The organism is Oceanisphaera marina (assembly GCF_014643915.1).
GTDB classification, from domain to species: Bacteria; Pseudomonadota; Gammaproteobacteria; order Enterobacterales; family Aeromonadaceae; genus Oceanimonas; species Oceanimonas marina.
Map to the genome: position 1 here is coordinate 57,672 of NZ_BMKE01000005.1, position 57,671 is coordinate 115,342.

Consider the following 57,671-nt stretch of genomic DNA (forward strand, 5'->3'; position numbering starts at 1 on the left):
TGATCCAGGCGGCGGTATATAACCAGAATCGTCAGCAGCCCAGATTACGCCTGTTCGAACAGGGTCTGACCTTTATTCCCGATGACACGGCAGAAAATGGCGTGCGCCAGACTCAGGTGCTGGCCGGCCTGTTATTGGGTACCGTTAACAGTGAGCATTGGAATATGGCCGCCACCGGCGCCGATTTTTTCGATGTTAAAGGCGATGTGGAAAGCCTGCTGGCCATTGGCGGCAAAGCGCTTGATTTCTCGTTTGCCCGGGCTGACATCAGTGCCTTGCATCCGGGGCAGTCGGCCGTGTTGCTGAACCAGGGGCGCCAAGTTGGTACCCTGGGTGCCGTACACCCCAGCCTGTTGCGCAAACTGGGCCTCAAGTCTCAGGCCTATGTGTTTGAAGTCGAACTGGCTGCCATTAGTGAACGTCTGGTTCCTGAGGTCGCCGAGATTTCTCGTTTCCCTGCCAACCGTCGCGATTTGGCCCTGGTGGTAGACCAAGATGTGGCTGCTGGCGATATCCTTGATTTAACAAGGAAAGTTGGCGGGAATCAATTGGTTGGATTAAACTTGTTTGATGTATACCAAGGTCAGGGCATCAGTGACGGCAAGAAGAGCCTCGCGCTCAGCCTGGTGTTGCAAGATACCCACAGAACTTTGGAAGAGAAGGAAATTGCCGATACGGTTGCGCGTATTGTGACGGCGCTTTCTGACGAGTTTAGTGCATCCTTGAGGGATTGATATGGCCTTAACCAAAGCCGACTTAGCAGAGCATCTGTTTACCGAACTTGGCTTGTCCAAGCGCGATGCCAAAGAGATGGTGGAAGCGTTTTTTGAAGAAATACGCTCCGCGCTTGAACAAGGCGAACAGGTAAAGATTTCCGGTTTCGGCAACTTCGAGTTACGAAATAAAGGGGAGCGCCCGGGGCGCAACCCTAAAACCGGAGAAGATATCCCCATTTCGGCGCGCCGAGTGGTCACCTTCAGGCCAGGGCAAAAGCTTAAAGCCAGAGTTGAACATCTCTCACAACTCGATGAATCAGACTCCTCAGCAGAGTAAAATACAGCCAGGCCCAGAGCCTGGCTTTTTATTTTGTAGAAAGTGAAGGGTAAAGAGTCAAGGGGACAAGCTTACACACCGAACATTCCAGGTACATAGTGCTTCCTGTTGTCCTCTTCACTCTTCACTCTTTACCTATTACTCTTCACATGCTTGAAAGAGTAAGACTAAGGCCGTATTGGCCTTGAACCTGCATAGCTGTTAGCCTAAACCACTTAATGTTAATGATTAGTGTCAACAGAGGTATGCGGCCAGTGCATAAAGGTAACATTGTTATTCTTACCGGAGCGGGTATTTCAGCCGAATCGGGTATTAGAACCTTTAGAGCCAGCGATGGTTTGTGGGAAGAACATCACATAGAAGATGTCGCCACGCCCGAAGGGTATAAACGTGACCCCGAGTTGGTGCATCGGTTTTATAATGCCCGACGGGAGCTACTACACACGGTGGAGCCTAATGCGGCACATCTGGCATTGGCAAAGCTTGAAGCGCAGTGGCCAGATCAGGTGACCATAGTTACACAAAACATCGATGATCTGCATGAGAGGGCTGGCAGTAAAAATGTGCTGCACATGCACGGCGAATTATTAAAAGCACGCTGTCCGCACAGCAAACAAACAATAGATTGGCCGACGGCCATTCAAAGCACGGATATGTGTCAGTGTTGTCAGTTTCCGGAGCCGTTACGGCCCCATGTGGTGTGGTTTGGAGAGATGCCTCTGGGGCTGGACCGCATCTATCAGGCACTGAGTGAAGCCAGCCTGTTCATATCCATAGGTACGTCGGGTAACGTATATCCGGCCGCCGGCCTGGTGCACGAGGCCGCCATGCACAATGCCCATACTATAGAAATCAATTTAGAGCCCAGCCAGGGCAAGACTCACTTTGCCGAGCACCGCTATGGCCGCGCAACCATAGAGGTAGTGAAATACGTCGAGGAATTATTAGAGGCACGATAAAGGGGACGGGCGGTTAATAAAAGCCCGCTAAATGCGGGCCTTGTTGCCGTTGTAGTGAGTGTCAGGTTACTGCGAGCGCAGTTTTACCCAGTAGCCTTCATAAATGGCGAGCACCTCGTCGCCCAGATCTTCCTGAAAATGCCCCTGATTGATCACCTCGGCTGAGGGGAACAACACCGGATTAACCGCCACCTCGGCAGGCAGCAATGCCTTGGCCCCCTTGTTGGGAACGGCGATACCCAATTCCTGAATGATCTGCGCGGCCACTTCGGGGCGCATTAAAAAGTCCAGGAACTGATGCGCAGCATCCACCGATTTGGCATTGCTCGGGATCACCGCACTGTCCACCCAGAAAATGGCGCCTTCACTCGGATAGACATAGTCCAGCGCTATGCCGTCTTGCTGGGTTTTATAGGCCTGATCGCTCCACAGCAAGCCCAGCGAGGTTTCACCCGTGACATACGGCATGCGCGGGTTATCCGAATTATACAGCAGTACGTTGCTCTGCAACGGGATCAGCTTTTCGTAGGCGGCCTTGATTTCTGCCGGATCACGGCTGTTGGCCGAAAATCCCAGGGTTAACAGCGCCATTTGAAAACTTTCACGAATATCATCCGTCAGCATCAGCTGGTTTTCCCAGCGGCTGTCCCACAAATCCTGCCAGGATGTGACCTCGGCGTCCGCCAGATCGTCACGATTAATGGCAATGGCGGTGCTGCCAAACGAGTAGGGCATGCTGTATTGGTTATCAGGATCGAAGTCCTTGTTCAAAATGCTGTCGTCCAGTTCGGAAAAATGCGGCAGCTTGCTCTTGTCCAGCGGCTGTAACATGCCTTCACGAGCCATCTTGCTCACCATGTAGCTGGACGGAAAAATAATATCGTAGCTTTCCTTCGCGTTGCTGGTTTGCAGCAGCTTCAGCTTGGCATACAGTGCTTCGTTTGAGTCAAAGCTGGCGTAGTCCACCTTAATGCCGCTTTCTTTGGTAAAGGCCTGCAATACGGTATCGGGCAAATACTCGGCCCAGGCATACACCGACAGGCGATCTTGTGCCTGCGCCAGCACCGGAAAGGTGGCAGCCATAATCCAGGCCAAAGGACGAACGACTGATTTCATAATTGTTTCTTCCTTAACAGTAACTGCGCTATCACCACCAGGATCAGCGACATTGCCAACATTAACGTAGCCAGGGCATTCACCTCTGGCGACACACCCACCTTGACCATAGAGTATATTTTTAACGGCAACACTTCATAACTCGGCCCGGTAACAAACGAGCTGACAATCACATCGTCCAGCGACAGGGTAAAACTGAGTAACCAACCCGCGGCAATGGCGGGAGCGGCCAAGGGTAAAATGATACGGCGAAAGGTCACCGCTTCACTCGCGCCCAAGTCTTTTGCCGCCTCCAGCATGCGCACATCGAACCCTTTTAATCGGGAGTACACGGTAATCACCACGAAGGGCAAACAAAAGGTAATGTGGGCAAACAGCAGCGACCAAAAGCCCAGCGAAATACCCAGCACCACAAACAGCGCCAGCAGGGAAATGGCCATGACAATATCGGGCGACATCATCACCACAAACAGCATGCCGCCCACAAACTGCTTACCGCGAAACGAGTACCGATACAGCGCTACGGCGGCCAAGGTGCCAATCAGTGCCGCACCGGTGGCCGATATCAGTGCTATGGTCAGCGAATGACGGGCCGCTTCCATCAGGCTGGCGTTATTGACCAGCCGATCAAACCACTCCAGGGTAAAGCCTTCCCAGCGAATACCAAATTTGGAACGATTAAAGGCGTTGGCTATCAAAACGCCAATCGGAATGTACAGATAGGCGAATACCAACAGTAAAAAACTGCCCTTTAGCCACTTAATCATCGAGTGACACCTTCTTGTTCATCATTTTCGCCGCGCGGTAATACAGATACATCATGCCGGCCATCAGTACCGTCAAGGTCACACTGGTGGCGGCACCAAAAGGCCAGTCGCGAATATTCAAAAACTGGGTCTTGATGATATTACCGATCAACAGGTTTTTGGCGCCGCCCAGCAAGTCCGAGATATAAAACATGCCGAGCGCCGGCAAAAATACCAGCAAGCAGCCGGCTACAATGCCGGGTAGCGTCAGCGGCAAAATAATGCGGAAAAACCGCGACATCGCGCCCGCGCCCAAATCCTGTGCGGCTTCCAATAGGCGAACATCGAGTTTTTCAATGGCCGAGTACAAAGGCAGCACCATAAAGGGCAGCAGTATGTACACCAGGCCGATGATCACCGCCACTTCACTAAACATGATGCGCAGCGGCTGTTCAATCAGCCCCATGCTCAATAACGCCGTGTTCAACAAACCCTTGGTACCCAACACTATTTTCAGGGCATAGGTGCGGATTAACGAATTGGTCCAAAACGGGATGATCACCAAAAACAACAATAACGGCCGAACACGCACCGGCATTTTCGCGATAATATAGGCAAACGGATAACCCACCAGCAAACACAGCAGGGTGGCGGTGCCCGCCATCAGCAACGAATGCCCCAGTACCTTTATGTAGAGGGGATCGAGCAAACGGCTGTAACTGTCCAGGCTGAATACCAGGCTGATCAGGCTGGCGTGATCCCGGGTCATAAAGCTGGTGGCAATGATCATCAGGTTGGGCAAGAACACAAACAACAACAACCAGCCCACAATCAGGGCAACCGCCAGATTTCTGAAGCCGTTACCCGGCAGGCTTTTTATGCTCGCCGCCAGTGGCCGAGTCGCCAGGGTGTTAGTGTTGTTCATAGGGCAATACCACTTCCCAGCTATCTACCCAGGTGAGGTTTACTTGCTCGCCCAGCCGATAATCAAAGTCGGGATCGTCTTCATCAAAGAACTCGGACACCAAGACATGCTGGCCAGACTGCAGCTCGACCCGAGACTCCAGGGTGGCGCCTTTATATAGCCGTTCAACGATACGCCCGGCGATGCCGCCCCCCGTATTGGCAGCACAGATCTTCATGCGCAGATCTTCCGGGCGCAGCAACACGCACACCTTGTCACCGGCGCTAAACGGCTGCTGGCTGTGTACCACGCAGTCGCGGCCTTCTACCCGCGCATGCCAACTACCCGGGGTCGCCGGGTTGAGAAGCTCCCCGTCCATGATGTTGATCTCGCCAATAAAGCGCGCCACAAACAGGTTGGCCGGTGATTCATAAATTTCTCGAGGAGTCCCGTCTTGCACCACCTTGCCGCCGTGCATCACCACGATTCTGTCCGACATCGACAAGGCTTCTTCCTGATCGTGCGTCACAAATACGAAGGTAATCCCCAAACGGCGCTGCAGCTGCTTAAGCTCGCTTTGCATTTGCTTGCGCAGTTTGTAATCGAGTGCACTCAAGGATTCATCCAGCAGCAATACCTTGGGGCGATTGACCACAGCTCGGGCAATGGCCACCCGTTGTTGCTGACCCCCTGATAACTGATGCGGATAGCGGTTGGCCATGGTATCCAGCTGCACCATCTTCAGGGCTTCCAGCACCCGGGGAGTGATTTCGCTTTTTGGCAGCTTTTGCATGCGCAAGCCAAAGGCCACGTTGTCGAATAACGTCATGTGCGGAAAAAGGGCGTAACTTTGAAATACCGTGTTCACATGTCTGTGTTCGGCTGCCACGGTGGTAATGTCGCTACCTGCCAGGGTCAAACGGCCGCTGTCTGCCTGCTCAAGGCCGGCAATCAAGCGCAGTACCGTGGTTTTACCACAGCCGGAAGGGCCGAGAATAGTGAGGAATTCGCCGTCATAAATGGATAAGTCCAGATTATCTATGATAGCTTTACCGTCGAATGTTTTACTGATACCCGTCAGAGAGACTAGGGGAATAGGTTGTTCCGCCATGTAGCCTTATACACCTCGATGAAAACGCACCGCGTTTTGAAAACCAAAAGAGCGCGCATTCTAGTGAGCGCCAAGGTTAAAGCAAAGCAAATATTTATGACCGCGATGAACACATTTACTGTTTTACAAAAAATATCGTCGGTTTAATTCCTTGTGTTAATAATGGCTTGGCTTTGCTGTCTCTCTCGGCTTCCTCCGTTATAATGGCACCATCTTTAGCAAGAGACTGAATGAATGAATGAACCACGATTTGCTCGGCTGCAACAGTCGTTACAGCAGGGCTTTACGCTTGCACCCAAAGCTGTGTTTCAAGAAGCCTGGCAGCGTATTCATGGTGCCAAAATGCCGATTTTACTGGCCGCCATCGGTGTGGTTGGTTGCTGGTTGGTACTCAATCAACTATTGGTAAGCGTGGCCGGAGAGGAAGAACAGGTTTCCTGGGGTGTGAGCCTGTTGGGGCTGGGTATCTCCATGATCATGGCGCCCATGAGTGCAGCACTCGATATGATGGGGGTATTCAGAGCCGTTGATCGCCCGATTCGGTCTAATCAGATTTTTGATTATTTTCGTTTTATATTACCGTTGGCCGTCGCCAGCCTGCTGATGGGCATTATCAGCAGCCTGTTTATGCCACTGGGACAAATGCTGGGCCTGCCGCCGGTATTATCCATACTGCCCACCCTGGTCTTGAGTGTGGCACTGATGTTTACCTTTCCTTTAATCCTGGATAAGGGGATGACTCCGATACAGGCCATTACCACCTCGCTGCGGCTGTTCGCCAAACAGTGGATGCTGTTGTTGTCGATTCACCTTCTGATGTTGCTGCTGTTTATGGGCGCGATATTTACGCTGGGTGTGGGGCTTATCTGGGTTATTCCCCTGTACGTTGTGGTGAAAGGAATTCTGTATCGTGAGGCTTGCGGGGTAGAAGGCAGCAATGTCGCCGCTTCTGGCCCGTCGTCTTCTTTAAACTCGTCCAAGGATCATTTTGAAGCATGAAAATGTCACTCATGATTACCATGCTGCTGGCGTTGTCTGCCAGTCAGGTACAGGCTGCACCTTTGGAGCTGGGTTACAGCGGTTTTTACAAATACATGGCCAAGGTCAGAAAAGCCCAGGTAGAACATGCCGAGCTGGGTTTTTATTTAAGCCGCACGGACGGTCAGGGACTGTGTTCCATCGACTCGGGAGTGGTGCGGGTTGATGACACCATACGAGGCGAAGTAACGGTTTTGTCTCATGGTCAGTTTGTGTTACCGGAAGACAAAGAGCTGGATCTGGATAAAGCCGTAGTGGCACTGGAAATGGCGGAGAATCACGAGTGTGATATTTCAATTCAGATCCAGAGCAACCTGGAGGGCGGCCAGGTCAGCATGGACGAGCTGCGTCAGGTGGAAAACGACATGTATCGTTTGCTGCAGAAAATGGCCGGCTGGCCAGGCCGCTATTTTGCTCCCGAGCTGCAGGGCATTAAACTGAATCCGGCTATCACAGGGCAGAACATCGATGGCAAGACTCAGCTGATGTTAAGCCAGGCGCAACTTGCAGAACAGGGTAGCCTGAGTTTACCTGCCGTGCGTATCACCCCCTGGTTTTAAGCTAAACACAGCGGCGAGCCTCAAGTTCAATATAAAAAACACCCAGCAAGCTGGGTGTTTTTTATCGCTGATCGCTTAAAACGGTCTACCGGAGCCAGTACGGCATAGAGCAACACGTTTTTTAACGTACAGCTTACGGCGTAGCCTGACGGCTTATTTCAGCTGGATGATTTCTAAGCGTTCGCCCCGCTCGGGGGCTTCTTCGTCTTCATCAATGAAGCGTGGCGCCACCTCGGGTTTATCGAAGCCGATGTCGCCACCGTCAATAATACCGGAATCACTATTGATGCTCTTGAAATCAAACTGCTGATGATCCAGCAGGTGAGAGGGAACCAGGTTTTGCAACGAACGGAACATGCTTTCGATACGTCCGGGAAAACGCAGATCCCAGTCTTGCAGCATATTCTTGATGGCCTTGCGTTGCAGGTTCTCCTGCGAGCCACACAGATTGCAGGGAATAATCGGATATTCTCTGGCCTCGGCAAAGCTCACCAGATCTTTTTCTTTACAGTAAGCCAGCGGGCGGATCACCACATGTTTGCCGTTGTCGCTCACCAGTTTGGGGGGCATAGATTTCATGGTGCCGCCATAAAACATGTTCAGCAGCAGAGTTTCAATAATGTCGTCTCTGTGATGGCCCAGGGCAATTTTGGTCGCCCCCAGCTCGGTGGCGGTACGGTATAGAATGCCGCGACGCAGGCGAGAGCACAGCGAGCAGGTCGTTTTACCTTCGGGGATCTTGTCCATCACGATGGAGTAAGTGTCTTCTTCGACAATTTTATACTCAACGCCCAGTGCGTCCAGATAATTGGGTAACACATGCTCGGGGAAGCCGGGCTGCTTTTGATCGAGATTGACGGCAATAATATCAAACGAAATAGGGGCATGGGCCTTGAGGTGTTGCAGCATTTCCAGCATGGCGTAGCTGTCTTTGCCGCCCGACAAACACACCATAATACGGTCGCCATCTTCAATCATGTTGAAATCGCCAACCGCTTGGCCAACATGTTTACGTAGCCGCTTTTGCAGTTTGTTGAAGCTGTGAACCTGTTGGTCGGCAAGCGCAGACTGGCTTGCATCGGATGTGCTTGAAACGGACGCAGTTGAGGACGCAGTTGAGACAGTCATAATAACCCCAGCAAAAAAACTGGGGTTATTATAGTGGCTGGCGTCTTGAGGGCAAGGCGCCAGTGGCGGGTTAAGGCAAGTATTAGGCGTCGGGGCGCAGCACCAGCACGTCACAACTCAATTTGTCGACCACCTGCTCTGCGGTATTGCCGAGTAATGCTGCCGAAAAGCCGGTGCGGCCTACCGAGCCCAATATCACCAGGCTGGCGTTGGTGACATCGGCGCAGCGTGGGATCACCTCTTCGGCCAGGCCTTCTTCCAGATGTAGGCTGCTGCTTTCAAGATCGAAACGCACCGCATATTCATACAAGGCTCTTTCATGATGGCGTTTTACGGCGGCGTTATACACATTGGGGTCAAAATCCGGTAACTCCAGCGCCATGTTGACCGGAGTAATAGGGTAGGCATTAATCAGGTGCAGCTTGGCCGACAGCAGGCGAGCCACTTCGGCACTTTCGGTAATGATTTTATTATTGAGCGCATCCTGCTCTTCATCATCACTGCCACAGTTGATGGCCGCCAGCACATTACCGCCCATTGGCCACTCTTGTTCTTTTACCAATAGTACAGGGCAGGGGCACTTGCGCAATAAATGCCAGTCGGTAGGGGTAAAGATAAACGACTGGATCAGGGTGTGCTTGTGGGTACTTTTTACTACCAGATCGTGCTGACCGTCTTGCACCTGCTGAATAATGGCCTCGAAGGGGCGGCTGTGCCAAACCACCTTGATATTGAAGTTTACCTTGCTGTTTTCATAGGGTGTCAGCAGGGTTTTCAGCCATTCTTCACGCCCTTGCAGTACGCCTTCGCGCATTTCGTCGCGCTCGGTACTCGACAGCATGGATGTCATTTCATAGGAAAAGTCATAAATCGCCATGAAGAGGGTGATCTCGGCCTCTTCCTGCAAAGCGGCTACCGATACGGCACGGTGCAGAGCCGGCTGTACTTCTGCCAGCGGGTCTAGTACCACCAGGATATGCTGATATTTAATCATAAGGCGTCCCTTTTTATGAACATAAATCTCGCGCTACGATAGGGTGGACGTGGGAGCACCGGCAAGTGTGGCCAGCTCGTCCAGGTCCAGAATGCGAATATATTTACCGTCGACTTCAATCAGGCTGTTCTTTTGAAAACGCCCCAGCAGGCGGCTCACGGTTTCTACCGTTAATCCCAGATAGTTCCCGATGTCGCCGCGGGTCATAGTCAACCGGAACTCCTTGGCTGAAAAACCACGTTGTGAGAAGCGGCTCGACAAGCCGTGCAAGAAAGAGGCGAGCCGTTCTTCGGCGGTCTTTTTAGACAACAGCAGGATCATTTGCTGATCGCGATTAATCTCACTGCTCATCAGACGCATGATTTGCTGTCGTAAACGGGGCAGTTTACCGGCTAGTTCATCAAGCACTTCGTAAGGGATTTCGCACACCATGGCGGTTTCCAGTGCCTGGGCGAAAGAAGGGTGGTTACCGGTGTTAATGGCATCAAAACCGATGAGGTCGCCCGCCAGATGAAAGGCCGTTATTTGCTCATCACCTTGTTCGGTAATGGTATAGGATTTAATGGTGCCGGCACGAATGGCATACAGCGACTTCAGCTCTTCGCCGGCCTTGAACAGCTCCTGGCCTTTTTGAATCGGTTTTTTACGTTCGATAATATTATCCAGCTCGTCCAATTCATCGGAATTAAGCCCAAGCGGAATACACAACTGACTGATACTGCAATCCTGGCAGTGAATGGCACAACTGCTTGTGTTGGCAGTTTTAATTATTTTTTTCTGATTTCCCATAGCTCAATACTTTTGTGGTATCAATGCATAATCATAGCACCAAAAATAAGGGCTTAATAGCTTAGTACAATATGGGAAAAACCTGATAGATAGTGAATAAACCATAAATAATCAACAAGATACCGGATGCCTGGCGAAATTTGGGGTGGTTTAGCCAATGCCGTAGCTGGCCCGCCAGCCCTCCCAGTGCCAATAAGGTGGGCAGGGTACCCAAACCAAACAGCGCCATCACCCGAGCCCCTTCCCATGCACCGCCAGACACGGCACTCCAGGTCAGTGCCGAATAGACCAGGCCACAAGGCAGCCAGCCCCAAATCATGCCAAACGGAAATGCTGCCAATGGGTGTTTGAACGGAATGAAACGACTGGCCAGCGGTTTAAGATAACGCCAAAGTCCCGATCCCAGCTTTTCCAGCTTTAATAAAAAAAACCACCAACGCGCCAGATACAAGCCCAACAGGATCATCATGATGCCAGTGAGAATACGCATGATTAGCAGCGTCTGCTTGCCCATGCTGACCTCGGCCAGGCTGGCAAACACGCCGCCTACCAAGGCTCCGGCCAGGCTGTAGCTTACAATGCGACCGGCGTTATAACTGAGTAGATACACCCATTGCCAACGCCGTTGATTTTCCGGAATGGCCATCGAAAACGCCGCCGCCACGCCGCCGCACATGGCAATACAGTGCCCAGCTCCCAACAAACCAATGAGCAAGGCCGCCCAGGCATCAAGCTGAGTGGTCATCAGGGCGCTTGTCTTGTTGGGGAGCTGCGTCGTCTTTCACGTCTTCTTGCACGCCTTCTTGCTGAGTAAGTGACCTGCATTGTGCCTGTTGATGAGAGGCATCGTCATCATCAAACAGAATATTACTGCCGTGGCGGTCGAGATCTTCAAACTGATCGCTTTTAACCGACCAGAAAAACAGTGCGATAGCGATACCGACAAACACCATGGCCACGGGGATCATAAAGTACCAAACTTCTACATTATCGTTCATAAACGTGCGAGCCTCAGTGAATTGGTCATCACAATCAGAGAACTAACCGACATGCCAGCCATGGCAACCCAGGGCGACACATGACCGGTGGCCGCCAGCGGCAAAATAATCAGGTTGTAGCCTAGCGCCCAGCTGAAGTTTTGCTTGATCACCATGCGACAACGGCTGGCCACATGACGCGCCGTTAATATATGGCGTAAGTCGTCGGCCAGCATAATGGCGTCGGCACTGTTCTTGGCAATATCGGTACCGCCGGCCATGGCAAAGGACACATGGGCCCCGGCCAGAACTGGCGCATCATTAATGCCATCGCCCACCATCAGGCAAATATCACCGGCCTGATCGCAATCACGTAAATAGGCCAGCTTGTCATCGGGGCTGGCGTGCTTGATCAGTTTATCCACACCAAGGCGCTCGGCCACTCGCTCAGCCTGCCCTGAACTGTCACCGGTTAAAATGGTGGTGGCAATCCCCTGAGCGCGGCAGGCCTCAACTAACGCCGCCGCTTCGCTACGCAGCGGATCAGACAAGCTGAAGCGTGCCACCAGTCCTTCATCGTTGGCCAGATAAACACACAAGTCGTCATTGACCTGCTCTGGTGCAAGCCAGGCACCACTGCCCAGCCGCCAGTGGTGACCGTCTATCAGGCCGGTTACACCTCGGCCGACCTGATTTTCGCGATTCGTCACCGTCATATTCGACTGGCGATAACCGGCAAAGGCACGAGCAATGGGATGCTCAGACTGGGCTTCCAGTGCGGCGGCAATGGCCAGCACCTGCGACTCGTCTCGTTCACCATACAGTGTGGTCGCGGTGAGGGCGATTTCGCCGCGGGTAAGGGTACCGGTTTTATCAAACACGATGCGGTTGATCTTCGGCAGTGTGTCCAGCACATGGGCGCGGCGCACCAAGACTCCGGAACGACTCAGCCGCGAGGTGGCCACCGTGAGCGCGGTCGGGGTGGCCAGCGACAGTGCACAGGGGCAGGTGGCGACCAATACCGACAGCATGACCCAGAAGGCCTTGTCGGCATCAAACTGCAGCCAGATGACATAGGTTGCCAGCGTCACCAGTAACAGCGCCGCAACAAAATAACGGGATAACTGATCCGCTAAAATCGCTACCTTGGGTTTTTCCAGCAGGGCATCATCCTGGGCGCGTAAAATTTCCGATACCCGCGCCTCGGCCAGAGGGCGCAACACCCTTAGCCGCAATGGCGATTCCACGTTGGTGGTGCCGGCAAATACCGTATCACCAACGTGGCGGATCACCGGCAGGTGCTCACCGGTGAGCATGGATTCATCGATACTGGTGCTGCCACTGATAATCTCGGCATCCGCGGGAATTTGGCTACCCGGCGCCACCAGTAACAGTTGCCCGGGTTGCAGGGTTTTGGCGGCCACTTCCTGCTCACCCTGGTCGGTTTCTATGCGAGCCAGCATGGGCACCAACAAGGTCAGGTTGGCGGTGGTTTCCGACGCTCGCCGCTTGGCGCGCATTTCCAGAAAGCGCCCGGTCAGCAGCAGGAAGGCAAACATGGATACACATTCGTAATAAACATCACCGGTTTGCGTTACCGTGGCATATACCGAGGCCACAAAGGCGAACACCATGGCCAACGAGACCGGCAGGTCCATGTTGAGGGCACGATTTTTCAGGCCTCGCCAGGCGTTACGATAAAAGGGCAGGGCTGAATAGCCCATTACCGGAATACAAAGCCACAGGCTTATCCAGCGAAAATATTCTATCAAGCCGGCATCGGTTGAAGGAAACAAATCATCATACAAGGCGATGGCCACCATCATCACCTGCATGCTGGCAATACCGGCCACCCCCATGCGCAACAAATAGGCTTTGACTTCCTTGTTATAGTCCTGTTCTTGCTGGTGGGGTTGAAAGGGTCGAGCTTGATAGCCGATATCGGAAAAAGCGGCCAGTAACTTGCTGAGCTGCGTTTGTGAATCGTCCCAACGAAGACGGGCACGTTCTGTGGTGGTGTTCACCTGAATCAGCGCCACTCCGGGCACCCGAGACAGATGGCGCTCAATCAGCCAGGCACAAGCCGCACAGCTCAGACCCGAAATGGATAGCTGTACTTCTTTGAGATTATCTTTATCGTTAACGAAGTCTTGCTGTATTTCGGCCAAGTCGTAGTGCTGAAGTTGCCTGAGCTCATCGGGCACCGCGTCCGCCTTGGGGGCGGGCGCGGTTCTGTGTTGATAATAACTGAGCAAGCCGCAGTCGATGATGGTTTCGGCCACCGCCAGGCAGCCTGGGCAACAAAACGGCTGTGCTGCGCCGTCCAGCTCTAATTGATAACTGCTGCCGGCGGGTACGGACTCACCACAGTGAAAACAGCCGTCCATCATCAGCTCCCTGCGCGAATCATCAGCGGGTCTTTAATGGGCAAACTAATACGCTCTTGTATACGCCAGCTACCGTCTATCGCTTCAATTTTCAGATTCCAGTTTCCCTTGATCAGCGGCACCTCAAGCCGTTCACGATATACGCCCGCGGCATCGCTGGTCATGACCAGCAGGTGATCTTCCTTGGCCAGGGTGGGGTGGGTAAAGCTGACGCGGATGGCTTCGCCGGCTTTCTGTCCGCCTTCCAGCTCGAGGGATACCTGGTCATCCTGATAACTCAGCTTGGCCAGTATTTTCAAATCTGCGGCGCGCTTTAGCTTACTTAAATCCTTGTTGTAGGCACGGCCTTTTTTGTAGTAGTCATCCACCACCATGCTGTCGGCACCACTGCTCGCCAGATAAAAGGTATAAAGACTGGCGGCGACCGCACACAGGGGTAATACAATAAGAAACCAGGGCCAGAACTGACGATACCAATGACGTTGCATAACACATTCCCACTACAAAAAAAGCAGAGTCTAATGTAACAAAAAAAGCCCCGCCGAGCGGGGCTTTTTTCACCAAAGCCCGAGGGGCTTACTTACCGTTGCTAAGGCTATACACATAAGCGGAGATCAATTGGATCTTGTCTTCGCCTAAAATGTCTTTCCAAGCTGGCATAACACCATTACGACCATGGCGAATAGTGTCTTCAACTGCGGCACGCGAACCACCATACAACCAGGTGTTATCGGTCAGGTTAGGGGCGCCCATCAGCTCGTTACCCTTACCGTCCATACCATGACAGGCGGCACAGACCGCAAAGCGAGCCTGGCCTTTCTGTGCTTCAACTGCATCAACCTTACGGCCGGACAGGCTCAACACATAAGACGCCACTTCACGTACACCGTCTTCACCCAGGGCATCGCCCCAGGCTGGCATGGCAGCCCGACGACCGTGCAACAAGGTCGCTTTAATCTGCTCAGGCTTGCCACCCCATAACCAATCACCGTCGGTCAGGTTAGGGAAGCCACGCGCACCACGCGCATCGGAACCATGACACTGGGCACAGTTTTGCAAAAACAAACGCTGGCCCACCTTGGTGGCGTCTTCATCGTGAGCAATGTCGGCAATGGCGCGGTAGGTAGTGCCATCGTCTTCATAGGTCAACTCACGAAACTTGGCACCAAACACTTCATCTGCCTTGATCATTTCACGATCGTATTGCACCAGCAGTTCATCGGTGCGGGCCGTATCCGCTGCTTCGTTATACTCCGCCAGCGAACGCACATCCTGGTTGGAACTCGTCCAGCCCAACAGGCCTTTGAAGTTACCCAAACCCGGATACAGCGCCAGATAAACCAGGGAGAACACGATCATGAACACGAACAAATAGCTCCACCACTTGGGCAGTGGGTTGTTCAGCTCGGAAATACCATCGTAGGTGTGACCGGTAGGCGCACCTTCTTCCATTCCCATTTTGTCGCGACTACACCAAATCAGCAGCGCTAGACAGCCAAAAATGGTACCTAGACTGATGACGGTGACAAATACACTTAGAAAAGTATTCATTCTTTATTAGCTCCTGCGCGATCCTGCTCAGTCCCCAGTGAGGCGCCACTCGCCTTATCTTCATCATCAAAAATGGAGTTGGCTATAGCATCAAACTTGCTCTTGCGTCGCGTGCTGTAAGCCCAGGCGACCAGGCCGATAAACATCACAAACAACAACAGCGTCTGATAGCTAATCAGAGTAGGTTTAAGTGCTTCCAGGGTACTGAAATCCATAATCGACTCCGGTTATTTAAGGGCGTGACCCAGCGACTGCAGATAAGCGATGATAGCGTCCATTTCGGTTTTACCCTGAACGGCCTTCTCAGCACCTTCGATATCGGCATCGGTATAAGGAACACCGAAGCTGTCACGGAACAGTCTTAACTTGCCCGCAGTGTCTTTACCGTCCAGCACATTGGTTTCCAACCAGGGGAAAGCAGGCATGTTCGACTCAGGCACTACGTTGCGTGGGTTAAGCAAATGCACACGGTGCCACTCGTCAGAGTAACGACCGCCAACGCGTGCCAGATCCGGACCGGTACGCTTGGAGCCCCACAGGAAAGGGTGTTCCCATACATGTTCGCCAGCCAGTGAATATTGACCATAGCGCTCGGTTTCTGCACGGAAAGGGCGAACCATCTGGCTGTGACACACATGACATCCGTCACGAATATAAATATCACGACCTTCCATTTCCAGCGCAGTATAGGGGCGCAGGCCTTCTACAGGCTCATTGGTTTGCTGTTGAAAGAACAGTGGAACTATCTCTACCAAACCACCAAAGCTAATGGCAATCACGGTAAAAATAACGAGCCAAGTTGTATTCGTTTCGACCAACTCGTGACGATTATTTGGGTTTTTCATTCACACGTCTCCTTATGCCGGTTGGGGAATGGCTTGCAGGGAGCCTTTCGGCGCAGAAATGGTACGGTAGGCGTTGTAAGCCATCAGTAACATACCGGCCAGGAAGAAGCAGCCACCCAGGAAACGTACGAAGTAGAACGGGTACGAGGCTTGCAGACTTTCAACGAAGCTGTAAGTCAGGGTGCCATCGTCGTTCACCGCGCGCCACATCAGACCCTGCATCACACCACTGATCCACATGGACACGATGTAAAGCACAGTACCAATGGTTGCCAACCAGAAATGCGTGTTAATCAGCTTGATGCTGTACATGCGCTCTTGGGCAAACAGATTGGGAATCAGGTGATAAACCGCACCGATGGAAATCATGGCAACCCAGCCCAGGGCACCCGAGTGCACGTGACCTACAGTCCAGTCGGTATAGTGAGACAAGGCGTTAACGGTTTTGATGGCCATCATTGGGCCTTCGAAGGTGGACATGCCGTAGAACGACAAAGACACGATCAAGAAGCGCAAAATAGGGTCATAACGCAGTTTATGCCAGGCACCCGACAGCGTCATAATACCGTTGATCATGCCACCCCAGGAAGGAACGAACAGGATCAGAGACATGACCATACCCAGTGACTGAGCCCAGTCGGGCAGGGCAGTGTAGTGCAGGTGATGAGAACCGGCCCAGATATACAGGGTGATCAGCGCCCAGAAGTGCACGATAGACAAACGGTAGGAATAAACCGGACGACCTGCCTGCTTGGGAACGAAGTAATACATCATACCCAAAAAGCCAGCTGTCAGCAGGAAGCCTACGGCGTTATGACCGTACCACCACTGAATCATCGCATCGGCTGCACCGGCGTACATGGAGTAAGACTTCAAACCGGTGAGCGGTATTGCCATGCTGTTAACGATATGCAGTACGGCAATGGTCAGAATAAAACCACCGTAGAACCAGTTCGCCACGTAAATGTGCGAGGTCGCACGCTTGTATAAGGTTCCAAAGAACACGACAGCGTAAGATACCCAGACGATGGCGATGGCAATATCGATTGGCCATTCCAGTTCGGCATATTCCTTGGAGGAGGTATAACCCTGAGGCAAGGTAATAATTGCCGCCAGAATAATAGCCTGCCAGCCCCAGAATACGAACGATGCCAGCGGACCACCAAATAGGCGAACCTGACAGGTACGTTGCACCACATAAAACGACGTGGCCATCAGGGCGCTACACCCAAACGCAAAAATAACCGCGTTAGTGTGTAGTGGACGTAATCGGCTATAAGTTAGCCAGGGTGTTTCAAAGTTGAGGGCAGGCCAGATCAGCTGTGCTGCAATCAGCACACCTAACGACATACCTACGATACCCCAGATCACGGTCATCACCGTGAACTGGCGAACTACAGTATAATTGTAGTTTGGTTGATTATTAGTTTGACTCATCGTTATAGTTCCGCTTCCACTGCTGTTATCAGGTTTGTGCCCACTGCAAGGTAAACACGTCGGAAGAATTTAAGACAACCGCTTCATTTGTGGCATCCGCACGCCCGGTTACTTAATTAACCTGTTATTAACAACGGGGAATCAAGAAGTCGAGAGCGCTGGCTGCAGGTGGGATGATAAATGAGTAGCTACAAAAATAACAGTATAAACAGTAATATGATTACCACTTAACCCGCCTCAGAAGGCATAGGAAACTACCTTGATCAAGATCAAACAGGGCAGTGGATTGTGTGCAATACAGGAACAAAATAAGCATGAGAGATAGATTGACCGGCCCGAAATTGGGACAAATCTTGTTAGTACTCGCGGTATTAGTGGCTGCGTTCTGGTTTAAAACCTATAAAAACGATGATACCGGGCCTGAATTAGGTGTTGCTAATGTTGATATTTGCGACATAGGTCACAAAGAATGTCGAGTGCAGCAGAGGGATTTGTGGGCGACAGCACAATTAACGGCAGACACATTACAACCCGAGTCACCATTTCAGCTCGCGTTAACGCTGTCTGACCCTCAGGCTAACGTAACCAGCAGTCGTTTAGAAGGGCAGAGCATGTACATGGGCACCTTGCCGGCGTTGATCCAGCAAGATGCACCTGGCCACTGGCAAGGGCAAGCCCTGGTCGGCGCCTGTACCGAGCGCAGCATGATCTGGGCCTGGGTAGTGGATATAGAGCAGCAGGGCGAAACGCAACAGTTCAAGTTTCTGTTTGAAGTGGCACGCTAGCCGCGCAGCGGTCAGCCGTAAGCGACCAGCTAAAAACTGACACCGTCTTTTTGATTTTCAGCCATCTTCCTGATGCACATTAGGGTCTCGGTTGGGCTTTAACGGATAGCGTAAAACACAGGCTCTGTAGTTTGTATAATCTGATCGCTGACAGCTGTGTTTGATGCCGATAACTGTATTTATCGGCATTAGCTTTAACCGCCGTCACTAGGTAAACAAGTTCACAACGAGATATACTGTATAAACATACAGACTGCACAACTTGACGCGACTTATGACTGCTAACGTACTACCACTATTCGATGCCCCTCAATACCTGGAAGAGGGAAACAGCGTTGTTAATCAGCACATTGCCGATATCACCCTGAGTAAGGTGCCTGATGCCGCCTTTATCTATGAACATGCGGTAGACTGGTTGCTGGAAAGCCGTTTCAGTGAAAACAACTACAAAACCTATCGCAGCGAACTCACCACCTTTCTACATTGGTGCTTCGACGTCGAGCAGATGTCACCCGTTGATCTTAATCGACGAGGGATCAATCGTTACGTTGATTATTGCCTGGCACCGCCCAAGGCCCTGATTGCGTATCATAACGTAGCCCAGTTCACGCTGAACAAAGACTGGGGAGAACGTCAGCCGAATCCCCAATGGCGCCCGTTTTTAGGAAAAAAACAAGACGGTACAGTTCAGCCATATCAGTTAAGTGACAAGGCCCTGAAAACCAAGATAGCGATCTTGTCTTCCTTTTATAGCTACCTGATTAACGAAGAAGTGACCGAGCGCAATCCCGCCGTAATGTGGATGCGCCACAGTCGTTTTGGCTCCAGCCCCATGGTGATAGCCAGCATGAATGATGTGGATGAAGTGCGGGTATTCAGTGATTTGCAATGGTCTTATGTGATGAGCACCGCCCATCAACTGGCAGAACAAAACCCGGAGCGGCATCAACGCACCTTGTTTTTAATCTCGCTGATGTATGGCTGCTATCTGCGTATTTCGGAAGTGGCTGCCAGACCCGGTTTTTCACCTGTAATGAGCCAATTTCGTCGTGATAGTCACACCGGCATCTGGAGCTTTCATATTCCCATCAGCAAAGGCGGTAAAAAGCGTACCGTTGCCGTATCTCGTGAACTACTCGAAGCACTGAAGCAATATCGGCAGGCCTTGAAACTGTCACCCTTGCCGGCGCCCAACGAAGCAACGCCCTTGTTTATACGACACAAGGCCGCCGGACGAGGGCGCGACCAGGGTTTACTCAATGCCAACCTGGGGGTTCGCCAACTCCGTGATTTGCTTGACGAACTGATTACTGCCGCCGCCGACCATGCCGCAGCCGATGGTTTCGATCATGATGCCAGTGAAATGCGCAGCCTGACCGTACACAGCATCCGCCATACCGGCATTACTCACGACATCAATTTGAACGGTCGGCCGTTGTCCCATGTGCAGGCCGATGCCGGCCACGACAGCATAGATACCACGTCGCAATATTTGCACACCGGCAAGATAGAGCGACACGAAAGTGCCGTCAGTAAACAATTGAACAGGTTACACATCAAAGAGCGCTAACAGTTCACATTATCATCAGAAGCCAGGTATCGTATTTGGCTTCAATAAACTCTATTTAACATAATATACATTATGCGAAGTTACATAATGTCAGGTTTGAGCGCTTTCTGCCAATGTGTGAACTCCAGTTTTACATGATTATTCACATATGATTCTGGTCTGTCGGTTTCGGCTGGCAACATCATACTGCCTGTACTGCCGTTCAGCATGCTGTCCCGACTTTGATTGCATGGTCATATGGCCTGGCTGTGCACCATACAGATGAACGTCATCTCGATGGTCATGGCGCTAGACCCTGGTTACGTATTTCGATTCCCTGGGTTCGGCCATTTACTAAACGCAAGAAAATACAACAGAATCACGTTTACGATTGGAACCACCATCAGCAGGCTTAGCCACTTCGAATAACCCGCTTTAGAAAAGATAACCCAAAAAGGCACAACCACCACGGCTGCCATGACCAACATCATAAGTGGTCCCATAGCCGACATTTCCATACCATGAATGTTGTCATACATAACAATTCTCCTGTTCTGTGGCTCTCATATAGCAATAGCTATCAAGAGTTTAGTCGAGTGAGCCGAGTTTCCCTTGTATTTCGCGTTACGCCTGACACTGCGCTTACTCTCAGTTTCGGCGGCAAGCCGTCCGCTTTGTATTGCTATTTACCATAATACCGACGATACCGTCATCACTCAGTCGCGCCACTCAAAAATTAACTTGTTGAAAGTCAGCAACAGCCTCACACTCATCGCCTATTCTAAAGGCCATTTTCAACCGGACGTTAACCATGGATTATCGCACCACCATAGAGCTGAAAGGCTTCTTTAAAGACGCCTTCTGTCAGGTATTGGAAGAAATAGAGCTGCAATTGGAAGAAATGCCCCAAGGCAGACAGGATGTGGTGGTGCAGTTGATGAGCAACCAGCACCTGGAAGATGGCACCCTGCTACTGGGCCTGATGGGCAGCAATAAGCAGGAAAAACCGCTGGTGCTCGATATGTTAAGCGTCGCCCTCAACGGCGCCATTGAAATGGCCAAGGCCGAAGAAGACGGCCAGGAGCTAAAACGACTCGCTAAATATCAACAAACGCTGCTGTTGTTCAAAAACACCAACGTCTGGGACACCTCCATTGTTGATGCCGCAGATGATGAAGAAGCAGACGCAGAGCAGTAACTGTCATATAACCCGGCAAAGGCAAGTAATACCAAACTGGAAAACTAACTGATCTATGTAGCTACCCTGTAAAGGTCGAACGAAGGTGCTACTCCACCGACACGCTGAACCGCATCCCTGCGACGCTCAGCACATGACGTCCTGTCATGTGATGGTCGCCTGAGTAGACCCCTTCATCCGCCCCTGTGCTGAGGCGTCGCCTGTGGGAACGCCCAGCAGACAACTCGGTGCTTAAGGAGAGGCAACAGAGTTCGGCTCCCACGACCGTGAAATGCCAAGGAAGGCATTTCCCGAGCCCCCATGGGTTTATGGCGTGTCGCGGGAGGTGATTCTGTTGCCTTTCGTTCCGAGCTTTAAAATCGATCATGTTTTTACTTAGATTGGTATAAGTTCAGCTAGGCGCCCTGCTCTTCATGACTTTTGCATGGCCTGTTGATAAAGGCTGTCGGCCAACTGGCTAATCTCTTCACGCTGGATCAAACGCGCTAACCAGGTGGCAGGTATGCCGGACTTGCCATAGAAGGCGCCGGCTACCTGGCCACAAATGGCCGCCGTGGTGTCGGCGTCATCGCCCAGATTGGCGGCCAGTAAAATATCGGTTAACGGCGTAAAGGTACCGCGGGGTTTAAATTCAACCGTGGTGCCCACCGCATCGCCACAGGCCAACCCCAGCAAACCCCCCAAAAATCGATCACGCTGTTCCATCTATTCTCCTTTTTAAAACCTATTTACCATAATGCAGTGGTGCTGCGCATTGCTGGCCACTATTATCCTGGCCATTAAAACAGTCAGGCGCCCTGCTGTTATCTGGCCTTGGTGCACCTTAAGGCTGAACTTTAACCAAATATCCCCTTTTATCGATCAGCGACTTGCCAACCGTGATGTGCGGTGTAAAGTGCTCGGTTAAGCCAGCACATGCTCGCACCTTTATAGCACCACATGCCCACGTATTGAATTGAGCTGGCATTATCATGGCCAGCCGCCACGTTTTCGCTTTTATAGCCAGGAACAACCATGAACGACACCGCCTTGAGCAAGAAAAACAACTCCAATCAGGGCAGCGCCCTTAGCGCGGCCGACCGTGTCCGCAAGGAGCAGGTCAGCCAGGATCAGGTCAGCCAGGAGCAGGTAAACAAGGCGCTGTGGAATGCCTGCGATACCTTTCGTGGCACCATCAGTGCCGACACCTATAAAGACTTCATTCTCACCATGCTGTTTCTCAAGTACATCTCGGATGTATGGCAGGATCACTACGATGGCTACCAGGCCGAATACGGCGACGAGCCCGAGCTGATAGAAGAAATGCTTAAAAATGAGCGCTTCGTGCTGCCGCGCGATGCCAGCTTTTATGCCCTGTGGAATCGTCGTCATGAACCCGGTAACGGCGAGCGTATCGATCAGGCCTTGCATTCCATTGAAGAAGCCAACGGCACCAAGCTGAAAGACGCCGGCAAGAGCGTGTTTCAGGATATCTCGTTCAATACCGATCGCCTGGGTGAAGAAAAGCAGAAGAACACCATATTGCGCCACCTCTTGGAAGACTTCGCCAAGCCAGAGCTGAACCTCAAACCCAGCCGCGTGGGCACCCTGGATGTGATCGGCAACGCCTATGAATATCTGATCAAGAACTTTGCCGCCAGTGGCGGCCAGAAAGCCGGTGAATTCTATACCCCGCCGGAAGTGTCTGATCTAATGGCCGAATTGCTGGAGCCGCAGCCCGGCGACAGCATCTGCGACCCTGCCTGTGGCTCGGCCTCGCTGCTGATGAAGTGCGCCAATAAAATTCGCCACTATCACGATAGCAAGCAGTATGCGCTCTATGGTCAGGAGGCCATCGGATCGACCTGGTCATTGGCCAAGATGAACATGTTTCTGCACGGCGAAGACAACCACAAAATCGAATGGGGCGACACTATTCGCAACCCCAAGCTGCTGGATAATAACGGTCAGTTAATGCAGTTCGATATCGTCACCGCCAACCCGCCCTTCTCGCTCGACAAATGGGGCCATGAAGACGCCGCCTCCGACAAGTTCGGCCGCTTCAAGCGCGGCGTGCCGCCCAAGACCAAGGGCGACTACGCCTTTATTCTGCATATGATTGACACCCTCAAGCCCGCCTCCTCTTCCAAACTCGGCGGTCGCATGGGCGTGGTGGTGCCCCACGGCGTGCTGTTTCGCGGCTCGAGCGAGGGCAAAATCCGCAAACAGCTGATTGACGAAAACCTGCTGGACGCGGTGATCGGCCTGCCGGAAAAGCTGTTCTACGGCACCGGCATCCCCGCCGCCATCCTGATTTTCAAGAAGCAGAAGGTCGACGACAAGGTGCTGTTTATCGACGCATCCAGAGAGTTCAAAGCAGGCAAAAACCAGAACCTGCTGGCGGAAGCCAACATCCAGAAAATCGTCGCCAGCTACCGCAATGGCGACACCGTAGACAAGTACGCCTATCTGGCCAGCCTGAAAGAGATTCAGGACAACGACTACAACCTCAATATCCCCCGCTACGTCGATACCTTTGAAGAAGAGGAAGAGATCGATCTGCTGGCGGTGCGCGCCGAACGGCTGCAACTGCAAACCCAGTTGACCGAGCTGGAAACCGAGATGGCCAAGTATCTGAAGGAGCTGGGTTATGAGTAAGCCAACGACTCAGCACTATGAGAAATTAGTTGATAAAATTTCCAGCAGCTTTAGTCAAGGACAGTCCAAAACCATAAAGGCAATCAATGCCGGTCTGGTGTCTACCTATTGGCAAATTGGCCAGCACATAGTGGAATTCGAACAACAAGGTCAGGCCAGTGCGGCATACGGCAAGCAGCTGCTGGCTAACCTGAGCCGTGATCTGAAACTCAAACATGGCAAAGGCTTCAGTGTCAGTAACTTACAACGGTTCCGACAGTTTTATCTGCTAAATCAAAATTATGCGACAGTGTCGCACAATTTAAGCTGGTCACACTATGTAGAGCTGCTCAAGATAAGTGATGAAGCCGAACGCAGCTTCTATATCAAACAAACCCTAGCGGCCAACTGGAGTGTTCGAGAGCTGCAGCGCCAAAAAGACAGCGGGCTGTTTCTTCGCCTTGCCGCCAGCAAAAATAAAGCAGAAATACTGGAGTTAGCTAATCGAAATGCCTTGATAACCAAGCCAGAAGACGTTCAACGTGACAGTTATGTCTTTGAGTTTCTCAATTTACCCGAACAAGAACACTACAGTGAGCGCGAGCTAGAGAGTGCCCTGTGCAGACATTTGGAACAGTTTTTGTTGGAGCTGGGTAAAGGCTTTACCTTTGTAGGGCGTCAGTATCGTATCACACTCAATAACACTCATTACAAAGTAGATCTTGTTTTTTACCATCGTATACTACGTTGCTTTGTATTGATTGATTTAAAAATTAATGATGTAAAACATCATGATATTGGCCAAATGAACATGTACATGGGTTATTTTGCTGCGGAAGAAAACGTAGAGGGCGATAACCCACCCATTGGCATCATACTCAGCAAAGACAAAGATGAATTGCTGGTTGAATATGCTACCTATGGCATGGATGCCAGGCTTTTCGTGCAAAAATACCAGCTTTATTTACCTGATGAAGAAGAACTTCGCCGCGAAATAGAAGCCACTTTGGTTGAGCAGGAGCATAATCATGATCTCTAAAACCACGATAATCTACGCCGGTTTTTACTTTTTGCTATGCGAGCAGAAAAGTGGAATAGAAAAACATCAGAAGGAACTGGGGCAAGCCCTGCAAGCGCAGGGATGCGCAGGAGCGGCGGGTACCGGAGGTACAGAGTAATGGTGCCGAATGGATGGAAACGAGTCCCACTAGAAACCGTCGCGGAAGTTAGATCTGGGGTGGCCAAAGGTAAGTCAGGGTTAAAAGATCCGATTGCTGTGCCATATCTCAGAGTGGCTAATGTTCAAGATGGGCATATTAACCTAGACGAAGTGAAGGAAATTGAAATAGAGCGGACCAAACTGGAACGTTATTCTCTCAAGTTTGGTGATGTTCTAATGAACGAAGGTGGAGATTTCGACAAATTAGGCCGTGGGGACGTTTGGTTAGGCCAAATAAGTCCATGCTTACACCAGAATCATGTATTTGCAGTAAGACCAAATCAGGAAACACTGGATTCGTTTTTTCTCGCTGCTTTAGCTGCTAGTAATTACGGAAAGACGTACTTTCTGAGTTGTGCCAAACGCAGCACGAATTTGGCGAGCATAAACTCTAAACAAATTAAAGAGTTCCCCGTACTCGTTCCACCACTCCCCGAACAAAAGAAAATCGCCCAGCTCCTGTCCACCTGGGACAAGGCGATCACCACCACCGAGCATCTGATCGCCAACAGCCGGCAGCAGAAAAAAGCCCTGATGCAGCAACTGCTCACCGGCAAGCAGCGCCTGCTGTCTGATACGAGTGAAAGGTTTAGTGGGGAGTGGAAAGAAGGTAAGTTATCAGACCTGTGTACTATTAATCCAAAAAAACAAGGTTCTCCTATAGATGAAAAAGTATCTTTCATCCCGATGGATGCTGTTTCTGAGGAAGCAAAGATCATTAGACAGGAAGAACGTGGTTATACCGAGGTAGAGAAAGGTTTTACCTCATTCAGAGATAATGATGTACTCATCGCAAAAATAACACCTTGTTTTGAGAATGGAAAAGGTGGTTATGCTGAAAACCTGAAAAATGGAATCGGTTTTGGCAGCACTGAGTTTCATGTATTACGGGCCAAAGATAATGTATGTAGCAGGTTTATTTACTATGTAACTAACACTAAGAATTTTAGGGTCCGTGGTGAAATAAACATGCAAGGCTCCGCAGGCCAAAAGCGTGTTACAAAAGACTACTTGAGCCTGTACAGCATAAAATATCCGCCCAGCCTTGAAGAACAACAAAAAATCACCACCGTGCTCTCCGCCGCCGATAAGGAACTCGAGATTCTGCAACAAAAGCTGTCCGCCCTGAAGCAGGAGAAAAAGGCACTGATGCAGCAGTTGCTGACCGGAAAACGGCGGGTTAGTGTCGAGCACAACGCGGCTTAAAGGGTAACAGCATGGAAATCAAACAGTTCCGGTTAAGGCACCTGGGGCGATTCGAGTCACTGAACGTCCCTCTGGCCCCTACCCCCGAGGTGCGTTCCAATGTGACCGTGCTCATCGGTAACAATGGCGCGGGTAAAACGTCCATCCTCAAGGCGCTGGCCACTTCCTTGAGCTGGTTCGTGGCCCGTCTGCGTAGCGAAAAAGGCAGCGGCAGCCCGATACCCGAAGAAGTGATCCTCAATGGCGCTACCTCGGCGGCCATCGATATAGAAGTTGTCGACGAGCAAGGCCAATCCGCCAACCCGAATGCGGATGAAAGCGATGCCTTGTATCAGTGGACGCTGGCCAGAACCCACAAGGGTAAAAAAGGACAACATGTCAGCCAGCTTCAGGATGCCACCCGACTGGCCGACCACTACCGCAACGAACTGACGGCCAACGAACAGGGCAGCTTGCCGCTGATCGCCTTCTATCCGGTAGAGCGGGTGGTGCTGGATATTCCGCTCAAGATAAAGGAAAAACATACCTTTCTTCAGCTCGACGGCTACGACAATGCCCTCAATCGCGGGGTGGATTTTCGCCGCTTTTTCGAATGGTTCCGCGAGCGTGAAGACAGCGAAAACGAGTCGGGGATTTCCGCCGACATGCTGGGAAAGTTGCTGGAAACGGTCGGCAAAGACAGCGAGCTGTGGGAAAAACTGCAACAACTGAGCGCCTCCTCCCGCGATCGTCAGCTGACGGCGGTGCGCACCGCCATCAGTAACTTCATGCCCGGTTTCAGCAACCTTCAGGTACGCCGCAAGCCCCGGCTGTACATGTCCATCGACAAGGACGGTGAAACCCTCAATGTGCTGCAATTGTCACAAGGCGAAAAGTCCCTGATGGCACTGGTGGGAGATATAGCTCGGCGACTGGCCATGATGAACCCGGGCCTGGCCAACCCGCTGGCAGGTGACGGCGTGGTACTGATTGACGAAGTAGACATGCACCTGCACCCAACCTGGCAACGCAGCATTATTTCGCGTCTGACCACAACCTTTCCCAACTGCCAGTTTGTGCTCACCACCCATTCGCCGCTGGTGATCAGCGACGTTAAAGAAGTGCTGGTCTACTCGCTGGATAACGCCGAATTGTCGCAGGTACCGTCCCAGTACGGCCAGGATGCCAACAGCGTCCTGCTGGAGGTGATGGACACCCATATACAAGTGAGCTTGGTATAAATACGAGTAACCTACGGCAGAATAGGAGTGAGCTTGGTATAAATACGAGTGAGCTTAACCGCAAATACCAATGAGCTACCCGGCGATGACCGGTAGCCACAATACAGCAGCGGCCATAACCGCCCGGCTGAGAGCACAGGGAATAATAATAATATGAAGCATGCACCCAAATTTCAGGAAGAATACAGTGCCAAAATCCCGGCGCTGGCGCTGTTGACCCACCTGGGTTGGTCGTTTCTCTCGCCCGAACAGGCGCTGGCCGCCCGGGGTGGCAAGCAGGATCAGGTGGTGCTGCGGGGCGTGCTGCGCGAAGAGCTTGAAAAGCGCCGTTTTACCTTTGCCGGTAGCAAGCAACCGCTGTCAGACACCGCGATAGACAAGCTGATTGCCGAGGTATGCAGCCCGGCCCTCAACGAAGGTCTGCTGCTGGCCAACGAGCGGCTCTACAATCATCTGCTGTTCGGCATTTCCGTCACCGAATTTGTCGATGGCAAAAAAGCCAACCCCACAGTGGCGCTCATCGATTGGCACAACCCGGCCAATAACCGGTTTCATTTTACCGAAGAGTTTAGCGTTACCCGCTCCGGTGGCTTAGAGGCGCGGCGCCCGGATATCGTCTGTTTCGTCAATGGTATTCCCCTGGTGGTGATCGAGGCCAAACGGCCCGATGGCCATGTCAATAAAGGCCCGACGGTTGAGGAAGGTATTTCCCAGAGCCTGCGCAACCAGCGGCCGGATGAAATTCCTCATTTGTTCGCCTACAGCCAGTTGTTGCTGTCGATCAACGGTCATGAAGGCCGTTACGGTACCTGTGGCACCCCTGCCCGCTTTTGGGCCGCCTGGCGGGAAGAAGATATTCTTGAGCCCGAAATGCTGGCCATCAAGAACAGAAAGCTGAGTCAAGCGCAGCGCTCAACGCTGTTTAGCCATAGATCCGCCAAGGATCTGGACTGGTATCAAAGCCTGGTGGCGGGCGGCGAGCTGGCGCTGACCGGGCAAGACAAGCTGCTGATCAGTTTGCTTTCCCCTGCCCGACTGCTGGAAATGACTCGCCTTTTTACCCTGTTCGATAAGAAAGCCGGCAAAATAGTGGCCCGTTATCAGCAGGTATTCGGCATCAAGCGGCTGCTTGAGCGCATCAATACCCGGGGCCCTATTGATAACCGTGAAGGCGGCGTTATCTGGCACACCACCGGCTCCGGCAAGTCGTTCACCATGGTATTTTTGAGCAAGGCGATGATCTTGCACCACAGCCTCAAGGCCTGCCGCATTGTAGTGGTCACCGACCGGGTCGACCTGGAAACCCAGCTCAGCAATACCTTTGCCTCCGGCGGTGAGCTGGCGGGTAAAAAAGACAAGGCCGCCGCCATGGCCACCTCGGGCAAGCGGCTGGCCGAGCAAATCGGCCAGGGAACAGAACGTATTATTTTTTCGCTGATCCAGAAGTTCAACAGCGCCACTCAATACTCCGAATGCCAAAACGACAGCGCCGATATGATAGTGCTGATCGATGAAGGCCACCGCAGCCAGGGCGGCGAAAACCATATTCGTATGCGCCAGGCGCTGCCCAGGGCCGCCTTTGTGGCTTTTACCGGCACGCCCTTGCTGCAAGACGACAAAACCACCAACAAGTTCGGCCCCATTGTGCATGCCTACACCATGCAGCGCGCGGTAGAAGATAAAGCGGTCACGCCGCTGTTGTATGAAGAACGCATTCCGGACCTCGATGTAAACGAACGGGCCATCGACAGCTGGTTCGATCGCATCACCCAGGCGCTGACCGACGAACAGAAAGCCGATCTCAAGCGCAAGTTCGCCAAAAAAGGTCAGCTTTACGGCACCGATAACCGAATTCAGCTGATAGCGCTGGATATCGCCCATCACTTCGACAACAACATTGTTGAGGGTCTGAAAGGCCAGTTGGCCTGCGACAGCAAGGCGTCGGCCATCAAGTACAAGCAATATCTGGATGAAGCCGGGCTGTTTGACAGTGCCGTGGTGATCAGTGCGCCCGATACCCGTGAAGGCAATACCGCCGTAGATAATTCCGCCATGCCCGAGGTGACGAAATGGTGGAAGGACAACGTGGGCAATCAGGATGAACAGGACTACACCAAAGCCATTATCGAGCGGTTCGACAAAGACGACTCACTCAAGCTGTTGATTGTGGTGGACAAGCTGCTCACCGGCTTTGATGAGCCAAAAAACACCGTGCTTTATATCGACAAGCCGCTGAAAGAACACAATCTGATCCAGGCGATTGCGCGGGTCAACCGCCTGCATCCCGACAAGCAATTCGGCCTGCTGATCGACTATCGCGGCATTCTGGCCGAGCTGGATACCACCATTGGTAAATATCAGGATTTGGCCTCTCGCACCCAGGGCGGTTACGACATCGATGATATCGACGGTCTCTACAACCCGATGAGCACGGAATACAAACGGCTACCGCTGCTCTACAGTACCCTGTGGGCTATTTTTGCCGAGGTCAAAAACAAGAACGACATCGAGCAATTGCGCCAGGTGCTGGTGCCTCGGCTTGAAACGCGTAATGGGGAGCCCTCGGCCGGTGGTAATAAAGAGCCTTCAGCCGGTAGTAATATAGAGATGGTGGATGTAAACCTGAAACGCCGGGAAGATTTTTACGAAGCCTTGAGCGAGTTTACCAGCTGCCTGAAAGTGGCGCTGCAATCCGCCAGTTTCTTTGAAGACAGTAGCTTCAGTGAAGACGACCGTCGTCATTACAAGGAAACCGTCAAGCAACTGTCCAGTCTGCGGCAGCTGGTCAAACAGGATGCCGGTGAAAGCATTGATTACGACACCTATGCGGATGAGGTGAAGAAGCTGCTGAACAAGCATGTGGTCGGGGTTGAGATCAAAGACGCTCAGGGCGCCTACGAAGTGGGCAACATGGGCCAGCAGCAGCCGGAACAGTGGAACGACGACAAGACCCGTAACGAAACGGATATCATCAAAACCCGGGTGACCCGGATGATTGAGCAAGAGCTGCGTGATGATCCCTACGCCCAGCAAGCCTTCTCCAAACTGCTGCTGCAAGCCATAGAAGAGGCCGAAAAGCTGTTCGATCACCCGCTCAAGCAGTACCTGATGTTTCATGATTTCGAGCAACAGGTAAAACAGCGCCATCTGGACGAGTTGCCCAACGCCTTTGCCGGGCACCCTCATGCTCAGGCCTACTTTGGCTTGTTCAAGCAGCATTTGCCCGAGGTGTTCACTCTGGTAGACGAGCAGGTACAGGACAAATGGGTTGGGCTTGCCTTCACTCTGGATGACGCCGTGAGTGCCGCCGTGGCGGAAAACTCCATCAATCCGCAGAATATCGAGGCCGAGATCCGCAAGCAGCTGTTACCGCTGATGTTCAAAGAGTGCAAAGCCATCGGCGGTGGTATGAACCAAGCCAGGAATATTGTGGAAGCCGTGGTGCAAATCACCCGCGTTGGGCGAAGTGGCGTTTAAGATGATGAGTGTTGCCATTGCCCTACCCGATTCGCCGCCCGCGCCCGGCACCCTGTGTTTTTATTATGGTGATGAGCGGATTTGTGTTGAACGCAGTCACCGTCAGAGCAAGGTAGATCGGGTACTGATCAAGGTGCAGCCGGATTGCCGGGTGCTGGTGCAGGCGCCAGTGCATGCCAGCGATGAAGACGTCTTGCAAGCGGTGAAAAAACGGGCCCGCTGGATCTATCAGCAGCTCAGGGAGTTTCGCGCCCAACAGGAGCATGTGACCCAGCGACGCTATATCAGTGGTGAAAGCCATTACTACCAGGGCAAGCAGTATCAACTGAAAGTCATCGCTTCGCCTGAGCATAAACAAGGGGTTAAATTGCTGCGTGGTAGCCTGGAAGTGTCGGTTCGCGAGCAAAACCCCGATAAAGTGCAGGCCTTGCTGAATGACTGGTACCGGCACAAGGCCAGGGATGTATTTGCCCGCAGGCTGGACGTCATGCTGGATCAGGCATTATGGGTAACAGGCCGCCCGCCCATTCGTATTCTTACCATGCAAACCCAGTGGGGAAGCTGCTCACCTCAGGGGCGGCTAACACTCAATCCACATTTGGTAAAAGCACCTCGTGAATGTGTTGATTACGTGATTTTGCACGAGCTGTGTCACATTGCCGAGCATAATCACAGTGAACGGTTTTATCGATTACTCAAGCAAGTCATGCCCCACTATGAAGCCGTAAAAACCAGGCTGGATGCTATGGTTGGCAAGATCCTGACGTAGCTACCTACTATAGGTAAGCCAAAGATATGTTACAGAGGAACACTTTTATAATATGAGTAAGTAGTTCTTACATGTCGATTTAACTCAGTTTTAAAATTGGTATGTTGGCATAACTTTATTGTCATGGCTTGCCTCTTGATCCCACGCCACGGATATGACGTAAATAGCGCATGGCTCACCGTTCAGGAGGCTGTTCATGTTTCATCGCAAGGGATACTCCCGCCACCAGACCCGGGCGGAAGAAACCGCCAATGCCATCAGTCACGCAGTCGCCTTTGTTGCCGGCGTAATCGGCACCCCCTTGCTGGTGCATAGGGCTTATATTACGGGCGATGCCTTCTTTATCGCCGGCGCCAGCCTGTTTGCCGCCAGTATTCTCTTCCTGTATCTCACTTCTGCCCTGTATCACGGTTTGCCGGTGGGCAAGGCCAAACATGCTTTTCGGGTGCTGGAGCACTGCGCCATTTTCATTCTTATTGCCGGCACCTACACTCCCCTGCTGCTGGGTGCTCTGAACGGCGCCTGGGGTTGGAGTTTGTTTGGGGTGGTGTGGGCCCTGGCCTTGATGGGCGTCTTGCTGAAGATTTTCGCGCAGCATTTGCCGATGGCCTTTTCAACTACCCTGTATCTGCTGATGGGCTGGGTGATCCTGATTGCCTTCAAGCCGCTGCTGGCCGCCATGCCGCTGCCCGGCATTTACTGGCTGGTGGCCGGCGGCATCAGTTATACCCTAGGGGTGGTGTTTTTTGTATTCGACGATCACCTGCCCTTTGGTCACTTTATCTGGCATTTATGGGTGATGGTCGGCACCAGTTGCCATTACGTTGCCGTGTATGGGTATGGCGCCTGAACTCGGCGCCAGCATAATAGTTAATTCAAAATGTATGTTGGCATAATGCTTTGTTGGCAGACTGGCCCCTACATAGGGTATGACTGGCTCTTGTTACTGCGCCTACTCTGAGTTGAAGATGATGTCATTCTTCAAAAACAAGGAAAATGCTGATGTACGTTTTAATGGATATCATGGTGTCGCCCGGCGGCGTGGGCACCTCGGTTTCACCTTATGTGGCCATGTGCCAGAAGATATTTGAAGAGGCCGGCCTTACCCACAGCATGCATGGCTATGGCACCAACGTTGAAGGCGAATGGGAACAGGTGATGGCGGCGGTAAAACGATGCCACGAGGATCTTCATGCGGCCGGTGCGGTGCGCATTACCAGCCACATGAAAGTCGGCACCCGGATTGACCGGGAGCAGACCATGGCGGACAAGGTGACCAGCGTGCAAGACAAGCTGACCGCAGGATAACCCTTGGCGCAACGTTGGTTATCACCCCTATAAAGTAGTCATCACCGGGGCCCCTCTTCAGCCTCGGTGATAGCAGATCGTTTCAATGTCTGGCGTTAAACGGCGGTTATTGGCATACGTTCACTCATACAATAACCGCATTAATAAGTACTCAATGGAATCGGCTTATGATGCCGCTGTTTACCCGTCGCTCGACGACAGACTGTTTGATAAACCAACAAAATTCAACCCGAGCAGAATTTTATGCTGCACAGTATCAAAATTCCCCGGGGCCAAACCACGCAGACTAGACATTTATACTAGCAATAGTCGCTTTAACGATATGGTTTACTTGCAAAGCAGCGCTGTTACACTGCGCGTCTTGCTTTTTTGCCTATTGGCGGCCTGCTGCCGGTAGATGTTATTCATGCGTGTGGTTAATGCACGTATTCTTGATGAGTGTATTACCATGCCTGAATCCTTCACTTTTAGTGCCTTTAATCTTCACCCCGGCTTGCTGGCGGCCCTGCCCGCACAATGCCAAGTGCCCACCGCCGTACAACAACAAACGCTGCCTTCGATCATCGAGGGCCAGGATGTGCTGGCATTGGCCCCTACCGGCAGTGGCAAAACCCTGGCCTTTGGCTTGGGCCTGTTGCAACGACTAACAGAACAACAAGAGATAGCCCAAACAGCAGCGGAGAACAAAAGCGACCTCATTACCGCGCCCTACAGCCGGGCCCATATGCGCGCCATAGTGATAGTGCCTACCCGCGAGCTGGCCGCTCAAATCAGTACCGTGCTTGGTCCCCTGGCACAAAGCGTGTCGTTGACCTTGACCACTCTGTGTGGCGGCGTAGACGTGGAGCAACAAATCGCGGAGTTTAATGAAAGGCCCGCACAAGTAGTGATTGCTACGCCGGGCCGGTTACTGGACTTGCTCAGGCAAAAGCTGATCTCGTTGAAAGCCGTGCAGCACCTGGTCCTGGATGAGGCAGATCGCTTGCTGGAAATGGGCTTTTGGCCGGATATACAAAAACTGATGGCCGCCATGCCCTCCCTGCAACAACAGTTGTTGTTTTCTGCCACCTTGCCCGACGAGTTGGCAACGCAGCTCACGCAGCTAGCCCCTAATGCTCATCGTTTTGCCGTGGGGAGCCAAAACAGCGTGGTCGAGGGCGTATCACAAACCTGTTATCTGGTGAATAAAGGCAGCAAAGCACAGGCCTTGATTAAGCTGTTGCAAGAACAACTTAACCAACAACAGGTGTTGGTGTTTATTAATGCTCGCGACAGTGCCGATGCAGTCGCCAAAAAACTCAATAAAGCCGGTATTCAAGCGCGGGCTTTGCACGGCGAGAAAGACCAGACCGAGCGCGAGCAGGCATTGCTGGCCTTTAAAAACGGTGACATCAAGGTACTGGTGGCCACCGACCTACTGGCGCGCGGTATCGACGTGACGGCCCTGCCGGTAGTGGTTAACCTGGATCTGCCACCCAGTGCACCTGTGTATGTACACCGCGTGGGCCGTACCGCTCGGGCCGGCTTAACAGGCGTGGCGGTGTCCCTGGTGTGTCATGGTGAAGCCGGTGCGCTGGCCGCGATTCGTGAGCTGACCGGTGAAGCCTTGCCGCTGCAGGCGTTGCCCGGTTTTCCGGTAACGGATCAGCCCGCCAGTGATGTGCGCAGCAAGCGCCCGCCCCGTGATAAACAGGCCAACAGACGCAACGCCAATCAACGCCGTAACAAGTCGGTCAAGGGCTAGGCGACACGCACGGTAGTCTTATGGTGCGCGGCTCGCTAATATAGCGGGCTATTTTGCTAGCCGAGAGTCTGATGGACACCCACGCCCTACCCGTTTTTAATACCGAACTTGCACTGCGCTTTGCCGAGCAGCAGGCTCAAGGCCCAACAGAGCTGCGGCGCTTGTTTCACGGTCGCGGCCGGTGCTGGCCAGGCCTGGAGCAGCTTACCGCCGACTGGCTGGGTGATCAGCTATGGGTATCCTTGTTCAAAGAGCCGGAACCGGCGTTTTTAGCTCAACTTAGCAAGCTGCTAGTGTCTTTTACCCAGCAAACCGCGTGGTCAGACAGTGGCGCGCGGGCGGTGTTATTGCAACATCGCAGCCGACCCGGTGCGCCGGTCGAAGTTCTCTGGGGGGAGCTTGAGCCACGGCCTGTGGTGTGTGAGCAGGCATTGAAATATCAGCTGGAGCTGGGCCGCAATCAAAATCACGGCTTGTTTCTGGACATGCGCCTGGGGCGTGACTGGGTGCGCCAGCACGCCCAGGGCAAACGGGTGTTGAATTTGTTTGCCTATACCTGTGGCTTTTCGGTGGCGGCCATTGCCGGTGGCGCCAGCCAGGTGGTGAATCTGGACATGGCCAGGGCGGCGCTCAGTCGAGGCCGAGACAATCACAGGTTAAACCGCCATGATCTGAAAAAGGTGACTTTTTTGGGCCATGAACTGTTCAAATCCTGGGGCAAGGTACGCAAATTGGGGCCTTATGAGTTGATCATTATCGATCCACCGTCCTTTCAAAAAGGCAGCTTTGCGCTGACTCAGGATTACCACAAGATCTTGCGGCGACTGCCCGAACTACTGACTGAAAACGGTCAGGTGCTGGCCTGCGTCAACGACCCCGACATTCCCAGCCAGTTTTTAATCGACAACATGGCCGAGCATGCGCCCAGCCTGCAGTTTGTCGAGCGACTGGACAATCCGCCCGAATTTGCCGACATCAATCCGGAGGCAGGGCTCAAGACGCTGGTGTTTTCCGCCGGCAGCTAAGGCCAGCGAAAACAGCGTTAAACGTCGAGAGCCGCTTCGATCACGACCCGGTTGCGCCCGCCCTGCTTGGCGGCATACATGGCTTGGTCGGCGCGATCCACCCATTGGCTGCGCTGATCGCCGGGCTGCCATTGGCTGACCCCTATGCTCAGGGTCACGGTACCGGCCTGATCAAACTGCATGTCAGACACCGCTGTTCTGATCCGCTCGGCCAGGGCCTGTCCATCCGACAGGCTGCAACCGGACGCCAGGATCACAAACTCCTCTCCCCCCCAACGACCCAGGGAGTCTGTCTCTCTGAGGCTGTGCCTAAGGATGTCCGCCAAGGTCACCAGTACCGCATCGCCCACCTCGTGGCCGTATTGATCATTAATGGACTTGAAGAAGTCCACATCCAACAACAGCAAGACCGATGGCTGACCCAATTGCTCGCCCAGCTGAATGTCTCGCTCAATGGCCTGCTCGATGCGGTAGCGATTCCATACCTGGGTTAGGGCATCGGTGCAGGCCAACTCTTCCAGGCTGCGATTGGCCTTGGTCAGCCGTTCATTCAAGGTGCTGATGGCCCTCATCAGAATAGTAACGCGCAAGTCATCACCAATATCCTGTGCCGCCTTTTGCTCATGAGGCAGCCAGGGCTCGCTCTGATCACGTACCAGCTCGACCCAGGCATCAAACGAACGCTTGGCCGACAGCTGATACCGTCCCTGATCGTAATAAGACTGCGCTTGCAGCCAGCCGGCCCAGCGATAACTTTTCAGGCGCTCGCCGCGCAACAGCAACAGCCAGTTTTGCGGTATGGCATCCACCGGCAAAGGTACCGCCAGCAAGCCACACACCTCCCCAAGATCACAGGCAGCCGCCAGCGGTGTGCCGGCCAAATGCTGGCTGCTCCACACGCCGGTGCTATTATGATGCTGACTCAACCAAGCGCCTATCTTGAGCAACTCGGCCTGGGGAAGCGCCTGGCCAATACTGTAGGCTGCGCCATTTTTGAGCAGTGCCAACCCGCTGGCATTGAACAACTCCAGCCATTCCTGACTTTGCAATAACAGCAGCCCCGGATCCAGCAGGTTCATCTGTGCCTCGGCCAGCCGCTCACGGCAGTCATGCACGCGCTGTAAATACAGAGTTTCGGCGCGCGCCTTGAGCAAGAACAGCCGCTGGGTGGCCATGTGCACCAGGGTGCAGACCTCATCGCGAACCAGGGGAGACAAGGGAGCCGGTTCCAGGCCGTGGCAGGCCAATAACCCCCATAAATGTTGTTGATCCTGCATGGCCACCGACAGCGTTGCCTTGACTCCCATATTGCGAGTGTAATCCAGATGCGAGGGAGCCACCGCCCGCAGTATGCCAAGCGACAAATCCAGGGGAGTCGGATCCCTGGCATCCTGCGCAGGCACCAGGGGCACCCTGTCCGCCGTGGCATCGGGAATGCTGCGCACCGTATTTTTCTGATACTTGGCCCGTACCTGAGGCGGTATGTCACTGGCCGGAAACGAATGTCCCAGGTAACTTTCCGCTGCCTGACTGCGGCTTTCGGCCACCACGGTGCCGTTCCAGTCTGCATCAAATTGATACACCATGACTCTGTCATGCCCCGTGAGACTGCGCACCGCCGTCACCAGCAACTGCAACAACGCCTCTTCGGTGTTGGTCTCGGCAAGGCCATTAAGCCACTCATTGACCGCTGGCAGCAGGCGCCGCTCCGACATACCTGCTATCTGCTCCAGCTCCACCACCACCCGTTGGCGATGACGATAGACTATCCCGCTAAAACGACAGCGTCGCCCACCACGCTGACGGGTCAGGCTGACACGGCCCTGCAAACGCTCTTTATGCTGCAGCCCCTGGCGCACACGTTTGATCAAAGGATCACCCAGCAGACTCACAGGGGTCATCTGTAGCGCCTGTTCAACACTCACCTCCAGCCACTGCTCGATATTGGCGCTCACCTGCAGTACGGTATTTTGCTCGAGATCCAGGCTTAGCAAGCAGCCCCCAGGCTGTATGGCACCGGGAGTATGTATTATTTCTCTGTTGCACTGCGCCTGCAGTGCCGCGAGTTCGGGGGTTAACTTTGGGGGCACGATCAATTCTTCTAATTAAGAGAAACGTTATCTCAAGCGGTAGTAAAGGAGTCCGTCGTCTGGGCAACATCAAGACAGAGTGCAAACAGCTGGAATGCATTATCGGCCGCCTGGGCTGCCGCGGACCATTGTGCTTCGGGGCAATGCTGCTCGGCAAACTGCCAAAAATGTTGCCAGCTGTTGGCTTCTTCGGCAACGGAAAAATACTCACTCGCCATCTGCGGGCCCAGGGTGCGGTGAATATTACGCGCTATCACTCGACTACCCAGCTGGGAACCTTCCAGCACATACAGCAGTCCCACCAGATGGCCAATACGGGTTACATTTCGCATTGAGGGAGTTAACGTCAAGGTCTCTTCATGGGCAGGTATATCGAGCCCCAGGGCCACGAGATCATCGGCCAGCAGAGGAGCACGCAACAATAAAGGATAGTGCAGCTGCAAACGGTCTAGCCCGTCGCGCACCGTATCTTCCAAATGATATTGAGCAGGATACAGCGCCCGAAGTGCACGCCTGTAGTCTGATGGCTGCAACCTGGGCTGAACCAAAGGCCGCAACAGCGGATGTTGATCCAGCGCTTGGTGTGCCGTCCGGGTGGATTGTTTGAGATAGGCGCCAAGCGCGCAGGTCGCTTTCATTATTTTCTCTCAAATACCGATTACAAGGCACTATTATCGAGAGAAGTATGACGCGGCGCAACGTCTATCGAATAGACAGAGCAGAGTCAGGGTTAAAGCTCATCCCTGCCTCTGCCCTGTTCAGGCGTTAAGCCTGCTTGAAACGAACCACCAGCTCGTGCAGGTCGCCGGCAATGCTCTTCAAGTAAGTGAGAGAGCTGGACGCCTTGGTCGCACTGTCGGCACTGGAATCCGCCAAACCGGAAATATTCACGACCTGGCGGTTAATGTCTTCGGCAACATGGGCTTGTTGCTCTACCGCCGCCGCCATTTGCGTGGACATACTGGCAATGTTGCCCACCGCGTCGGAAATACCATTCAGCATCACACCGCTTTCAACGACCCGAGCCACGCCTTCTTCGGCATTGGCAGCCCCTTGATTAGCCACCTTCACCGCGTTATCGGCCCGGGCGGTCAGCTCGTTCACTATGCTGTAAATTTCCTGGGTAGACTGCTGAGTACGTTGCGCCAGGTTACGCACCTCATCGGCCACCACGGCAAAGCCTCGGCCCTGCTCACCGGCACGGGCGGCTTCAATGGCGGCATTCAGCGCCAGCAGGTTGGTTTGTTCGGCAATTTGCTCAATCATTTGTGCCGCCTTAGCAATATTGACGGTTTGCTCAGAGACTGCCGACACCGACTGGCTGATATCGGTGACCGTGTTGCGCAGGGTTTCGATCGAGCGCTTGGTCACCTCGGCAATGGCGGTACCTTGTGCCACCAGGCCATTGGCGGTATCGGCAGACACGGCGGTGTCGTTCACGTGCCGGGATACTTCGGCAATGGTGGTGGTCATTTCATTCATGGCCGTGGCCACCTGCAGGGTTTCGGCCTGCTGGCATTCAATTTCAGAGCGGGTGCCCTGGGTCAGGGTAAAGCCGGCGTCGGTTTCATGGGCCACATTTTTTGCCGCGTTTTCAATGCGGCTAATGACAGTTCCCAGATGCGCAACACTGCTTAAAATCGCCACCTTGAGTTGACCGACTGCGCCTTTATCGTCGGTGTAACTCAGTGCGGCCAGCTCATGGGTAAACGCATTGTTCAGCAAACCATTGAGCGAGCCTATGGTCGCCTTATTCTGCAAATGTGCCCAACCAGCATAAATAACCACAGCGCTCGCCAACCAGGCTTGTGCCACCGCGCTGTGGCCGGCGAGCAACACCCCGCCCCAGGCGAGTAGCGCCAGCACTAAAAACACCTGATGCGCTACCAGGTTGAGACGAGCTTGAGGTCGTTTGCCTTTTTGTATGTTGTTATAAAGCTGTTGGCTGCGAGCCACGTCGGCTTTTTGGGGACAGGAGCGAACCGATTCGTAACCAATAATCTCGCCATTGCGGGTCATGGGTGTCACATAGGCATCCACCCAGTAAAAGTCACCATTTTTGCAGCGATTTTTTACCATCCCCATCCAGGGCTTACCCGCCTTAAGGTGTGACCACATCACCTTGAACGCCTCTGCGGGCATGTCGGGGTGGCGTACTATGTTGTGGGGCTGGCCTAGCAATTCGTCGCGGGAGAATCCGCTCATCTCTATGAAGGCGTCGTTGCATTCGGTAATGTTGCCGCTTTTATCGGTAACGGTAATGAGTTTTTCGTGGGTAACAAAGGCTTTTTCTCTGTCGGTAATCGGCAGGTTTTTTCTCATATCAGATGACCTTACTTGAAACAGAGGTTAATGCGTCAGTATAGAAGCGAGCAAGACTGACGGCCGATAATCGGACATCATCGGCTCAAGGCATGCAGTTCAATATTCTCTACTCAACCCACCTGCATTTTCTTCCGTGATTATTTTCATTATTATAACGGAAAGCACATTTAACATGCCCCGCCTTTTTAAGTATATCGTCTTTATCAGTCTGTTTATTTAGCGTTAGTGTAAAAAAGCGATCTCTATTTGCACATAAGTGTAAATTTCAACCAAATGACACCTCAAGGGAATTTATGGATATCATCATCTCGGTCAGTAACGCCCTGGCACGCTGGCTTGAACTCTCGCTGCCACGCATTCCCAGTCCGGATGGCAAAGGCGTTGGCACCCAGCCATTGAGCACCGGCTTTGCCAAGGTGTCCTGGCAATGTCACCTGTTAAAACACGGTGCCGATGATCAGTACTTCACCATAGTGGCCATGGAGGCTTACAGCCGCTACGTTATTTTTCTGCCCTTTCACGCCCCGCCCAGCCAGATGGAACTGGAGCAGGTGTTGTTAGAGCGCTGGGGCAACGAAGCGCTGCATTTGGCGATAGACAGCGGCGCCATTACCGATGACGAGCTGCCGTTAATGGTGGATGCCTTTACCCATCAGCGCTGTCAGTCACATTGGTTCAATAATCTGGATCGCAGCATCAACGGTCATATTACCGATGCCGGACTCTGGTTTACCCAAACCCTGGAACAGGAAGGCCTGGATTATCTGGATGACAACCAGTGTTACGGGCTGGCCATGCATATCAACCAGCTGGAAAAGAACATAGGCTCCCGTCGTACTACGCGTTTTCGGCCCATGATCCGCTTGTTGGACGATGCACTGTTTCGCTTTGGCTCGAGCCTGGCTGCCAGCACCTACCCCAACACCAAGTCCGGCGACTTTCCCTGCCCTTACCCGGATATGCCGGCACTCGATAACGTGGTGCAGCTGGCTGACTATCGCAAACGCGCCAGCCGTTAAGCTCACGTGTTGACTGATTATTAATGGCTATTTATCAGCAGGGGCGCCGCTGTGGTGTTTCATTCCAGGCCCGGTTATTTGACATAGCGCGAAATTGCATAAAAATTCATCGGTTTTGGTGAGGTTTTATCGGATAAAACGGCTTTTTGCCGCATATTGGCCATCGAGCTGTCGACCCCAAGGCTGGCTGCAGTATACTGGCGGTCATTTATCAATTTTGACGAGTTTTTGAGTGCAGCCACTGAGTCCCGTTGAACTGAACCCTGTTTTTACTCTGCCCGAGATAGCCAGCCTTAACGAGGTACCCACTACCCCGTTCAGTGCCTTGCAGGCGCGTGCAGACTCCGCTTTTGCTACCTTGTCGGCGCTTAACGCGGTGAATCCCATTTTATTGCTGAATGGTTTTTCCGGTGTCGATTACGAAGAGCTGGTAGACAGTCTGGTAAAGAAACATGCGAATCATGCGGATCTGTTCGACCTCTGTTACGCAGAAAACCTCAATCATCCGCAAAAGCCGATTTGGCTGAGGCTGAAAGCCGGCACCGGTCTCGAGTTTTGCGAGCTGGTTGGCCAGTTGCTGGAATTATCCTCTCGCCACCTGGAAGCCGAGCACATAGTGCAGCGCATCCTGAAAAAGCAGGATAATAACGACAAAATCGCCGATTACCTGTCTTTGCTGTCTCAGCATGTGGCGGCCGGACAAGGATTTAGCCATCCGGTATTGATTAATCTGATGGTGCATCGTCACGACACCACCATGCCCGTGGTCTATGCGCGCCAGTTCACCCCGGAGCAGCTGTTTGGTGCTATCCACTTTCAAACCGAGCAAGGCTCGGTGTTCAGTCATCACCACCTGCTGGAGCCCGGGCTGATTCATCAGGCCAATGGCGGCTATTTAATCGTGCCCATAGAAGAGCTGCTGGAGCAGCCGCATTTATGGTTTCGCCTTAAAAATGCATTGATAACCCGTCAAATAGAGTGGAGCCGTTCGGCCGAAATGGCGGCGTTTTACTTTCAGCCCGAGCCACCCCCGCTGGATATTCATCTGGTGCTGGTGGGTGACCGGCTGGCAGTGGCCGAGCTTTATCTGCTTGACCGCGAACTCGATACCCTGGCCTTTTTACGCGCCGATATTATTCCGGAATGGGATGCACGCGACGATCTACCCGCTTATCTGGGCTTCTTATCGCACCTAAGGCAGAAGTATCAGTTACTGGACATGGATGCTGGCGCCATTTTGCGGTTGTGCCGTTACGGCTGTCGTCTTAGTGAGCATCAACACAAGTTGTCTCTGGTGGAAGCGCAGTTGGTGGCCATGATGCAACTGGCCGACGTGATTGCACGGCGCGAGCAAAGTGAACTGATTACCGATGCCCACCTGGTGCTGGCGCAACAAGAACAGGATCATCGCCTGAGCTATTTGATAGAGCAGTCAGATTTAGGCGTACGCGATGGCCAGTATCTGCTGCAAACCCAGGGCAAGGAAGTGGGCCAGATCAACGGTCTGTCTGTGATTCAGATTACCGGACATCCTTATGATTTTGGGGAGCCGGTACGCCTGACCGCCACCGTACACCTGGGTGATGGTGATGTGTCCGACATTGAGCGCAAAGCCGATCTTGCCGGCCATATTCACGCCAAGGCGATGATGATTATTCACGGTTATCTGGCCAATCTGTTTGGTGCCGAGCATCCTTCCCCTCTGTCAGCCAATCTGGTATTTGAGCAGTCCTACCATGAAATAGACGGCGACAGTGCCTCGCTCACCGGTTTGTGCGCCCTGCTATCCGCGCTGGCCAAAGAGCCAATCTATCAACACTTTGCCGTCACCGGCGCCGTCGATCAGTTTGGTAATGTGCAGCCGGTGGGTGGTGTTAACGAAAAAATAGAAGGATTTTACCGTTTGTGTAAAATTCAGGGTTTAACCGGCAAGCAAGGTGTCATTTTGCCTGCCAGTAACCGCTTGCAATTGAATTTGTCCGACGAAGTGGTCGCCGCCGTGACCGCAGGGCAGTTTCATATTTATCCGGTGGCACATGTAGCACAAGCCATCGAGTTGCTTACCGGCAGTGTGGCCGGCGATGTGGAGCAACCCGACACCTTGTTTGGTCGTATCAGAGACAGACTCGATGACCTTAACGGTCACACCATGGAAACCGGCTTTTTACGGCGCTTGTTCCGACGCTGAAGTGATCGGACTTGTCTGGTGAACAACTGTTCGCTAAAGTGACGCCAATTTACACGCTAGGCTCAGGCCTGAACATAACGGAATAGTGAAACTATGCCTTCACAAGATATGCCTTCACAGAAAGAACTGGGTAAACACGCTTTTACCAGAGAAGAACTGCTGGCGTGCAGCCAGGGTGATTTATTTGGCCCCGGCAACAGCCAGTTGCCCGCTCCCAACATGCTGATGATGGATCGCATTATGCACATCAGCGATGAAGGCGGCGAACACGGCAAAGGCGAAATTATTGCTGAGCTGGATATCAATCCGGATCTGTGGTTTTTTGGTTGCCACTTCCCTGGTGACCCCGTCATGCCTGGCTGTTTGGGTCTGGATGCCATGTGGCAGCTGGTGGGCTTTTTTCTGGGCTGGAAAGGCGGCCCGGGTAAAGGACGCGCACTGGGCGTAGGTGAAGTGAAATTTACCGGTCAGATCCTGCCTACCGCAAAAAAAGTCACCTATAAAATCACCCTGAAGCGCGTGATCTGGCGCAAGCTGATCATGGGCATTGCCGATGGCACAGTAGAAGTTGATGGCCGCGTTATCTATGAAGCCAAAGACTTGAAAGTCGGCCTGTTTACCGATACGTCCAAGTTCTAACAAACGTTCTGAGCCAGAAGCTCTGAACCAGAAAGGCCCCGTCAATGCGGGGCCTTTTTTATGATGTTACACATCAAGGTTGATTCTGGCTTATCATTCGAAGTTTACTGACAGCCGAATCATATTATCTTATGAAGAGGCCCGAGCCTTTATCTTCCATGGCATCTCGCCATCCCCCCAACCAGTGCCCTTTGGCATCAAAGTCATTATAGGGGCAATTTTCTTTTGCTCGTCCACTGACACCGGCCTGGTAACCGCGAGTACGCGCTCTTTCCAAACGGTCACGTTTTTGTCTCTTCATAGGTATAACCCTCATTTAATCAACAAAAAGTGCATGCGATGATGTTACAGATTTGCTAACCACCGCCCCTTATCAATAATGCAATTAGCTGCCAAGATCAAGGTTGAATTTCAACCAATGACGCCTGATTTCGGTTACTGCTTGATGATATGAGACTTTTTAATTGATCAAATACGACAGGTTGAGACGTGCAACGTGATTTGCGGGAGCAACTTCAGGCAAGCAGCAGATACCGAGGCAGGCTCGGTCAACCCCTGATACCAGGCGACCGTGACGCAGCAATAAAAAAACACTCCCAGCCAGGCATGGGAGTGTTTAAATGTTAGCTGAGTGTCGGTTTGTTACTGCTCGCTTAGGGCCGACAGCTTAGCGCCGTTTTGCTGGCTGTGTTTTTTCAGCTTTGCGCTTCCAGCTCTTCCCAACGGGCAAACGCCGTTTCAAACTCGGCTTCCACGTCGGCCAGCTGCTGCAAGGTCGCCTGGGTTTTATCTTCGCTCTTGCTGAAAAAGTCAGGCGCATTCACTACTTGTTGCAGTGACTCGATCTTTTGTTCGAGTTGCTCCAGCCTGGCAGGCAAACCGCTCAGTTCTTGCTGCAACTTGTAAGGCAGTTTTTTATTCGCACTCTTGGCCTTGGTATTGGCCTCGACGCTGGCTGCCGACTCTTTATTCTGACTATTGTCTTTGCTCTTGGCCGTTTTGCTCTGTACAGGTGCGCGATACGACAGCTGATGCTGCATATCCTGATATCCCCCTACAAACTCACTGACCTTGCCCTCACCTTCAAATAACCAGCAATGGGTCGCGGTATTATCAATAAAGTCCCGATCGTGACTGACCAGCAGCAAGGTGCCTTTATACTCGGCCAGTAATTCTTCCAGCAGCTCCAGCGTTTCGACGTCCAGATCGTTGGTTGGCTCATCGAGTACCAGCAGGTTGCTGGGCTTCAAGAATAATCTGGCCAGCAACAAGCGGTTTTTCTCACCGCCCGACAAGGCTTTAACCGGTGTACGCGCCCGCTTGGGCTCGAACAGGAAGTCTTGCAAATATCCCAGCACATGACGGCTGCGTCCATTCACTTCCACTTCCTGTTTACCTTCGGCCAGATTGTCCATCACGGTACGCTCGGGATCCAGCTGCTCGCGATACTGGTCAAAATAGGCCACTTCCAGTTTGGTGCCGCACTTCAGAGTACCGGAGTCCGCCTCCAGCTTACCCAGCAACAACTTGATAAGCGTACTCTTGCCACAACCGTTGGGGCCAACCAGCGCAATTTTATCGCCGCGCTGGATCAGGGTAGAGAAGTTATTGAGCAGAGGTTTGTTTTCGTAGGCAAAGTTGAGGTTTTCTGCCTCGAACACAATTTTGCCAGAACGGCGCACATCATCCAGGGTCACGCTCACCTTGCCGACGCTTTCACGACGTTGGCTGCGCTCGACCCGCAATTCTTTTAAGGCGCGAACTCGGCCTTCATTACGGGTACGACGTGCCTTTACCCCTTGGCGGATCCAGGCTTCTTCCTGTGCCAGTCGCTTGTCGAACAAGGCATTTTGCTCGGCTTCCACCCGCAATGCTTCTTCCTTGTTCACCAGATAGTCATCATAGTTACCCGGCCAGCTGGACAACTTACCACGGTCAAGATCCACGATACGGGTGGCCATTTTACGAATGAAGGCCCGGTCGTGACTCACAAACACGATGGCACCTTTGAAATCCAGCAAAAAGCTTTCCAGCCAGGCAATGGCGTCAATGTCCAGGTGGTTGGTAGGCTCATCGAGCAACAAGATATCCGGTTCGTTGGTCAAGGCCCGGGCCAGTGCCACTTTGCGCAACCAACCGCCAGACAAATCATTCAGTCGGGTGTCGCCATTTAATTCCAGCAACGTCAGGCTTTGATTGATGCGGGTGTCGAAGTGCCAGCCATTGGCCACTTCCACCTGCTCTTGCAGGCGCATCAGTTCATTGAGCGCCTTTTCCGAACAGTCGTGGGCGACCTTTTCCAGCTGATGATGATACTTGGCCAGCAGGTCGCCCATTTCGGCCAGACCACCGGCAACATAGTCGAATACGGTCTGATCGTCGTCGACCTTGGGCGGATCTTGCTCAAGACGAGCAATATTGACGTCTTGCTGCAACTGACGGCGACCGTCATCCAGCTGTATTTCGGCGGCAATCACCTTCATCAGGGTCGACTTGCCGGCACCATTACGGCCCACAATACAGACGCGTTCTCCGGCCTGTATATTAAATTCTATTCCGTCTAATAACGGAGCATCACCAAATGCCAACTGGGCATTTTGCAGGGTCAATAAACTCATTAAGTCACTCTACTAAATTCAAGAATATCGGCAGCCGTAAAAGGCCAATCCAGCTCACCGCCGTCTGGGCGTTGTAATACCGGAATGCGTACCGCGTACGCTGCCAGCCACCGTTCGTCGTCAATAATATCTTCGAGTCGGGTATTGGCACTCAAGCCGGTTTGTTCCAACAGCGCCCAGGCTTGTTCGCACAGATGGCAACCGTCGGTAGAAAACAGCGTCAGGCTCATGATCAACTCCAGCGAATTTCCCAGCAGTTATGAATATGCGGGTTACGCGCAAAATCTTTGGGCAAACTGCCCTTGGTAATGTCTTTTGCTACCAGTCCCAGCTCGGCAAGCCGGTCGATATCCATTTTGAAGTGACGCTTGTTGTTGGAAAAGATAATGGTGCCATCGGCGCGCAGACGCTTGCTTAGCAGCGACAGCAGTTCGATGTGATCTTCCTGCACATCAAACACACCTTCCATACGCTTGGAATTGGAAAAGGTCGGTGGATCGACGAAAATCAAGTCGTAGTCGTCACCGGGCTGGCGCAACCAGTTCATGCAATCCGCCTGAACAAACTGATGGCGACGGCCGGTCAGCCCATTCAGCTCCATATTACGCTCGGCCCAGGCCAAATAGGTTTTGGACATGTCCACCGTGGTGGTGCTTTTGGCTCCTCCCAAACCGGCATGCACGGTAGCACTGCCGGTATAGGCAAACAGGTTAAGAAAATCCTTGCCCTTGGCCATCTGGCCCAGTTGCTTGCGGATCGGTCTGTGATCCAGAAACAGGCCGGTGTCCAGGTAGTCATGCAGGTTAACCAGCAGTTGGGCATTGTGCTCTTGCACCTGCATCCACTGTTCGCGGCGGTCCAGCTTTTCGTACTGCTCGCGACCTTGCTGACGGGCACGCACTTTTAAAATCACCTTGCGCCCTTCTACACCCGTTACTGCCTGAGTGGCTTGCACCAGATCGTAAAAACGACCCCGCGCCTTGTATTCGGGAATGCTTTTTGGCGCCGCATATTCCTGAATGACGATGTAATCCTGATAGCGATCGATAGCGGCGTTGTATTCCGGCAAGTCGGCATCGTACAAACGATAGCAATCAATTTGCTCGGACCTGGCCCACTTTTCCAGGGCCTTGATGTTCTTGGCCAAACGGTTGGCAAAGTCTTCTGCCAGCGGACGCGCGGTTTTCGCATCTTCGGCAATCAGGTAGTTGCGCAATTCACACGCCAAGGCGCCGTTGAATAGCTTGTAGATTTTTTCATGGCGCAGACGCAGACAGCTCAGCAACTCGGGAGAGCTGGAAATCAGACTGACATTCCAGCCTTTGAATTGCTCACGCAGTTTGTCACCCAGCTGCTGATGCAAGCCTAATAAAGAAGGGAACTCACTCAAACGCTCGCCATAAGGAGGGTTGGAAATCACCCAGCCTGCCTCGGCGGCCGGATTTTCAAGCGTGTCTACGCCCCCGGCTCTAAAACGAATAAAGGCGCCAACACCGGCGGTCTGAGCGTTATCTTCGGCAAACGCCAATACCCGTTTGTCCTGGTCAAAGCCATAGATCTCGGTATTGCCCTGTTTGATACCCCGGGTGGCGCGCACCGTGGCTTCGGCACTGATTTCTTGCCACAGCTCACGGTCGTGGCCGCTCCAGGCCATAAAGCCAAATCGCACCCGCAATAAACCCGGTGCATGATCGGTCGCCATTAATGCCGCTTCTATCAGCAAGGTACCCGAACCACACATGGGGTCGACCAGCGGCTTGCTAATGTCCCAGCCACTGCGCAGTAAAATGGCGACCGCCAGGTTTTCTTTTAACGGTGCTTCACCGGCCTGCTGGCGATAACCGCGTTGATGCAAGGCCGGGCCCGACAAGTCCAGGGTAATGCTCAGCTGATTATTACGCTTGAGGTGCGCCAGAATGCGGATATCGGGAGTGCGCTTGTCGACATTGGGCCGTTCGCCCCAGCGTTTGGTCAACCGGTCAACAATGGCATCCTTGATTTTCAGGGCGCCATACTGGGTATTGGTAATCGCTTCATTGCCACCAGAGAAGTCTACCGCGAAGGTTTGTCCTGGTTGAATATGCTGTTCCCATTCGATGTTGGCTGCACCTAAATACAGATCCATGTCGGTACGCATGGTCAGTTCGGCCAGTTGCAACATAATGCGCGAGGCTAAACGCGACCACATGCAGGCACGGTAGGCCGTAGCCAGTTCACCTTTAAAGGCCACACCGGCCACGGTTTCCTGAAGGTCGGTCGCGCCCAGGTTTTTCAGTTCATCGGTGAGTAAGGATTCCAGGCCCTTGGGGCAGGTAGCAAAAAACGGCAGCATAGTCAGGCTTGTCTAATAAAAAGAGGCCCACATTATACCTGAATCCACCGCCATACGGTAAAAATTGCCACTTATTGTGTGCAAACTAATCAGCTTGCAGGATTATTGCCCACACGGAACAAAGTTCTGGATAAGCCCTTGCATTCAGTGAGCCCGATCACTAGTATACGCAGCCTGAGGACGCGGGATGGAGCAGTCTGGTAGCTCGTCGGGCTCATAACCCGAAGGTCGTCGGTTCGAATCCGGCTCCCGCAACCAACTCAGAAGCAGTAGTAGAAAGTAGTAAAGTCTAAGCAGTCGCGTTATAAGTAAAGGACGCGGGATGGAGCAGTCTGGTAGCTCGTCGGGCTCATAACCCGAAGGTCGTCGGTTCAAATCCGGCTCCCGCAACCAGCTTGGATGACAGTGAAGACATGTAGTAAAGTGTAAACAGTACAGATTAAGTAAAGGACGCGGGATGGAGCAGTCTGGTAGCTCGTCGGGCTCATAACCCGAAGGTCGTCGGTTCAAATCCGGCTCCCGCAACCAGNCATAACCCGAAGGTCGTCGGTTCAAATCCGGCTCCCGCAACCAGCTTAATAGTAATAAAATTGAATTTATTTGTGCAATATCAAGTTATTGGCGCGGGATGGAGCAGTCTGGTAGCTCGTCGGGCTCATAACCCGAAGGTCGTCGGTTCAAATCCGGCTCCCGCAACCACTTGATGCGCATCAGATTTCAATATGTGATATAGAAAAAGTACTTTATTAAAAGCAATATCAGCAAGTTTATGGACGCGGGATGGAGCAGTCTGGTAGCTCGTCGGGCTCATAACCCGAAGGTCGTCGGTTCAAATCCGGCTCCCGCAACCAACTTGAATGTGGTATTAGTTTAAAGGTATAGCAAGTAGCAATATGCAAGTCATGGACGCGGGATGGAGCAGTCTGGTAGCTCGTCGGGCTCATAACCCGAAGGTCGTCGGTTCAAATCCGGCTCCCGCAACCAATTACATGACCCAAGAACACGTAATAAGCCCAATCCCCTCCCCTGTCGTTTCTCTATATTCTTAATACATCCAGTTTAGATTTAGTCTTGTATCTCATTCATTTGAGTGATTTTTGCTGCCTGAAAATCAGGCTCACCAGTCAAGTCGACTTAATTTGGATAAAAGTATTCGACAGTTAAGCTATACCAAGACGTTTTTGGTCGAATGAATTCGACCCTTGTATTGGCTTCTGTTTTCGTCTGACAGCTTAGGGCTGCCCGAAGGGCATTAACCTACTCGGCGAAGTTCTTGTTCTTGATTATGAGTATCCAGGCTGATGATCCTGTCGTTCATCACCTTGATAGCGCCAAAGGTATTTAACTGCTTGCTGCCTGCCAGTAATTGATCGCCCGACAATGAAATACAGACAGATGCCGAGGGGGAAGTTTCCACCACCATCAAGGTAAGCCATTCGCTACAGATATCCAACGCAATCAGTTCACCCAACTCGGGTTGATGATAATCGGCTTGCGGCTCAAAAAACCAGCTTTGTGGCATCAATGGCTTGTAAAAACGCGCAACCGCCACCCCATTTAGCGCCGCTTGTACCCGCTGCGCCGAAGAGCTGATCGACGCCAACTTATCGAGAAAATTATAATAGAGCCCGGTATCTTCTACTGAGAAGCATTGATCTAGTTCGTCTGAACACACCAGATGTTTTTTGAGATAGGGGCTGGTGAACAGCATATCAGCCCCCAAGTCCAGCATCAGGTGTCGATCTTCGCCCATAAACCAGCGCCACTGATCATTTGGTTGAAGTAACATCCAAGTCACACCTTATGTCGAAAATAAATTATTATGAGATTTAACAGTCAATATCTCATTTTATATCGCATTTCGCTTAAGGAGCAAACCTTTATGCAAATAATATGCTTAAAGATGGCGCGCAAGCTGTTGAATAAGTGCGGGGCCCTGGTAAATAAAACCGGAATATATTTGGACCAGACTGGCACCCGCTGCCATCTTTTCTCGGCCTGCGGTTAACGAATCAATACCGCCCACACCAATAATAGGCAAGCGACCCGCCAGGCGACGCGATAATTCACTGATCACCAGAGTGCTCTTGTTTTGCACCGGCCGACCACTTAATCCCCCCATTTCATGGGCATGGGGCAAATCGAATACCAGGTCTCGATCGAGTGTGGTATTGGTGGCAATTACACCGTCTATTTCATAGCGCACCAGACTATCGGCTACTTGCTCTATTTCTGCCATCGACAAATCGGGGGCAATTTTAACCAGCAGCGGAACCTGCTTATTATGCCGTTCAGCCAGTGTTCGCTGTTGCTGCTTTAACGACGACAACAAATCATCCAGCGCCTCGCCGTATTGCAGGCTGCGCAGACCCGGGGTATTGGGAGATGATATATTCACGGTAATATAGCCAGCATGAACGTAGGCTTTTTCCATGCAAATCAGATAGTCATCTTTGCCTTGTTCTATGGGAGTGTCTTTATTCTTGCCGATATTAATCCCCAGAACCCCCTGATAACGCGACTGTTTGACGTTCTCGATTAAATAGTCGATGCCGTTATTATTAAATCCCATACGGTTGAGAATAGCGTCGGCTTCTTTAATACGAAACAGCCGCGGTTTCTCGTTGCCATCCTGGGCGCGTGGCGTCACTGTGCCTATTTCAATAAAGCCGAATCCCATGGCGGCAAAGGCGTCGATGCAATCACCGTTTTTATCCAGCCCGGCAGCCAGCCCCACTGGATTATCAAATGTCAGTCCCATCAATTCGACCGGATTCACTATTTTAGGCCGACGATACAAGGCCGCCAGCGGACCATGCTGAGTCTTGGCCAGTCCCTTGATGGTCAGCTCGTGGACATGTTCGGGGTCGCATTGAAAGAGAACAGGTTTTACCAATGAATACACGTGTTTTGTCCTTATAAAAAAGCCCCGGTCATGGCCGGGGCTTTGTGCACTACACCGTGAAATTAAACGGCGTTCATACAATTAAGATGAAGCAGATTCAGCTCGCGCAGGGCGACTGAAAATTGAGCAAACTCATGAGTGCCCGATGCTTTAAAGTCAGCCAGCAGATGGCGCCAGCGATTTAACAATTGCTCATGCTCATCCAGCCATTGGTCGAGCATACTAGCGCATTCATCCTTGGCTTTACAGTGTTTCAATACCACGGCGGTAAGGCTACGCTGTTGATAATCCAGATCTTCTCTAAAGGCCGCGCGCGCCAATGCCTGCCAATGATTGGTGACCGCCTGGTGATTGATTTGCTCCAGGAACCAGTGCAGCTCGAGTTCGGCACCGAGGCGGAAGTACAACTCGGCCACCACCTTGATGTCGCGGTCTTGCTCGGCGGCAACCTGTGCCAGATCCAGTGCCGAAAACAAACTGCTCATGTGCGACACGCGCTCTGCGACGGAGGTTGGCACACCCTGCTCTTCAAGTACCGTCACATCCTGTTTGATTTCGCTGGCTTCCGACTCCACCATGGCCTGGTAAAGATGACCAGACAAGGCAGCATAGGCTGGTTTAAACTGCGCGATCGTTTGCTCTATGCTCAGGCTGCGATTACGTGAGCGCAAGAACCAGCGTGTGGCGCGACGTACCATACGGCGTATCTGATAAAACATATGCAGTTGGGTATCGGCCGATACCTGGTTATCCAGGGCTTCAATGTCACGCAACAGGGTATCCATGCCAAATACTTCACGGGCAATCATGAAGCTGATGGCAATGTCACAGACGCTGGCGCCGGTTTCATCCTGCAAACGCTTGACGAAGTTAAAGCCCATGTCGTTGACCATGATATTGGCCAACCGGGTGGCAATAATTTCGCTACGCAACGGATGCTTCATCAGGGCGTCACCAAATTTGGCCACCAGCTTATCCGGCATACTCATTGGCAATAACCGGGCAATATAGTCGTTGTCGGTCAGCTCGGGTACATTGAGCATGTCTTTTAACACCATTTTGCCGTAGGCCACCAGTATCGCCAGCTCGGGGCGGGTCAGACCGCGACCGGCGGCCATGCGCTCGGCAATCTCTTCGTCACTGGGCAAATATTCCAGCTGGCGATCCAGTTTACCTTCACGCTCCAGCCACTGAATAAAGTGCTGATGTTCCTTCAGTGGGCCCGCGCCTCTGTGTTCGGTAATGGAGATGGTTTGAGACTGTCGATAGGCATTGGTCAATACTATGTCGGTTACGTCGTCGGTCATGTCATGCAGCAACTGATTACGATGCTTCATGGTCAGTTCACCCTTGTCGACCAGGGTATTGAGCAGAATCTTGATATTGACTTCGTTATCCGAACAGTCAACACCGCCGACGTTGTCGGTAAAGTCGGTATTGATGCGCCCACCTGTGCTTGCATATTCAATGCGGCCCAGTTGCGTGCACCCCAGATTACCGCCCTCGCCCACGATGCGCACACGCAGATCGCCACCGTTTACGCGCACCGCGTCATTGGCCCGATCGCCTACATCACTGTCGGTTTCGCGCTTCGATTTCACATAGGTGCCGATGCCACCGTTCCACAGCAAATCCACTTCGGCCATTAACAGGTGGCGGATCACTTCGGTCGGGGTCAGCGTCGATTTTTCGGTGTCCAGTAGCGTCTTCATTTGCGGGCTAAGCTTGACTGACTTGGCCGAGCGCTCAAACACACCGCCACCTTCGGAGATCAAACTGGCATCATAATCGGTCCAGCTTGAACCCGGGGTATTGAATAACCGCTCGCGCTCTTTAAAGCTGCTTGCCGCATCCGGATTGGGGTCGATAAAAATATGCAGATGGTTAAAGGCACCTACCAGCTTGGTATGAGTAGAGCGCAACATACCGTTACCAAACACGTCGCCGGCCATGTCACCTATGGCCACCGCCGTGAAGTCGGTTGTCTGGCAATCAATACCCACTTCCCGGAAGTGACGCTTGACCGATTCCCAGCCGCCGCGCGCGGTAATGCCCATTTTCTTGTGGTCGTAGCCCACAGAGCCACCCGACGCAAAGGCATCACCCAGCCAGTGGCCGTATTCGGCACTGATTTCGTTGGCAATATCCGAGAACGATGCCGTGCCTTTATCCGCGGCGACGACCAGATAGTAGTCGTCTTCGTCGTGGCGTACCACGTCTTTGGCCGGAATCACCTCGCCATCAATGATGTTGTCGGTCACATCCAACAGCGCACGAATAAACAAGCGATAGCAATTTTTGCCTTCGTTGAGGAAGGCGGCGCGATCACCCATTGGCAGTTGCTTGCACACGAAGCCGCCTTTGGCGCCAACCGGTACAATAACGGTGTTTTTAACTTGCTGCGCCTTGACCAGACCCAGCACTTCGGTACGAAAATCTTCACGACGATCCGACCAGCGCAAGCCGCCTCGAGCCACCTTGCCCCAGCGTAAGTGCACCCCTTCTACCCGTGGTGAGTACACGAAAATTTCAAACTTGGGCAATGGCAACGGCATGTCGCTGATGGTTTCCGGCGCCAGCTTGAAGGAAATATACGCTTTTGAAGTACCGTCTTTGGCGGTTTGATAGAAGTTGGTGCGCAGTGTGGCTTCTATCATTTCCATATAACGGCGAATAATACGGTCGTCGTCCAGGTTGGCCACTTTATCCAGTTCGCTAATCAACTGCTGATGTAGTGCGCGCTGCTGGTCGGCATCCTGCTTGATGGTCAGCGAAAAACGCTGCTCAAACAGATTGAATAACAACTCGGCCAGCTGCGGATAACGGGACAGGGTTTCTTCTATGTAGCTTTGGCTGAAGGTCACACCGGTCTGGCGCATATATTTGGCATAGGCACGCAGTATGCTGACTTCACGGCCGCTCATGTCGGTGGCCAGCACCAGACGGTTGAAGCCGTCATTTTCCAGCTCGTTGTTCCATACCTGAGCAAATGCCTGTTGAAAACGCTGCTGATAATGATCCAGATCCAGTGGCGCCCCTGTGTAGTACATGGAAAAGTCGAGCACCCAGAAGGTTTCGCCGCCACATTCTATTCTATGAGGGGTTTCACCAATGACCCGCAGTCCCATGTTTTCAAGCATGGGCAGCACATCGGATAAATGAATCGGCTCGGCTCTGTGATACAGCTTGAGACGCACTCGATTAGAGTCGTGCTGCTCTTCCTGGGCCCGATAAAACAGCATGCCAAGCGGGTTGTTATCGCTTAGCGCTTCGAGTTTTTCGATATCGGCCACCGCAGAGCCCGGCATCACACTTTCGGTATAAGCACGCGGAAAGGCATTATCGTATTTACCGGATAACCGCTTGCCTTCGGCTTCACCAAAACTCACGGTTAACGACTGCGCCAGCTTATCTTCCCAACTGCGGGCCGCTTCAATCAGGTTCGCCTGAATTTCGTTCACATCAATATCCATTGCGTTGTTTGCTACCCGAATTAAATAATGGGTACGAGCCAATACGCCTTCGGAAAAGTAGGTGGTAAATTCCACTTCTTCTTCCGAACCAAAATAACGTTGCAGAATACCCTGGGTTTTTTCCCGCAGGGCAGTGTTGTAACGCTCTTTGGTCACATACACCATGCAGGAAAAAAAGCGGCCAAATAAATCACGGCGCACAAACAGCCGTGTCATATCCCGCTCTTGCATCGCCAGTACACCCATACCGATATCTCTCAGCTCTTTTTCGGTAGCCTGGATCAATTCGTCTCTGGGATAGGTTTCCAGAATATTCAACAGGGCTTTATAGGCATGAGAGCCCGGCTCCAGATCCGAGCCGGCCAGAATACGTTTCAGCTTGGCGCCAATCAGTGGAATATCCATGGCACTGGTATTATAGATATTGGAAGCATACAGACCGATAAAACGGTCTTCACCCACCACATTGCCTTGCTCATCAAAACGTTTGATACCGATATAATCGATATAAGACGGGCGGTGAACCCGAGACTTGTGGTTGGTTTTGGTCAGGATCAGAATATCATTGCTTAACGCCGCTTCACGGGCCGTGCTGGTCATGCTGCTGAGCTTAAGGACGTCGCCCTGCTGGATATTACGCAGCAACCCCAGACTGGTATCGAGTTCGGGCACCAGCTCATGATCATCTTTCACCGCTTTCAGGTGATACCGGCGATAACCCATCAGGGTAAATTTGTGATCGGCCATCCAGTTCAAAAAGTCCAGAGTCTCCTGCAAACTTTCCGGGTGCACGCCTACGGCCTGCTTGGGCAAAGCTTCAATAATATCGTTCAACCGCCCGACCATGGGCTGCCAGTCTCCGACCATTTGCAGTACTTCATCGACCACAGACTGCAGTTCATCTTTTAGCTGGTTGCGGGTATCGGCTTTTGGCAATCTGTCTATTTCAATCAGAAACGCGGTTTCTGCACTGTGTTCTTGCCCCTGATCGGTCGCGCCCAGTATTTGCTGCAACTGGCCTTGCTTGTTGCGTACCAGATGCATGGGTTGATGAAGCATCAAATGGGAGGTAATGCCCATACGCGTGAGTACCATGCGAATGGAATCGACTAAAAACGGGGCATCTTTGGTAATCAGCTCGACTATGGTGTGCGGGGACTGCCAGCCATGGCGCGCAAGTTCGGGGTTGTATACCCGAACATGAGGGGTGCTTTCACTGCGGATTTCGAATGCGCTCCACAGGCTGATGGCGGCACCATACAAGTCGCTGTCGTTGCGGTGGTGTAAATCGTGATGAGTAATGCCGCTGTATAACTTGCTGACGAAGGTATTAACCAGGTCCGCGGTTTTTTCAGGAAATTTTTCCGCCACCAACTGGTTGACGTTTTCGAGTAATACGGACCTTGCTGCGTCTTTAAATATCATGGTGTTATCTTCCTCGGATACAGGCAATGACCATGGGGGCTCTAGCCCCAACAGGATTTAGCCAGTGTAAGCCTGCCCTATTTTGAATGCGAGTAAAGCCGAGGAAAAAGATGTCAAAATATGGGTTTGATCACTGCTGGGCATAATATAGCCATAGCCATAAGTTGCTATTATAAAAAGGGATTTCATCCACCTATGAATAATTCCCTGCTCGTACTGAATAGTTATGTAGCAGTGACATTGCCGCCAAATAATACCAATTTGAATAAAGATCTGACCATTTTTAAACCCGAGCTCAGAGACAACACAGTCGCCTTCCACGACACGCCATGAACTCATCCCTGAGGGCTCGGGAAATGCCATCCATGGCATTTCACGGTCGTGGGAGTCGATCTCTGTTGCCTCTTCTCGAGCATCGAGTTGTCTGTAGACGGCGCTAACAGCCAACGCCGGTGCATCAAGATGGACAAAGGGATCTGCTCAGCCGACCATCCGCGCCACGGATGGCGCGGCTGAGCCTCCATGGAGGGATACACGGCGAGTCGGGGGAGCAGGCACTTTGTCCGACCTTTTGTAGAACAACCAAATAGATCAGTTATTTAATCTGTTTGGTATAAGCTGGCGATGCAATAAATAAAAAAGCCTGTGTCGATAATACGACACAGGCTTGCCAAAGGTTGTTAATACCTGATGGCTTTGGTATTACGCCAACCGGTCAAGCCGCTGTAATTGCTGCTCGCCATTAAGCTCTATTTCAAAACGGCCATTAAGACCGTCATGCCCCACAAAACTGCGAAAGTGGTGCAGAGCCACCTGCAAACGCACGCCTTGCTCGGTGACCACAGACAGGGCTGCAGTGCGCCCCTGATAGTATTGCAACAGCTGCGCCCGCGAGATGGCAAGCCGAAAACGCAGCCGGCGCATTATGCCTGTGCCTTGCTGATTT

The 57,671-nt window shown here is 52.4% G+C and carries 51 protein-coding genes and 6 tRNA genes (2 of these 57 cut by a window edge); 28 read left to right on the plus strand and 29 right to left on the minus strand.

Going from position 1 to position 57,671, the window contains the following annotated elements; genetic code table 11:
• The 3 genes from pheT to cobB all read left to right on the plus strand — a co-directional run.
• On the plus strand, positions 1–734 hold the 3' end of the coding sequence (gene pheT / locus IEW52_RS04405; RefSeq protein ID WP_188628858.1) for a phenylalanine--tRNA ligase subunit beta. It extends 1,654 nt beyond the left edge of the window; the window shows 734 of its 2,388 coding nt (coding positions 1,655–2,388); its start codon lies beyond the left edge, outside the window; its stop codon occupies positions 732–734.
• Position 735: 1 nt separating this feature from the next.
• Positions 736–1,053: an integration host factor subunit alpha gene (gene ihfA, locus IEW52_RS04410; protein WP_188628859.1), complete on the plus strand. Its 318-nt coding sequence runs from the start codon at positions 736–738 to the stop codon at positions 1,051–1,053.
• Positions 1,054–1,298: 245 nt separating this feature from the next.
• Entirely contained in the window at positions 1,299–2,012 is a 714-nt protein-coding gene (cobB, locus tag IEW52_RS04415; RefSeq protein ID WP_188628860.1) for a Sir2 family NAD+-dependent deacetylase, read from the plus strand.
• Between the two features lie 66 nt (positions 2,013–2,078).
• On the opposite strand, the gene IEW52_RS04420 is transcribed toward cobB, so the two are convergent.
• The 4 genes from IEW52_RS04420 to potA are packed head-to-tail and all read right to left on the minus strand — an operon-like array spanning position 2,079 to position 5,889.
• Positions 2,079–3,128, minus strand: coding sequence for an extracellular solute-binding protein (locus IEW52_RS04420; protein WP_188628861.1), 1,050 nt, complete (start codon positions 3,126–3,128; stop codon positions 2,079–2,081).
• Positions 3,125–3,895 carry a spermidine/putrescine ABC transporter permease PotC gene (gene potC / locus IEW52_RS04425; protein WP_188628862.1) on the minus strand — a complete coding sequence of 257 codons (771 nt, stop codon included), beginning with the start codon at positions 3,893–3,895 and terminating at the stop codon, positions 3,125–3,127. The genes IEW52_RS04420 and potC overlap by 4 nt, the downstream gene beginning before the upstream one ends.
• Positions 3,888–4,799, minus strand: coding sequence for a spermidine/putrescine ABC transporter permease PotB (gene potB, locus IEW52_RS04430; protein ID WP_188628863.1), 912 nt, complete (start codon positions 4,797–4,799; stop codon positions 3,888–3,890). The genes potC and potB overlap by 8 nt, the downstream gene beginning before the upstream one ends.
• Positions 4,786–5,889, minus strand: a complete 1,104-nt coding sequence (potA, locus tag IEW52_RS04435; RefSeq protein WP_188628864.1) for a spermidine/putrescine ABC transporter ATP-binding protein PotA — start codon at positions 5,887–5,889, stop codon at positions 4,786–4,788. The genes potB and potA overlap by 14 nt, the downstream gene beginning before the upstream one ends.
• A gap of 234 nt (positions 5,890–6,123) precedes the next feature.
• On the opposite strand from potA, the gene IEW52_RS04440 reads away from it, so the two are divergent.
• A complete protein-coding gene (locus IEW52_RS04440; protein WP_188628865.1) occupies positions 6,124–6,888 on the plus strand; it encodes a hypothetical protein in 765 nt (254 codons plus the stop codon).
• Positions 6,885–7,487, plus strand: a complete 603-nt coding sequence (locus tag IEW52_RS04445; RefSeq protein WP_188628866.1) for a DUF2987 domain-containing protein — start codon at positions 6,885–6,887, stop codon at positions 7,485–7,487. Before IEW52_RS04440 ends, IEW52_RS04445 begins: the two co-directional genes overlap by 4 nt.
• Before the next feature lie 153 nt (positions 7,488–7,640).
• On the opposite strand, the gene ttcA is transcribed toward IEW52_RS04445, so the two are convergent.
• From ttcA to ccoN, 11 genes are all read right to left on the minus strand, one after another.
• Positions 7,641–8,615, minus strand: coding sequence for a tRNA 2-thiocytidine(32) synthetase TtcA (ttcA, locus tag IEW52_RS04450; RefSeq protein ID WP_188628867.1), 975 nt, complete (start codon positions 8,613–8,615; stop codon positions 7,641–7,643).
• An 82-nt stretch (positions 8,616–8,697) separates the two neighbouring features.
• Positions 8,698–9,609, minus strand: a complete 912-nt coding sequence (gene uspE, locus IEW52_RS04455; RefSeq protein WP_188628868.1) for a universal stress protein UspE — start codon at positions 9,607–9,609, stop codon at positions 8,698–8,700.
• A gap of 33 nt (positions 9,610–9,642) precedes the next feature.
• Positions 9,643–10,398 (minus strand): FNR family transcription factor, encoded by a 756-nt coding sequence (locus IEW52_RS04460; RefSeq protein WP_188628869.1) that lies wholly within the window; start codon positions 10,396–10,398, stop codon positions 9,643–9,645.
• A 61-nt stretch (positions 10,399–10,459) separates the two neighbouring features.
• Positions 10,460–11,143, minus strand: a complete 684-nt coding sequence (locus tag IEW52_RS04465) for a sulfite exporter TauE/SafE family protein (RefSeq protein ID WP_188628870.1) — start codon at positions 11,141–11,143, stop codon at positions 10,460–10,462.
• Positions 11,127–11,396 (minus strand): cbb3-type cytochrome oxidase assembly protein CcoS, encoded by a 270-nt coding sequence (gene ccoS / locus IEW52_RS15945; protein WP_188628871.1) that lies wholly within the window; start codon positions 11,394–11,396, stop codon positions 11,127–11,129. Before ccoS ends, IEW52_RS04465 begins: the two co-directional genes overlap by 17 nt.
• A complete protein-coding gene (locus IEW52_RS04475) occupies positions 11,393–13,762 on the minus strand; it encodes a heavy metal translocating P-type ATPase (RefSeq protein WP_188628955.1) in 2,370 nt (789 codons plus the stop codon). Before IEW52_RS04475 ends, ccoS begins: the two co-directional genes overlap by 4 nt.
• Before the next feature lie 2 nt (positions 13,763–13,764).
• Complete coding sequence (locus tag IEW52_RS04480) at positions 13,765–14,250, minus strand: FixH family protein (protein WP_188628872.1); 486 nt, start codon at positions 14,248–14,250, stop codon at positions 13,765–13,767.
• 88 nt (positions 14,251–14,338) lie between these two features.
• Entirely contained in the window at positions 14,339–15,313 is a 975-nt protein-coding gene (gene ccoP, locus IEW52_RS04485) for a cytochrome-c oxidase, cbb3-type subunit III (protein WP_188628873.1), read from the minus strand.
• Positions 15,310–15,528, minus strand: coding sequence for a cbb3-type cytochrome oxidase subunit 3 (locus tag IEW52_RS04490; RefSeq protein WP_188628874.1), 219 nt, complete (start codon positions 15,526–15,528; stop codon positions 15,310–15,312). The genes ccoP and IEW52_RS04490 overlap by 4 nt, the downstream gene beginning before the upstream one ends.
• A 12-nt stretch (positions 15,529–15,540) precedes the next feature.
• Positions 15,541–16,158 carry a cytochrome-c oxidase, cbb3-type subunit II gene (ccoO, locus tag IEW52_RS04495; RefSeq protein ID WP_188628875.1) on the minus strand — a complete coding sequence of 206 codons (618 nt, stop codon included), beginning with the start codon at positions 16,156–16,158 and terminating at the stop codon, positions 15,541–15,543.
• A gap of 12 nt (positions 16,159–16,170) precedes the next feature.
• Positions 16,171–17,595: a cytochrome-c oxidase, cbb3-type subunit I gene (ccoN, locus tag IEW52_RS04500; protein ID WP_188628876.1), complete on the minus strand. Its 1,425-nt coding sequence runs from the start codon at positions 17,593–17,595 to the stop codon at positions 16,171–16,173.
• A 314-nt stretch (positions 17,596–17,909) separates the two neighbouring features.
• Between ccoN and IEW52_RS04505 the strand changes: the two genes are divergently transcribed.
• Together IEW52_RS04505 and IEW52_RS04510 are read left to right on the plus strand one after the other, a co-directional pair.
• A complete protein-coding gene (locus tag IEW52_RS04505) occupies positions 17,910–18,380 on the plus strand; it encodes a hypothetical protein (protein WP_188628877.1) in 471 nt (156 codons plus the stop codon).
• A gap of 274 nt (positions 18,381–18,654) precedes the next feature.
• The gene (locus tag IEW52_RS04510; RefSeq protein ID WP_188628878.1) at positions 18,655–19,950 is read left to right on the plus strand and encodes a tyrosine-type recombinase/integrase; all 1,296 of its coding nucleotides are present in this window, start codon (positions 18,655–18,657) and stop codon (positions 19,948–19,950) included.
• A gap of 299 nt (positions 19,951–20,249) precedes the next feature.
• On the opposite strand, the gene IEW52_RS04515 is transcribed toward IEW52_RS04510, so the two are convergent.
• Positions 20,250–20,468 (minus strand): hypothetical protein, encoded by a 219-nt coding sequence (locus IEW52_RS04515; protein WP_188628879.1) that lies wholly within the window; start codon positions 20,466–20,468, stop codon positions 20,250–20,252.
• A gap of 272 nt (positions 20,469–20,740) precedes the next feature.
• Between IEW52_RS04515 and IEW52_RS04520 the strand changes: the two genes are divergently transcribed.
• On the plus strand, positions 20,741–21,127 hold the full coding sequence (locus tag IEW52_RS04520; RefSeq protein ID WP_188628880.1) for a hypothetical protein: 387 nt from the start codon (positions 20,741–20,743) through the stop codon (positions 21,125–21,127).
• 411 nt (positions 21,128–21,538) lie between these two features.
• Here the strand turns inward: IEW52_RS04520 and IEW52_RS04525 are convergent, their stop codons facing one another.
• The gene (locus tag IEW52_RS04525; protein WP_188628881.1) at positions 21,539–21,832 is read right to left on the minus strand and encodes an ADP-ribosylglycohydrolase family protein; all 294 of its coding nucleotides are present in this window, start codon (positions 21,830–21,832) and stop codon (positions 21,539–21,541) included.
• Positions 21,833–22,141: 309 nt separating this feature from the next.
• Between IEW52_RS04525 and IEW52_RS04530 the strand changes: the two genes are divergently transcribed.
• From IEW52_RS04530 to IEW52_RS04580, 11 genes are all read left to right on the plus strand, one after another.
• Positions 22,142–23,764, plus strand: coding sequence for a type I restriction-modification system subunit M (locus IEW52_RS04530; protein WP_188628882.1), 1,623 nt, complete (start codon positions 22,142–22,144; stop codon positions 23,762–23,764).
• On the plus strand, positions 23,757–24,782 hold the full coding sequence (locus IEW52_RS04535) for a PDDEXK nuclease domain-containing protein (protein WP_188628883.1): 1,026 nt from the start codon (positions 23,757–23,759) through the stop codon (positions 24,780–24,782). The genes IEW52_RS04530 and IEW52_RS04535 overlap by 8 nt, the downstream gene beginning before the upstream one ends.
• Positions 24,772–24,921: a hypothetical protein gene (locus IEW52_RS04540; RefSeq protein ID WP_188628884.1), complete on the plus strand. Its 150-nt coding sequence runs from the start codon at positions 24,772–24,774 to the stop codon at positions 24,919–24,921. Before IEW52_RS04535 ends, IEW52_RS04540 begins: the two co-directional genes overlap by 11 nt.
• Positions 24,921–26,168: a restriction endonuclease subunit S gene (locus IEW52_RS04545; RefSeq protein WP_188628885.1), complete on the plus strand. Its 1,248-nt coding sequence runs from the start codon at positions 24,921–24,923 to the stop codon at positions 26,166–26,168. Before IEW52_RS04540 ends, IEW52_RS04545 begins: the two co-directional genes overlap by 1 nt.
• Before the next feature lie 11 nt (positions 26,169–26,179).
• On the plus strand, positions 26,180–27,388 hold the full coding sequence (locus IEW52_RS04550; protein WP_188628886.1) for an AAA family ATPase: 1,209 nt from the start codon (positions 26,180–26,182) through the stop codon (positions 27,386–27,388).
• 153 nt (positions 27,389–27,541) lie between these two features.
• Entirely contained in the window at positions 27,542–30,865 is a 3,324-nt protein-coding gene (locus IEW52_RS04555; RefSeq protein WP_188628887.1) for a type I restriction endonuclease subunit R, read from the plus strand.
• Between the two features lies 1 nt (position 30,866).
• On the plus strand, positions 30,867–31,634 hold the full coding sequence (locus IEW52_RS04560; RefSeq protein WP_229667789.1) for a M48 family metallopeptidase: 768 nt from the start codon (positions 30,867–30,869) through the stop codon (positions 31,632–31,634).
• Positions 31,635–31,830: 196 nt separating this feature from the next.
• Positions 31,831–32,484: a PAQR family membrane homeostasis protein TrhA gene (gene trhA / locus IEW52_RS04565; protein WP_188628888.1), complete on the plus strand. Its 654-nt coding sequence runs from the start codon at positions 31,831–31,833 to the stop codon at positions 32,482–32,484.
• 152 nt (positions 32,485–32,636) lie between these two features.
• Entirely contained in the window at positions 32,637–32,942 is a 306-nt protein-coding gene (locus tag IEW52_RS04570) for an MTH1187 family thiamine-binding protein (protein WP_188628889.1), read from the plus strand.
• A 406-nt stretch (positions 32,943–33,348) separates the two neighbouring features.
• Positions 33,349–34,686, plus strand: coding sequence for a DEAD/DEAH box helicase (locus IEW52_RS04575; protein WP_188628890.1), 1,338 nt, complete (start codon positions 33,349–33,351; stop codon positions 34,684–34,686).
• A gap of 71 nt (positions 34,687–34,757) precedes the next feature.
• The gene (locus IEW52_RS04580; protein ID WP_188628891.1) at positions 34,758–35,711 is read left to right on the plus strand and encodes a class I SAM-dependent methyltransferase; all 954 of its coding nucleotides are present in this window, start codon (positions 34,758–34,760) and stop codon (positions 35,709–35,711) included.
• A 17-nt stretch (positions 35,712–35,728) separates the two neighbouring features.
• Here IEW52_RS04580 and IEW52_RS04585 read toward each other — a convergent pair whose 3' ends face one another.
• The 3 genes from IEW52_RS04585 to IEW52_RS04595 form a co-directional block, all read right to left on the minus strand.
• Positions 35,729–37,801, minus strand: a complete 2,073-nt coding sequence (locus tag IEW52_RS04585; protein ID WP_188628892.1) for a sensor domain-containing diguanylate cyclase — start codon at positions 37,799–37,801, stop codon at positions 35,729–35,731.
• A gap of 32 nt (positions 37,802–37,833) precedes the next feature.
• The gene (locus IEW52_RS04590) at positions 37,834–38,439 is read right to left on the minus strand and encodes a biliverdin-producing heme oxygenase (protein ID WP_188628893.1); all 606 of its coding nucleotides are present in this window, start codon (positions 38,437–38,439) and stop codon (positions 37,834–37,836) included.
• A gap of 127 nt (positions 38,440–38,566) precedes the next feature.
• Positions 38,567–40,123 carry a methyl-accepting chemotaxis protein gene (locus IEW52_RS04595; protein ID WP_188628894.1) on the minus strand — a complete coding sequence of 519 codons (1,557 nt, stop codon included), beginning with the start codon at positions 40,121–40,123 and terminating at the stop codon, positions 38,567–38,569.
• 296 nt (positions 40,124–40,419) lie between these two features.
• Here IEW52_RS04595 and IEW52_RS04600 point away from each other — a divergent pair, with 296 nt between their 5' ends.
• From IEW52_RS04600 to fabA, 3 genes are all read left to right on the plus strand, one after another.
• Entirely contained in the window at positions 40,420–41,145 is a 726-nt protein-coding gene (locus IEW52_RS04600) for a hypothetical protein (RefSeq protein ID WP_188628895.1), read from the plus strand.
• Positions 41,146–41,377: 232 nt separating this feature from the next.
• Positions 41,378–43,333, plus strand: coding sequence for a Lon protease family protein (locus tag IEW52_RS04605; RefSeq protein WP_188628896.1), 1,956 nt, complete (start codon positions 41,378–41,380; stop codon positions 43,331–43,333).
• Between the two features lie 93 nt (positions 43,334–43,426).
• Entirely contained in the window at positions 43,427–43,972 is a 546-nt protein-coding gene (fabA, locus tag IEW52_RS04610; RefSeq protein WP_268236645.1) for a 3-hydroxyacyl-[acyl-carrier-protein] dehydratase FabA, read from the plus strand.
• 124 nt (positions 43,973–44,096) lie between these two features.
• On the opposite strand, the gene rmf is transcribed toward fabA, so the two are convergent.
• From rmf to rlmKL, 4 genes are all read right to left on the minus strand, one after another.
• A complete protein-coding gene (gene rmf, locus IEW52_RS04615) occupies positions 44,097–44,273 on the minus strand; it encodes a ribosome modulation factor (protein WP_188628897.1) in 177 nt (58 codons plus the stop codon).
• A 394-nt stretch (positions 44,274–44,667) separates the two neighbouring features.
• Positions 44,668–46,590 carry an ATP-binding cassette ATPase Uup gene (gene uup, locus IEW52_RS04620; protein WP_188628898.1) on the minus strand — a complete coding sequence of 641 codons (1,923 nt, stop codon included), beginning with the start codon at positions 46,588–46,590 and terminating at the stop codon, positions 44,668–44,670.
• Positions 46,590–46,820 (minus strand): glutaredoxin family protein, encoded by a 231-nt coding sequence (locus tag IEW52_RS04625; RefSeq protein WP_188628899.1) that lies wholly within the window; start codon positions 46,818–46,820, stop codon positions 46,590–46,592. Before IEW52_RS04625 ends, uup begins: the two co-directional genes overlap by 1 nt.
• 2 nt (positions 46,821–46,822) lie before the next feature.
• Positions 46,823–48,922, minus strand: a complete 2,100-nt coding sequence (gene rlmKL / locus IEW52_RS04630; protein ID WP_188628900.1) for a bifunctional 23S rRNA (guanine(2069)-N(7))-methyltransferase RlmK/23S rRNA (guanine(2445)-N(2))-methyltransferase RlmL — start codon at positions 48,920–48,922, stop codon at positions 46,823–46,825.
• 181 nt (positions 48,923–49,103) lie between these two features.
• Here rlmKL and IEW52_RS04635 point away from each other — a divergent pair.
• The 6 genes from IEW52_RS04635 (at position 49,104) to IEW52_RS04660 (ending at position 49,906) form a co-directional block, all read left to right on the plus strand.
• Positions 49,104–49,180 (plus strand) — tRNA-Met (locus IEW52_RS04635).
• Positions 49,181–49,238: 58 nt separating this feature from the next.
• A tRNA-Met gene (locus IEW52_RS04640) sits at positions 49,239–49,315 on the plus strand.
• 58 nt (positions 49,316–49,373) lie between these two features.
• Positions 49,374–49,450 (plus strand) — tRNA-Met (locus IEW52_RS04645).
• Between the two features lie 94 nt (positions 49,451–49,544).
• Positions 49,545–49,621 (plus strand) — tRNA-Met (locus IEW52_RS04650).
• A gap of 75 nt (positions 49,622–49,696) precedes the next feature.
• Positions 49,697–49,773: transfer RNA gene (locus IEW52_RS04655), tRNA-Met, on the plus strand.
• Positions 49,774–49,829: 56 nt separating this feature from the next.
• A tRNA-Met gene (locus tag IEW52_RS04660) sits at positions 49,830–49,906 on the plus strand.
• A gap of 268 nt (positions 49,907–50,174) precedes the next feature.
• On the opposite strand, the gene IEW52_RS04665 is transcribed toward IEW52_RS04660, so the two are convergent.
• From IEW52_RS04665 to pepN, 5 genes are all read right to left on the minus strand, one after another.
• The gene (locus IEW52_RS04665; protein WP_188628901.1) at positions 50,175–50,711 is read right to left on the minus strand and encodes a cell division protein ZapC; all 537 of its coding nucleotides are present in this window, start codon (positions 50,709–50,711) and stop codon (positions 50,175–50,177) included.
• A 108-nt stretch (positions 50,712–50,819) separates the two neighbouring features.
• Positions 50,820–51,827 (minus strand): quinone-dependent dihydroorotate dehydrogenase, encoded by a 1,008-nt coding sequence (pyrD, locus tag IEW52_RS04670; protein ID WP_188628902.1) that lies wholly within the window; start codon positions 51,825–51,827, stop codon positions 50,820–50,822.
• A 62-nt stretch (positions 51,828–51,889) separates the two neighbouring features.
• Positions 51,890–56,725: an NAD-glutamate dehydrogenase gene (locus IEW52_RS04675; protein WP_188628903.1), complete on the minus strand. Its 4,836-nt coding sequence runs from the start codon at positions 56,723–56,725 to the stop codon at positions 51,890–51,892.
• A 702-nt stretch (positions 56,726–57,427) separates the two neighbouring features.
• Positions 57,428–57,649, minus strand: coding sequence for a DUF2835 family protein (locus IEW52_RS04680; RefSeq protein WP_188628904.1), 222 nt, complete (start codon positions 57,647–57,649; stop codon positions 57,428–57,430).
• Positions 57,649–57,671, minus strand: the 3' portion of a protein-coding gene (gene pepN, locus IEW52_RS04685; RefSeq protein WP_188628905.1) for an aminopeptidase N. It continues 2,584 nt past the right edge of the window; 23 of the gene's 2,607 nt are visible here — the last part of the coding sequence; its start codon lies off the right edge, out of view; the stop codon is at positions 57,649–57,651. The genes IEW52_RS04680 and pepN overlap by 1 nt, the downstream gene beginning before the upstream one ends.

Coding starts and splice junctions, on each gene's coding strand:
- rmf (WP_188628897.1), bottom strand. CDS start 44,273: ATGAAGAGACAAAAACGTGACCGTTTGGAAAGAGCGCGTACTCGCGGT.
- cobB (WP_188628860.1), top strand. CDS start 1,299: ATGCGGCCAGTGCATAAAGGTAACATTGTTATTCTTACCGGAGCGGGT.
- IEW52_RS04525 (WP_188628881.1), bottom strand. CDS start 21,832: ATGGAACAGCGTGATCGATTTTTGGGGGGTTTGCTGGGGTTGGCCTGT.
- potB (WP_188628863.1), bottom strand. CDS start 4,799: ATGAACAACACTAACACCCTGGCGACTCGGCCACTGGCGGCGAGCATA.
- IEW52_RS04515 (WP_188628879.1), bottom strand. CDS start 20,468: ATGTATGACAACATTCATGGTATGGAAATGTCGGCTATGGGACCACTT.
- ccoN (WP_188628876.1), bottom strand. CDS start 17,595: ATGAGTCAAACTAATAATCAACCAAACTACAATTATACTGTAGTTCGC.
- IEW52_RS04530 (WP_188628882.1), top strand. CDS start 22,142: ATGAACGACACCGCCTTGAGCAAGAAAAACAACTCCAATCAGGGCAGC.
- IEW52_RS04575 (WP_188628890.1), top strand. CDS start 33,349: ATGCGTGTGGTTAATGCACGTATTCTTGATGAGTGTATTACCATGCCT.
- IEW52_RS04580 (WP_188628891.1), top strand. CDS start 34,758: ATGGACACCCACGCCCTACCCGTTTTTAATACCGAACTTGCACTGCGC.
- IEW52_RS04555 (WP_188628887.1), top strand. CDS start 27,542: ATGAAGCATGCACCCAAATTTCAGGAAGAATACAGTGCCAAAATCCCG.
- IEW52_RS04460 (WP_188628869.1), bottom strand. CDS start 10,398: ATGGGAAATCAGAAAAAAATAATTAAAACTGCCAACACAAGCAGTTGT.
- ttcA (WP_188628867.1), bottom strand. CDS start 8,615: ATGACTGTCTCAACTGCGTCCTCAACTGCGTCCGTTTCAAGCACATCC.
- ccoP (WP_188628873.1), bottom strand. CDS start 15,313: ATGAATACTTTTCTAAGTGTATTTGTCACCGTCATCAGTCTAGGTACC.
- IEW52_RS04590 (WP_188628893.1), bottom strand. CDS start 38,439: ATGAAAGCGACCTGCGCGCTTGGCGCCTATCTCAAACAATCCACCCGG.
- ccoS (WP_188628871.1), bottom strand. CDS start 11,396: ATGAACGATAATGTAGAAGTTTGGTACTTTATGATCCCCGTGGCCATG.
- IEW52_RS04570 (WP_188628889.1), top strand. CDS start 32,637: ATGTACGTTTTAATGGATATCATGGTGTCGCCCGGCGGCGTGGGCACC.
- IEW52_RS04680 (WP_188628904.1), bottom strand. CDS start 57,649: ATGCGCCGGCTGCGTTTTCGGCTTGCCATCTCGCGGGCGCAGCTGTTG.
- IEW52_RS04420 (WP_188628861.1), bottom strand. CDS start 3,128: ATGAAATCAGTCGTTCGTCCTTTGGCCTGGATTATGGCTGCCACCTTT.
- trhA (WP_188628888.1), top strand. CDS start 31,831: ATGTTTCATCGCAAGGGATACTCCCGCCACCAGACCCGGGCGGAAGAA.
- IEW52_RS04560 (WP_229667789.1), top strand. CDS start 30,867: ATGATGAGTGTTGCCATTGCCCTACCCGATTCGCCGCCCGCGCCCGGC.
- fabA (WP_268236645.1), top strand. CDS start 43,427: ATGCCTTCACAAGATATGCCTTCACAGAAAGAACTGGGTAAACACGCT.
- IEW52_RS04535 (WP_188628883.1), top strand. CDS start 23,757: ATGAGTAAGCCAACGACTCAGCACTATGAGAAATTAGTTGATAAAATT.
- ihfA (WP_188628859.1), top strand. CDS start 736: ATGGCCTTAACCAAAGCCGACTTAGCAGAGCATCTGTTTACCGAACTT.
- IEW52_RS04475 (WP_188628955.1), bottom strand. CDS start 13,762: ATGGACGGCTGTTTTCACTGTGGTGAGTCCGTACCCGCCGGCAGCAGT.
- IEW52_RS04480 (WP_188628872.1), bottom strand. CDS start 14,250: ATGCAACGTCATTGGTATCGTCAGTTCTGGCCCTGGTTTCTTATTGTA.
- uup (WP_188628898.1), bottom strand. CDS start 46,590: ATGAGTTTATTGACCCTGCAAAATGCCCAGTTGGCATTTGGTGATGCT.
- IEW52_RS04490 (WP_188628874.1), bottom strand. CDS start 15,528: ATGGATTTCAGTACCCTGGAAGCACTTAAACCTACTCTGATTAGCTAT.
- IEW52_RS04600 (WP_188628895.1), top strand. CDS start 40,420: ATGGATATCATCATCTCGGTCAGTAACGCCCTGGCACGCTGGCTTGAA.
- uspE (WP_188628868.1), bottom strand. CDS start 9,609: ATGATTAAATATCAGCATATCCTGGTGGTACTAGACCCGCTGGCAGAA.
- IEW52_RS04505 (WP_188628877.1), top strand. CDS start 17,910: ATGAGAGATAGATTGACCGGCCCGAAATTGGGACAAATCTTGTTAGTA.
- ccoO (WP_188628875.1), bottom strand. CDS start 16,158: ATGAAAAACCCAAATAATCGTCACGAGTTGGTCGAAACGAATACAACT.
- IEW52_RS04595 (WP_188628894.1), bottom strand. CDS start 40,123: ATGAGAAAAAACCTGCCGATTACCGACAGAGAAAAAGCCTTTGTTACC.
- IEW52_RS04510 (WP_188628878.1), top strand. CDS start 18,655: ATGACTGCTAACGTACTACCACTATTCGATGCCCCTCAATACCTGGAA.
- IEW52_RS04445 (WP_188628866.1), top strand. CDS start 6,885: ATGAAAATGTCACTCATGATTACCATGCTGCTGGCGTTGTCTGCCAGT.
- IEW52_RS04520 (WP_188628880.1), top strand. CDS start 20,741: ATGGATTATCGCACCACCATAGAGCTGAAAGGCTTCTTTAAAGACGCC.
- IEW52_RS04440 (WP_188628865.1), top strand. CDS start 6,124: ATGAATGAACCACGATTTGCTCGGCTGCAACAGTCGTTACAGCAGGGC.
- IEW52_RS04545 (WP_188628885.1), top strand. CDS start 24,921: ATGGTGCCGAATGGATGGAAACGAGTCCCACTAGAAACCGTCGCGGAA.
- potC (WP_188628862.1), bottom strand. CDS start 3,895: ATGATTAAGTGGCTAAAGGGCAGTTTTTTACTGTTGGTATTCGCCTAT.
- IEW52_RS04665 (WP_188628901.1), bottom strand. CDS start 50,711: ATGTTACTTCAACCAAATGATCAGTGGCGCTGGTTTATGGGCGAAGAT.
- IEW52_RS04540 (WP_188628884.1), top strand. CDS start 24,772: ATGATCTCTAAAACCACGATAATCTACGCCGGTTTTTACTTTTTGCTA.
- IEW52_RS04625 (WP_188628899.1), bottom strand. CDS start 46,820: ATGAGCCTGACGCTGTTTTCTACCGACGGTTGCCATCTGTGCGAACAA.
- IEW52_RS04465 (WP_188628870.1), bottom strand. CDS start 11,143: ATGACCACTCAGCTTGATGCCTGGGCGGCCTTGCTCATTGGTTTGTTG.
- rlmKL (WP_188628900.1), bottom strand. CDS start 48,922: ATGCTGCCGTTTTTTGCTACCTGCCCCAAGGGCCTGGAATCCTTACTC.
- IEW52_RS04675 (WP_188628903.1), bottom strand. CDS start 56,725: ATGATATTTAAAGACGCAGCAAGGTCCGTATTACTCGAAAACGTCAAC.
- IEW52_RS04550 (WP_188628886.1), top strand. CDS start 26,180: ATGGAAATCAAACAGTTCCGGTTAAGGCACCTGGGGCGATTCGAGTCA.
- potA (WP_188628864.1), bottom strand. CDS start 5,889: ATGGCGGAACAACCTATTCCCCTAGTCTCTCTGACGGGTATCAGTAAA.